Genomic DNA, 55,380 nt, shown 5'->3' on the forward strand with positions numbered 1-55,380 from the left:
GCGCCCGGTCGCGCCCTCCACCAGCCCCTGCTCGCGGGCCAGGGCGTAGGCGCGGGTCACGGTGGTGAAGTCCACGCCCAGCAAAGCCGCCACCGTCCGCTGCGGCGGCAGCTGTTCGCCGGCCGACAGCTCGCCGTCGGCGATCGCCGCGCGCAGGGCCTCGAACACCCGGCGATAGATCGGACCTTCGCCCGCGGCCACCCGCCGCAGCCACCCAGCGCCCGCCGGAAGAACACCGTCTCTTGCGTCGCCCATCATTGATCCATACATTTGTCGATGAATGTATGGATCAGTTTTGGGATTGTAGGTAGGGGTCATGACGCCCGGACACGAGTTTTTCGATCCGCCCTCGCCCGTGGTCAGCGGCTTTCGCCAGCGCTGCCCGCGCTGCGGCCAGGGCAAGCTGTTCAAGGGCTTCCTGGCGCTGGCCCCCGCGTGTGACCAGTGCGGCCTCGACTACGGCTTCGCCGAGCCGGCCGACGGCCCGGCCTTCTTCGTGATGAGCGGCGTCGGCATCCTGGTGACCTTCGTCTTCGCCTGGGTCGAGGTGGTCTACCGCCCGCCGATCTGGGTGCACTTCGTCACCGTGTTCCCGGCCTTGATCCTCGGGTGCCTGGCCACCCTCCGGCCGGTGAAGGCGTGGCTGGTGGCCTCGCAGTTCGTCAACAAGGCCGAGGAAGGCAAGTTCGAGAGCCTGGGCCGCCACGACCACGATCCGCGGCGGCTCTAGAGGCTCCTCGCCTACTTCTTTTCGAGCAGCAGCGTGCCCTGCTTCTTGACCTGGCCGGTGATCTTGCCGGCGATCATGCCCAACAGGCCTGGCAGCACGACCTCGACGATCACCACGTTGGCGGCGACGTTCAGTTTGCCGGTGATGGTCTGGCCCATGACCAGGGCCGAGAAGTCCAGCACGTCGTCGCGCCAGGCCTTGGTGACGTTGGCGAGGCCACCGGGGATCTGCGCGCCCAGTTGCTCGAAGCCGTTCTCGATCCGTCGCTTGGCCTCGGCCGCGCCGAGTTCGTGCGGGATGTTGATGGTGACAGGCTTCGACATGGGAACTCCAAAGGCGTGTTGCGCCCCTGACATAAGGATGCGCGAGGCTTTCGGCTATACGTCCGGTTATGACGCACCCAAGGCGCAGGGTCGCAAGCGTCCACGGAGGAAGCCATGACCGACATCGCCATGACCCAGTTCTTCGACGCGCCCGTCCGCAGCGCCGCCGTCCGTCGGGCCCGTCCGGGCCGCCCGACCGGGGTCTGGGGTTCGATCAGCTACGCCGGCGTGCTGCTGGTCTGGGCCGGCCTGTTCGTGATCCGCCCGCGCCTGGCGCTGCGGGTCATGGCCGAGCGCCGCGCGGACTCGCCGATCCCGCGCCTGGGCAAGCGCTGATCCCCTCGCCAAATACCTCGAACGGCGCCAAGCCTGGGGCATGAGCCGCCTCATCGCCGTCCGCCCCGTCAGCTATCCGCTCGCAGCCCCATTCCGCATCTCGCGCGGGGTCAAGACCGCCGCCGACGTGGTGGTGGTCGAGATCGCCGACGGCGGCCACATCGGTCGCGGCGAAAGCGTGCCCTACGCCCGCTACGGCGAAACGGTCGCGGGCGTCGAGGCCCAGCTGGCCCCCGCCGCCCGCCTAATCGCCAGGGGCGGCGAGCTTTCAGAGGCTCTGGCTCTGCTGCCGGCCGGGGCCGCGCGCAACGCCCTGGACTGCGCCATCTGGGACCTGCGGGCCAAGACCTCCGGCGTCAGCGTTGCCGCCGCCACGGGCCTGGCCGTTCCGCCCTCGCTGGTCACCGCTGTCACCGTCAGCCTCGATACGCCCGACGCCATGGCCGATGCCGCCCGCAAGGTCGCCGACGCGCCGCTGATCAAGATCAAGCTCTCCTCGGAAGACCCCGCCGCCCGCCTGACCGCGGTTGCCGAAGCCGCCCCCGACGCCGCTCTGATCGTCGATCCCAACGAGGGCTGGACCTTCGACATCCTGCGCGGCCTGGAAGACCAGCTGTCGCGCCTGAACATCGCCCTGGTCGAACAGCCCCTGCCGGCCGGCGAGGACGCCGCGCTGGAGGGCTATACGCCGCCCTTCCCGATCTGCGCCGACGAGTCGGTGCACACCGCCGCCGACCTGCCGGCCCTGCGCGCGCGCTACCAGGCGGTGAACCTCAAGCTCGACAAGTCGGGCGGCCTGACCGAGGCCCTGGAAATGCTGCGCGCGGCCAAGGACCTGGGTTTCACCCTGATGACCGGCTGCATGGTCGCCTCGTCCCTCGCCATCGCCCCGGCCCTGCACCTGGCCGCCGAATGCGCCTTCGCCGACCTAGACGGCCCCTGGTGGCTGAAGGCCGACCACCCCGGCGGCCTGCGGGTGGAGTCGGGCCGCATCAGCCCGCCGGCGGCCGGATTCTGGGGCGATGGCGTCGACGCCGAGGGGCTGTGGCTCTGAGGGCTTGACCGACCTTGCATAACGCCGTGCTCTGAGCGGCATGACCGACGCCCTCGCCGACGCGCCGCCCCCGCCTCGCAAGAACCCGCTGCAGGTCTGGTTCGGCATCTCGCTGTGGAAACGCATCCTGGCCGCGCTCGTGCTCGGGGCCGTGGTCGGCTACTTGTGGGGCGAAGGCGCGACCAGCCTCAAATGGATGGGCGACATCTTCGTGCGGCTGATCCGCATGATGGTGGCCCCGCTGGTGTTCGTGATCATCGCCTCGGGCGTGGCCCAACTGGGCGACGCCAGGCGGCTGGGCGGCATCGGCGTCAAGACCATCGGCATGTACGTGCTGACCACGCTGGTGGCGGTCTGCATCGGCCTGGCCATCGCCACCGTGCTTGGCCCCGGCGTCGGCGCCGACCTGCACAATGCAGCGCCCCAGGCCGTGGCAACGCCCAAGTCGCCGGCCGAGCTCTTCATCGGCATCGTGCCGCTCAATCCGATCAAGGCGTTGGCCGAAGGCGAGACCCTGGCGATCATCTTCTTCGCGGTGCTGGTCGGGGCCGGGGTGATCGTGGCGGGCAAGGACGGCGAGCCGGTCGCGCGCCTGCTGGCCAGCGCCAGCGAGGTGATGCTGCGCATCGTCGGCTTCGTGATGGAGGCCGCGCCGTTCGGGGTGTTCGCCCTGATCGCCGTGGTCATGGGCACGAACGGCCCCGAGACCTTCCTGCATGTGGCCAAGCTGGGCGTGTGCGTGATCATCGGCGCAGCCATCCAGACCTTCGTCACCCACGCCGCCGTGGTGCGCCTTGGGGCCTGGCTGCCGCTGCTGCCGTTCTACCGGGGCTGCATGGACGCGATCCTGGTCGGCTTCTCCACCTCGTCCAGCTCAGCCACCCTCCCGGTGGCGATCCGGGTGGCGGAAGAGAACCTCGGCGTGAAGCCCTCGATCTCATCGACCGTCCTGCCCCTGGGAGCCACGATCGGCATGGACGGCACGGCGATGTACGTGGCCATGCTGACCCTGTTCGCCGCCCAGGCCTTCGGTGTGCCGCTGACGCTCGCCGACTACGTGCTGGTGGCGGTGACGACCACCATCGTGGCCATGGGCGTGGCGCCGGTGCCGTCAGGCTCGCTGTTCGTTCTGGCCGCGGTTCTGGCCACCATCGGCATCGGCCCGACCCAGACGGCGATCATCGTCGGCTTCATACTGCCCTTCGACCGCATCCTCGACATGATCCGCACCGTGCCGAACGTGACCTGCGACCTGTCGATCGCCACGGCCGTGGCGCGGTGGGAGAAGGAGATCGACGTGCAGGAGTATCTGTCGAAGAAGGATGTGTAGGCCCAGACCCTCTCCCTGAAGGGAGAGGTGTCGGCGAAGCCGACGGAGAGGGAAGTTTCGGCGAAACCGGCCGCATCAGCGAAAGCTGAAAACTTCCCCCCTCCGGCCCTATGGGCCACCTCCCCCAGAGGGGGAGGATTTAGGCCGTGCGCCCGATCCGCTTGATTTCCCAGTCCAGCTGGACGCCGGTCTTGGCCAGAACATCGGCGCGAACTGTGTCGCCCAGGCCTTCGAGGTCGGCCGCCGTGGCTTCGCCCGTATTGATCAGGAAGTTGCTGTGCAGCGGCGAGAACATTGCCCCGCCGAACAGCTTGCCGCGCCAGCCGGCCTCGTCGACCAGCTTCCACGACGAATGGCCCGGCGGGTTCTTGAAGGTCGAGCCGCCAGTCTTCTCGCGGATCGGCTGGGTGGTCTCCCGACGCGATGTGATCTCGGACATGCGGGCCTTGATCGCGGCCGGCTCGTCGGCAGTCCCCTCGTAGGTCGCGTCGAGCACGATCACCATCTCGCCGTCCTGCAGGGCGCTGTGGCGGTAGGTGTAGTGCAGGTCCTCGACGGCCAGTTCGCGCACCACGCCCGCGCGGTCCATGACGCGCACGGACTTCACGACATTGACGGTCTCGGAGCCGTAGCAGCCGGCGTTCATGATCACCGCGCCGCCGATCGTGCCGGGAATGCCGGCGTAGAACTCAAGGCCCGCGATGCCGGCCTCGGCCGCCTTGCGCGCCAGGATGGCGTCGGGCACGGCGCTGCCGGCCTTGATGCGATTGCCGCCCAGGGCTTCGACGGTGTTGAAACCCTTGCCCAGGCGGATGATCACCCCCTCGACGCCGCCGTCGCGGACCAGCAGGTTGGAGCCGACCCCAATGGCCATCACCGGCACGGCCGGGTCCAGGGCCTTCAGGAAGTCGGAAAGATCCTGCTCGTCGGCCGGCAGGAACACCACGTCGGCCGGCCCGCCGACGCGGAACCAGGTGAACGGGGCCAGCGCCTCGTCGATCAGCAGCTTGCCGCGCACGGCGGGGAGATTGGTCTTCCAGGTCATCGGTGCTACTTCGCCAGCGCTTCCAGCTGTCCCGGCAAGGCGTAGGCCCACGAGGTGATGTCCCCTGCGCCCAGCAGCACCACGAGATCGCCGCTGGTCGCCTCGGCCGCGATCAGCGCCGGCAGGGCCGCCGGGCTTTCCAGCGGCAGGGCGCGGCGGTGGCCGAACTTCTTGAGGCCCTCCACCAAGTGATCCCGGTCGACGCCCTCGATCGGCTGCTCGCCGGCCGTGTAGACGTCGGCGACGACCACGGTGTCGGCGTCGTTGAAGCAGCTGGAGAACTCGGTCATCAGGTCGCGCAGGCGGGTGTAGCGGTGCGGCTGCACCACGGCGATCACCTTGCCCTGGCTGACGGCGCGAGCGGCCTTGAGCACCGCGGCAATCTCCACCGGGTGGTGGCCGTAGTCGTCGACCACGCGGACGCCATTGGCCACGCCCGTGGTGGTGAAGCGGCGCTTGACGCCGCCGAAAGCCGCCAGGCCGGCGCGGATGGCCTCGGCGTCGACGCCCAGCTCGCGGGCCACGGCCACGGCGGCGGTGGCGTTGAGCACGTTGTGGTGGCCCGCCATCGGCATCTTCAGGCCTTCGTAGCGGATGATCTCGCCTTCCAGCGGCGAGATGGCGATGTCGAAGCTGGCGCCCTCGGGGCCCATCTCGACGTTCTGCACGCGCACCTCGGCCTGCGGATTGGTGCCGTAGGTCACCAGGCGGCGGTTCTCGATGCGAGAGGTCAGGGCCTGCACCTCGGGATGGTCGGTGCAGACGGCGGCGAAGCCGTAGAACGGAATGTTCTCGATGAAGTCCTGGAAGCCCTTCTTCACCGCGTCGAAGTCGCCCCAGTGGTCCAGGTGCTCGGCGTCGATGTTGGTGACGATGGCCACCGTCGACTTCAGCTTCAGGAACGAGCCGTCGCTTTCGTCGGCCTCGACGACGATCCAGTCGCCTTCGCCGACCTTGGCGTTGGTGCCGTAGGCGTTGATGATGCCGCCGTTGACCACCGTGGGGTCCAGGCCGCCGGCGTCCAGCAGGGCCGCGACCATCGAGGTGGTGGTGGTCTTGCCGTGGGTGCCGCCCACGGCGACCGAAAACTGCAGGCGCATCAGCTCGGCCAGCATCTCGGCGCGGCGCACCAGCGGCAGGCGCTTGTCACGGCCGGCGATCATCTCGGGGTTATCGGCCTTCACCGCCGTCGAATAGACGATGGCCGAGGCGCCTTCGACATTGGCCGCGTCGTGGCCCACGAAGATGCGCGCGCCCAGCTTCTCGAGCCGTTCGGTGTTGGCGCTGGCCTTCGCATCGCTGCCCTGCACGGTGTAGCCGATGCGGATCATGATCTCGGCGATGCCGGACATGCCGATGCCGCCGATGCCGATGAAGTGCACGGGGCCGAGTTCGAAGGGGACGGGTCGTCGACGCTGGATCATCGCGTCGGATTAGACGATTTGAGGCCCGTCGTGAACGGGGTCGATGACGCAAACCCGTCACGCCCCCTCGCGAAGCGGTTCAAATGTGATAGACGCACGCGCATGAGCTCTACGCCCCTGGATAAAATCCGCAATTTCTCGATCGTGGCCCACATCGACCACGGCAAGTCGACCCTGTCCGACCGCCTGATCCAGACCACGGGCGGCCTGACCGCGCGCGAGATGAGCGCCCAGGTCCTCGACAACATGGACATCGAGAAGGAGCGGGGCATCACCATCAAGGCGCAGACCGTGCGCCTGAACTACAAGGCCGCCGACGGTGAGACCTATGTTCTGAACCTGATGGACACCCCCGGGCACGTCGACTTCGCCTATGAGGTGTCGCGCTCGCTGGCCGCCTGCGAAGGCTCGATCCTGGTCGTGGACGCCTCGCAGGGCGTGGAAGCCCAGACCCTGGCCAACGTCTACCAGGCCATCGACAACAACCACGAGATCGTTCCGGTCCTCAACAAGGTCGACCTGCCGGCCGCCGACGTCGATCGGGTGAAGGCCCAGATCGAGGACGTCATCGGCCTGGACGCGTCGGACGCCGTCGAATGCTCGGCCAAGACCGGCATCGGCATCCCCGACGTGCTGGAAGCCATCGTCACCCGCCTGCCCGCCCCCAAGGGCGACCGCAGCGCGCCGCTGAAGGCCCTGCTGGTCGACGCCTGGTACGACGCCTATCTGGGCGTGGTCGTGCTGGTGCGCATCTTCGACGGCACGCTGAAGGCCGGCCAGCAGGTTCGCATGATGCAGACCGGCGCCACCCACCGCATCGACAAGGTCGGGGTGTTCACGCCCAAGGCCACCGACGTGGCCGAACTGGGTCCGGGCGAAGTCGGCTTCTTCACCGCCTCGATCAAGGAAGTGGCCGACGCGGCCGTCGGCGACACCATCACCGATGAGAAGAAGCAGACGGCCGAGCCGCTGAAGGGCTTCAAGGAAGTCGTGCCGGTGGTGTTCTGCGGCCTGTTCCCGGTCGACGCCGCCGACTTCGAGGACCTGCGCGCCGCCGTCGGCAAGCTGCGCCTGAACGACGCCAGCTTCACTTTCGAAATGGAAAGCTCGGCCGCGCTTGGCTTCGGCTTCCGCTGCGGGTTCCTTGGCCTGCTGCACCTGGAAATCATCCAGGAGCGCCTGAGCCGGGAATTCGACCTCGACCTGATCGCAACCGCCCCGTCGGTGGTCTACAAGATCAAGATGCGCAACGGCGAGGAGATCGAGCTGCACAATCCGGCCGACCTGCCGGACGTCATGCAGATCGAGGAGATCGCCGAGCCCTGGATCAAGGCGACGATCTTCACCCCGGACGAATATCTGGGCGGCGTCATCAAGCTCTGCCAGGACCGTCGCGGCATGCAGCGCGAACTGTCCTATGTCGGCAACCGCGCCATGGTGATCTATGACCTGCCGCTGAACGAGGTGGTGTTCGACTTCTACGACCGCCTGAAGTCGATCTCGAAGGGCTATGCCAGCTTCGACTACCAGCTCGAGGACTACCGCGCCGGCGACCTGGTGAAGATGTCGATCTTGGTCAACAGCGAGCCGGTCGACGCCCTGTCTATGCTGGTCCACCGCAGCCGCGCCGAAAGCCGCGGCCGCGGCATGTGCGAGAAGATGAAGGAGCTCATCCCGCAGCACATGTTCGTCATCCCGATCCAGGCGGCCATCGGCGGCCGGATCATCGCCCGCGAAACTGTGAGAGCTTTGCGAAAGGACGTCACGGCGAAGTGCTACGGCGGCGACGCCTCGCGTAAGCGCAAACTTCTGGACAAGCAGAAGGAAGGCAAGAAGCGGATGCGCCAGTTCGGCAAGGTCGAGATTCCGCAGGAAGCCTTCATCGCCGCCCTCAAGATGGACGAGGATTGACGTTCGGGGCCGCGCGCCCCTCCCGTTGTGCGAAATTTCCTATTCCGAAAGCCGCGGCCATTCATAGTGGATGAGCCGCGGTTTTCATTTGGAGGCCGCCGGATCCAGCACGGAGACGACCATGGCCTTCCCGACCAACGTCAACGACCAGATCACCGACTCCGTCAGCCAGGTGAACACCAAGGTGCTGGGCGACGCGCCCGCCATCGCCATGGGCAACCTGTTCCAAGCGACCTCCCAGGCCCTGTCGAACGCCGCCCACAACGCGACTGAAAGCCAGCAGCAGTCCAACGTGACGATGCAGGCCTCGACGACGCAGGGCGTCTCGACGCTGCTCTCGGTCGACACCGCCAGCGCTGGCGAGGCGACCCGGAATATCTTCGCCGCCGCCCCACCTGCACCGCCGAGCGAACCTTCCGAGGCGACGGCGATGGAACGGGCGCGCCAAGCCGCCCTGGCGGCGCAGGAGGCGGCGATACAGGCGGCGACGGAACAGGTCGACCAAGCTGTCCGAGCCGCCTTGGCGCCGCAGGAGGCGGCGATACGGGCGGCGATGGAACAGGCCGATGCCGCCATCGCCGCGTCGGCGGGGTACGCTTCGGAAGACTAGGGCCCGCACCCAGGCTTGGGCAGGGAAAACCGCGAATCGGTGACGAAGGCCTCGTCGGTCAGCGTACCCAGAAACGCGACGAGCTCCGCCACTTGGCGATCCCCCAGCCGCATCGCCGCGCGATGCCGGCGGATCGCCGTCTCCAGAGTCGGCGCCGAGCCGTCGTGCAGGTAGGGCGCGCTCAGCGCTGCGTTGCGCAACGACGGCGTACGGAAGCGCCCCGCATCGGCCGCATCGCCGGTGACGTCGGCGAGGCCCTGGTCGCCGGTGAACGGCGCGTCGATGCGGTGGAAGCGGGCCTTGTCGGCGTCGGTGAACAGCGGGCCGGCGTGGCAGCTCGCGCAACCGGCCTTGAACAGCCGCTCGCCGCGCTCGGCTCCGGCCGACACAGCGACAGCCTCGCCCCGCCGACGCCGATCATAAGGACTATCGAACGAAACGAGCGTGCGCTGGAAGGCGGCCAGGGCCTTGGCGACCGTCACCATGCTGACCTCGCCCCCCGCCTCGGGAAACGCCTCACCGAACATCCTGCGATAGCAGGTCTGGCCCGCCAGGCGCGCGGTCAGCACCGCCTCCTGGCCAGCAAACCCCATCTCGACCGGCTTGGTCCCGGCGATCGGGATCAGGGCCTGGGTCTCTAGCGTCTTCATGCCCGGATCGCCCCAGGTCAGGGCGCGGAAGTAGCCGACATTGGCCAGGGTCTGGATGTTGCGACGGCCAGGATCGCCGTGCACGCCCGGACGGGTGCGGTTGCTGTCGGTGAAGCCGCGCCGCTGCTCGTGGCAGGTGGCGCAAGACATCGTGCCGTCGATGGAGAGGTCGGCGTCGTAGAACAGCTTGCGGCCCAGCGCGACCTTGGCGTCCGACATCGGATTGTCGGCCGGAACCGGCGGCGGGCTCACGCCCGCCGGCAGCGTCCAGTGGAAGCTTGAGACGGTGGCGGGCGCGAAGGCGGCGCTTAGCAGCAGGCCGGCCGCCAGGGCCAGCGCCTTGCCGTAGACCTCCAGCTTCACGCCCCCGCCCCCCGCCGCGTCAGGGCTTGCGCGCGACCATGATCGGCAGCTCGGCCTGGGCGTTGGCCGAGATCTGGATCAGGTAGTCGCCGGGCGTCAGATCGAAGGTCACCATCTTGCGCACGGTGGAGCAGGCCGGGCCGCGACCGTGGGCGGTGGAGCGCTGGGCTGCGCCGTCCTTCAGCACGTCGATCCAGGCGCCGGTCCCGAGCGCGATCACATAGGAACCGGCCGTCTCGACCTTCAGCGAGAACAGCCCGCCCTTGCTCACCGTGCCGCCGGGCTTTTCCGGCTGCACGGCATAGGCGACGTCGGGAGTCGGCGACAGGGTCGCCGTATAGGCTTGGCCGGGCGCCAGCGCGGCCTTGGGCAGGCTGACGACCGAGGTCGCCGCCGCCAGCGGGGCCTTCGTACCCCAGGCGGCCAGCTCCGCCGGCAGGCCGGCCTCGACGCCCGGCGCGCAGGCCACGTCGGGTTGCACCTGGGCCAAGGCGGCGGGCGCGGCCAGGGCGAGGCCGACGGCGAGGATCAGGGCAAGACGCATGGGGAACTCCTCAGAACTTGACCCGCAGGTCGGCGCGGAAGCTGCGGCCTTCCTCGGGGAAGCCGTCGACCAGTTGGTACGTCTGGTCCAGCAGGTTGCGGGCCCCGACGATGACGTCGATCTTCGGCGTCACCGTCACCTGGGCGGTCAGATTGGCCAGCACGTAGCCGCCAGTGCGGTAGTAGCGGACGGGCGTCACCAGCGAGCTGGAGGTCACCGTCCAGCGCCTGGACGCCGCCTCGACGCTGGGCGTCAGCGACAGGCGGTCGTTCAGCGTCCAGTCGGCATAGACGAACAGCTTGTGGTCGGGCGTGCCGGTCGGGCGGAAGGCGGCGTTGGTCGGGTCGGTCAGCTTGCGGTGCAGATAGGTATAGTTGCCGCCCAGGGTCAGGCGGTCGCCGGCCTTGAACCTCGCCGCGCCTTCCAGGCCGTAATACTCGCCGTCGCCGGCGTTCCTGGTCTGGTTGACCGTGCCATAGGGCGGGCCCAGCGCGACCGGGATCAGGATCAGGGCGTCGCGCACGTCGCTGTAGAACACCGCCCCCTCGATCTTCAGCAGCGGCGTGAAGTCGACCGAACCACCCAGCTCGTAGTTGATCGCCCGCTCGGCCTTGACGTCCGGGTTGGGAACGGCCTGGCCCATGCGGGCGCTGTAGCGCTCGAACAGGGTCGGAAAGCGGGCGCGCGACGAGACGCTGCCGTGCAGTTGCACGTCGGGCAGCGGCCGCCAGGCCAGCGCCGCCTGGCCGTTCCAGGCCACGTCGTCGGTCAGCGGATAGAAGACGAAGGCGTTCGAGTTGTAGTCCTGGGCCTGGTTCAGGTCGCGCCGATCGCGCGACACGCCGATCACCAGATCCACCTTGTCGCCAAAGCGCTGGGTGTCCTCCAGGGCGACCGAGGTGGTGTCCTCGATCACCGTCTGGCGCGGCTCGGTCACGGCAGGGGCGAAGCTCTGCTGCCACTCCACATGCTTGTCGCGGCGATAGAAGGCGGCGGCCTTCAGGGTGTTGGACGCGGTGACGTCGACGTCCAGCTCCAGGTTCCCGCCATAGGCCACGTCGTCATAATAGGAGCGGAAGGCCCGCCCCAGGGTCTGGCTGTTCTGGCGAGCGTTGTCGAACGAGTAGAGCGCGTTCTCGAAGGTGTTGCGATAGATGCGCGCCTTGAGCACCGCGTTGTCGGCGATCTTCGTCCGGGTCAGCAGGGCCAGGCTGTCGATGTTCCAGTAGGGCCAGGACCAGTAGCGCGTGCTGGCCGTGTCGGTGACGTGATAGGGCGCGTTCTTCTCGCCCTCCTGGCGGGTGTAGGTGATCGAGTATTCGTCGGTGGCGTTGGGCGTGAAGCCGGCCTTCAGGTTGACGCGCCAGTCCTCGCTTTCCGAGTGATCGCGGGCGCCGCCGTTCTCCAGCGCTGTGGCCTTGTAGTCGTCAGGCAGCTTCCAGTGGGTGCGCTCGCTGCGCGCGCCGCTGGCCTGGACGTAGAAGCGGTCGGTCTTGCCGCCGATGCGGCCCGACACGGTGTTGCTGTTCAGCGAGCCGTCGCCGTCGAAGCCCGCACCCAGGCGGATCTCGCCCTCGAACGGCCGCGACGGCTTGCGGGTGACGAGATTGATCGCTCCGCCCAGTCCGCCCGGACCATCCAGCACCGAGACGTAGCCCTTGGAAACCTGCACCTCCGAGAGGTCGGCGGTGAGGAAGCGCGCGAAGTCGATGCGGTTGTCGGCCGGCAGGAACACCCGCACGCCGTCGATCGACAGGGTGGTCTGGAAGCGGTCGAAGCCACGGATGAACACCAGGCGCTCGTTGCGCGAGCCGCCGCTGTTGCCCGCCGCCGCGCCGGGGATCAGGTCCAGCGCCTGGTCGACGCTGGCCTTGTCGAACTTGCGTAGCATTTCACCCGACACCGTGCTGCCGCCCACCGTCTCGCCGGCGGCGTTGCGCGCAGTCACCTGCACCTCGCCCAGCGCAAAGACGTCGCCCTGGGCGTGGGCGGCGCCGGCCAGAAGCGAGCCGGCGAGCAGTACGGTCCGAAACAGCATGAAATCCCTTCGTTATGCAGTTTGACTACATAACGAGTCGCAGGCCTCCGCGCCTTGCAGATTTTCTCCGCCGACCGTCGTGTCCGAAATGCTAGAGATCGCAGCGCCACGGAGGCCCGCATGCTCAGAATTCTCGGTCGCACGTCGTCGCTGAACGTCCGCAAGGTGCTCTGGACCTGCGGCGAACTCGATCTCGCCCATGAGCGCGAGGACTGGGGCATGGGTTACGCCTCGACCAGCAACCCGGCCTTCCTGGCGCTGAACCCCAACGCTCTGGTGCCGGTGATCATCGACGAGCACGGGCCGCTCTGGGAGTCGAACACCATCTGCCGCTATCTGGCCTCACGTCATGTCGGCGGCGAGGGCCTGCTGCCCACGGAGCCGCGCGCCCGGGCGAGCGTCGAACAGTGGATGGACTGGCAGGCCACCGAGCTGAACACCGCCTGGCGCTACGCCTTCGCCGGCCTGGTGCGGTGCGTGCCCGGCTTCGACGACCCGGCGCAGATCGCCGCCAGCGTCCGCTCGTGGAACACGGCCATGACCCTGCTCGACCGCCGCCTCGACCACACCGGCGCCTTCGCGGCCGGCGAGACCTTCACCCTGGCCGACGTGGTGCTGGGCGTCTCCGTCCACCGCTGGGCCGCCTCCCCCATCGACCGCGCCGCCCTGCCGGCCGTCGAGGCCTATTACGCCCGCCTGAAGACCCGGGAGACGTTCGCGCCGTGGGCTCTCGACTCGGTTCCCTGAGGCCCGCGCCGCCCCTAGCCCAACAGCCTGCCCGTTTCCTGCGCAGCGCGACCGTCCGAACGCCGCCGAACGGCGATCCGCGATCCCATCCGCTCGTCACGCCAACAAAGTGGGCGGCGGGGGCGCGAGGCGCCCTGCTTAGCTCGGTTCCGCACGCCCCCGGTCGCGGGTGGCGGCCAAGGGGATAGGGCCGAGCACATGCCAGACGGAGTCCGCGCACCGACCAGAAGACAGCTCCTGACCGCGATCGCCCAGGTGGGCGGGACGGCGGCGCTGTACCAGGCCATGACCACCCTCGGCCACGCGGCCGAGACCCAGTTCCACGGTCCGCCGAACCTTGCGGGCGCAAGGCCCGGCGCATCGGTGCTGGTGCTGGGGGCGGGCCTCGCCGGCCTGCTGGCCGCCTATGAGCTGACCCGCGCCGGCTACAAGGTGCGGATCCTCGAATACCAGGGCCGCGCGGGCGGCCGGAACTGGAGCCTGAGAGGCGGCGACACCTATACCGAGCTGGGCGGCGCAACGCAGAAGGTCGGCTTCGCCGCCGGCAACTACTTCAACCCCGGCCCGTGGCGCATCCCGCACCATCACCGCACCTTGCTGCACTACTGCAAGCAGTTCGGCGTGGCGCTGGAGCCGTTCATCCAGTTCAACCACAACACCTGGGTCCATTCCTCCACCGCGTTCGGCGGCAAGCCGGTGCGCTTCAAGGCCGCCGCGGCCGACTTCGAGGGCAATGTCGCCGAGCTGCTGGCCAAGTCGATCAACACCAGGGCGCTGGACGACGCCGTCACGCTGGAAGATCGGGAAAAGCTGCTGGAGGCCCTGAAGGGCTGGGGCATGCTCGACGGCGACTACCGCTACGCCAAGGGCCTGCGCAGTTCGGCCCACCGCGGCTATGAGAGGCCGCCCGGCGGCGGCATCGACGGCGCGCCGATCCCGTCCGACCTCTACGCCCTGCACGACGTGCTGGACCCCCAGGTCTGGACCTCTATGGCCTTCTTCATGGGCCACGAGATGCAGACCACCATGTTCCAGCCTGTCGGCGGCATGGACATGATCGGCAAGGCCTTCGCCAAGCAGGTCGAGGGCCTGACCACCTTCAACGCCAAGGTCACCAGGATCGCCCAGGACGACAAGGGCGTGGCCGTCACCTTCAGCGACACCGCCACCAGCAAAGTCGAGACCGCCGAGGCAGACTGGTGCGTCTGCACCATACCACTGTCCATCCTTGGGCAGATCGACAGCGAGATCAGCGACGGCCTGGCCGCCGCCATCAAGGCCGTGCCCTATTCGGGACAGGTGAAGATCGGCCTGGAGATGAAGCGGCGGTTCTGGGAGGAGGAAGACTCCATCTACGGCGGCCACAGCTTCACCGACCAGGAGATCGCCCTGATCTCCTATCCCAACAACAACCTGTTCGGGAACGGACCGGCCGTGCTGCTGGGGGCCTTCGCCCGCGAGATGGGAGCCTATCGCCTGGCCGGCATGACGCCGCAGCAGCGCATCGAGGTCGCCCTGCAACAGGGCTCGGTGCTTCACCCGCAGAGCTATCGCAAGGAGTTCGCCAGCGGCGCTTCTGTGGCCTGGAGCCGCGTGCCCTGGGCGCTGGGCTGCTGCGCCCGCTGGACCGAGGAGACCCGCAAGGAGCACTACCAGACCCTGCTGGCCATGGACCGGCGGATCGTGCTGGCCGGCGAGCACGCCTCCTATGTCGGCTGCTGGATGGAGGGCGCCCTGCTCTCGTCGCTGGACGCCATCACCCGCCTGCACAAGCGCGCCCTGGAGGCCTGAGCATGACCCGTCCCGTTCTCGTCGCGGCGTCGGCGCTCATCGCCGCCCTCGCCTGCGCCATTCCCGCCGTCGCCCAGGCTCCCGCCGGCGGCGACACCGGCGGCGGCGTGGTCCGCGTCGCCAAGCCCATCACCGGCCAGCAGGTCTACGAGGCTGTCTGCCAGGCCTGCCACATGGCCGACGCCAAGGGCGGAACCGGCGCTGGAACCATTCCCGCCCTGGCCGGCAATCCCAAGCTGGCCGCCGCCCCTTACGTTTCTATGGTGGTGGTGCGCGGCCAGGGCGGAATGCCGCCTTTCGCCGGCACGCTGGACGACGACCAGATCGCGCAGGTGGTCACCTATGTCCGCACACACTTCGGCAACGCCTACGCCAAGCCGGTGACGGCCGCCGACGTGGCGAAGGTTCCCCATCCCGACAGGTCCGGCGGACACTAAGGGCAGGCGTGGGGCGTCGAGGCGTGCTAAAGCGCGCCGATGAGCAACGAGACCAACGACGCCCCGCCGAACGAAACCCCGATGCAGCGCGCCCTGCGCCTGAAGAAGGCCGCCCAGGGTCGCCACGGCCATGGCCCCAAGGCCTCCAGCGGCAAGGTCGACAAGGCCGACGCCACCGCGCCGACCGGCAAGTCCAAGCCCTGGATGACCCGCTAGGTTAAGACACCGGCCGGGAGGACAGCTCATGGCCGACAACTTCGTCCTGATCACCGGCTGTTCAGGCGGCGGCAAGTCCAGCCTGCTGACCGAGTTGGCCGCACGCGGCTACGCGGCCGTCGAGGAGCCGGGCCGCCGTATCGTCCGGCAGGCGCGAGGGCCGGACGACCCTGTCCTGCCCTGGAACGACCCTGCCGCCTTCGCCCGCCGCGCCGTCGAGATGGCCCTGGCCGATCGCGAGGCCGCGCGCGGGCTCCACGGCTGGGTGTTCTTCGATCGCGGTGTCGTGGACGCCGCCAGCGCGCTGGAGGCGGCGACCGGCGAGCCCAGCTTGCGGGCGCTCGACCGCGCCCACCGCTATCATCGCCGCGTCTTTCTCGCGCCGCCCTGGCCGCAACTCCACACCACCGACGCCGAGCGCCGTCACGGCTTCGACGCGGCGCTGGAAGAGCACCAGCGCCTTGAGGCCGCCCTGCCCGCTCTCGACTACGAGGTCATCGTCCTGCCAAGGACGTCGGTCGCGGGCCGCGCCGACTTCGTCCTCGCCATCCTGGAAGCCTGAGCCATGCTGATCCGCCCCGAATGCCCCGAAGACGTCGCCGCCATCGGCGAGGTCACCGCGGCCGCCTTCCTCGGACGCCCCTACAGCAGCCAGACCGAAGCCCTGATCGTCGCCGCCCTGCGCGCGGCCGGCGCCCTGTCCCTGTCGCTGGTGGCCGAGGTCGACGGCCAGATCGCCGGCCACATCGCCTTCTCGCCGGTCGATATAGAGGTCTCGTCGGGCGGCTGGTACGGCCTTGGCCCGGTGTCGGTCAGCCCCGACCGGCAAGGCACGGGCCTTGGCCTGGCCCTGATCCGCGAAGGCTTGAAACAGCTGGAAGCGCGCGGCGCCGCCGGCTGCGTGCTGCTGGGCTCGCCCAAGTACTACGAACGCTTCGGCTTCGTGGCCGACGAGGCCCTGACCTATGGCGGCGAATCCTCGCCCTACCTGCAGCGCCTGGTCTTCAAGGGGCGTCCGCCGCGCGGCGCGGTCACCTACCACACGGCCTTCGGGGCATAGTCGTCCTAGACCATCCCCACCGTCTTCAGGCGCGCCCGGGGGTGGATCTCGTTCTGGCTCATCACCACGGTCTGGCCGCGGAAGCGTTCGATGATCGAGCGGACATAGGGGCGGATGCCCGGGCTGGTCAGCAGCACCGGCGACTCGCCCTGCAGGGCGGCGCGCTCGAAGGTGTCGCGGACGCCGCGGATGAAGTCCTGCAGGCGCGAGGGGGCGAGGGCCAGTTGCTTGTCCTCGCCCGGTCCGATCAGGGCTTCGGCGAAGGCCTGCTCCCAGTCGGCCGACAGGGTGATGATCGGCAGGGCGCCGTCGTCGCCGCGGTTGGCCCAGCACAGCTGGCGGGCCAGGCGCGCGCGGACCTGCTCGACCAGTTGGGTGACGGAAGCCGTGTGCGGCGCGGCCTCGCCGATGCCCTCGAGGATCTGCGGCAGGTCGCGGATCGAGACGCGCTCCTTGAGCAGGGCCTGCAGCACGCGCTGGATCGTGGCGGCGTTGACGACGCCGGGGATCAGGTCGTCGACGAGCTTCTTCTGGTTCTCCGGCAGCTCCTTCAGGAGCTTCTGCACCTCGGCGTAGGAGAGCAGGTCGGCCATGTTCTCCTTGAGGATCTCGGTCAGGTGCGTGGTCAGCACCGTGGCCGGGTCGACGACCGTATAGCCACGGAACGTCGCTTCTTCGCGCAGGTCGTCGGCGACCCAGGTGGCCGGCAGGCCGAAGGCGGGCTCGCGCACGTGCTCGCCGGGCAGCTCCACCTGGCCGCCGCGCGGGTCCATGGCCATCAGGTGACCCAGGCGCACTTCGCCCAGGCCGGCCTCCATCTCCTTGATGCGGATGGCGTAGCCCTGGTTGGCCAGGCGCATGTTGTCGAGGATGCGCACGGGCGGCATGACGAAGCCGAACTCGGTGGCCAGGGTCTTGCGCAGGGCGCGGATCTGGTCGGTCAGGCGACGGCCTTCCAGGTCGTTGATCAGGGTCAGCAGGCCGTAGCCCAGCTCGATCTTGACGTCGTCGATGGCCAGGGCCGCGCTGATAGGCTCTTCCTCGGGCTCGGACGGCGCTTCGGCGGCGGCGGCCGCCGCGGCTGCCGCGGCCTCCTTGGCGGGGGCCAGCTTGGCCGCCTGCGCCCGGCGATAGGCCAGGTAGCCCGCGCCGACGGCGAGGCCGGCGAACGGCAGCAGCGGCATGCCGGGGATCAGGGCGATGACGCCCGACGAGGCCGACACCATGCCCAGGGCGACCGGGTTCATGGCCAGCTGGGTGGTCAGGGCCTTGTCGGCGCTGCCCTCGACGCCGGCCTTGGACACCACCAGACCGGCGGCGATCGAGATGATCAGGGCCGGGATCTGGCTGACGAGGCCGTCGCCGATGGTCATCAGGGTGTAGGTCGAGGCCGCCTCGGCCATCGGCACCTTGTGCTGCACGACGCCGATCAGGATGCCGCCGACGATGTTGATGCCGGTGATGATCAGGCCGGCGACCGCGTCGCCCTTCACGAACTTGCTGGCGCCGTCCATGGCGCCGAAGAAGGTGCTTTCCTGCTCAAGCTCCTTGCGGCGGATCTTGGCGGTGTCCTGGTCGATCAGGCCCGTCGACAGGTCGGCGTCGATGGCCATCTGCTTGCCGGGCATGGCGTCCAGGGTGAAGCGCGCCGCGACTTCGGCGATGCGGCCCGAACCCTTGGTGACGACCATGAAGTTCACCACCACCAGGATGATGAAGATGATCACGCCGATGACGAAGTTGCCCTGCATCATCAGGTTGCCGAAGGCGGCGATGACCGCGCCGGCGCCGTGGCCGCCCTCGTGACCATTGCCCAGGATCAGGCGGGTCGAGGCGATGTTGAGGCCCAGGCGGTAGAGGGTCGCGACCAGCAGGACGGTCGGGAAGGAGGTGAACTCCAGCGGCTTCTTGATCAGCACCGCCGTCATCAGGATCAGCACCGAGCCGGTCAGCGACACGGCCAGCAGTATGTCCAGCAGGGCCGGCGGCACCGGCAGGATCAGCAGGACGATGATGCCCACGACGCCGACGGCCAGGCCCATCTCGCCGCGCAGGATCCCCTCCCACAGCGACTTGGCGCTGGGGATCGAGGAGGCGGCCTTGGGGGCGGCGGCGTCAGCCATGGAAAGCCTTGCTGCTGTGTCTAGGACGGGACCGTCTCGCTTGAAGCGATTTGGAGCGGCCCGCCATCTCCTTAATCCAAATTAGCCATGTTCGGCGCCGGACCGATCGTCGCGGGCGCCGAACAGGAATCTGCACTTGAGGTTTAGGCCGCCGCGCCGACGCCGCCCTGCGGCGGGGGCACGTTGACGCCGGCGTCGCCGTATTCCTTGAGCTTGTTGCGCAGGGTGCGGATCGAAATGCCCAGGATGTTGGCGGCGTGGGTGCGGTTGCCCAGGCAGTGCTCCAGGGTGTCGATGATCAGCGTCTGCTCCATCTCGGCCACGGTCTGGCCGACGAAGCTGCGGCTGACCGCCGCGGCGGCCACGGCCTCGGCCGCCGCCATCGAGGCGCCGCGGGCCACGGCCGCGTCAGGAGCCGGCGCCAGGGGCTGGCCGTCCGGCAGGCGGATGGCGAACTCCTCGATCTCGGCGCCGGTCGACAGCAGCACCGCGCGGTGCATGGCGTTTTCCAGTTCGCGCACGTTGCCCGGCCAGCGGTGGGCGATCAGGCGGCGCTTGGCCTCGGCCGAGATCGGCTTCAGCTCGATGCCGTTGGCGGCCGAGTACTTCTTCACGAAGTGCTCGCACAGATTGATGATGTCGCCCGGGCGTTCGCGCAGCGGCGGCAGGGCCAGGTTCACGACGTTGAGGCGATAGAGCAGGTCTTCGCGGAACACGCCTTCCTTGACCGCGTCGGCCAGGTTGCGGTTCGACGTGGCGAGGATGCGGATATCCACCTTCACCGGCTTGGTGCCGCCGACGCGGTCGATCTCGCGCTCCTGGATGGCGCGCAGCAGCTTGGCCTGCAGGCGCACGTCCATTTCCGAGATTTCGTCCAGCAGCAGCGTGCCGCCGTTGGCTTCCTCGAACTTGCCGATGCGGCGGGCCAGGGCGCCGGTGAAGGCCCCCTTTTCGTGGCCGAACAGCTCGCTTTCCAGCAGGTTCTCGGGGATGGCCGCGCAGTTGACGCTGATGAACGGCGCCTTGGCCCGACGCGATTTCGCGTGGACGTGGCGGGCCATCACTTCCTTACCCGAACCGCTTTCGCCGGTGATCAGGATCGAGGCGTCCGACGGGGCGACCTGGTCGGCCAGCTTGATGACCTGCTCCATGTTCGGGTCGCGGGCGATCATCGGACGGTTGTCGTCGGTCACCGCGGCCAGGACGGCGGCGATCAGCTCGGCGTCCGGCGGCAGCGGGATGAATTCCTTGGCGCCGGCCTTGATGGCGGCAGCGGCGCGCATCGGGTCGGCGTCGACGCCGCAGGCCACGACCGGCACCCGGATGCGCTCGCTCTCGTTGGCCAGGATCAGGCCGGCGATGTCGAGGCCGTAGTCGACCATCATCAGGTCGGCGCCCTGCCCGGCCCGCAGCGCGTTGGTCGCCTGCTCCGTCGTCTCGACGTGCGAAACCTTGGCCCCGGCGTTCATCGCCATCTTTACGGCGACCGAGAGCTGACCGTTCAGTTTACCAACGACCAAGAGGCGCATTGTCTTGTCTCCGGGCGGCCCTTCCGGACCGATCTTCTACTGCTTCGCCCTCTTTCAGAAGGCGCGGACTGGTGGGCGGGAAACCTCGGGCGATCAGCCCGCGGCGTCGCCGTCCTTGATGATTTCCGTCATGGTCACGCCCAGGCGCTCGTCGACGACGACGACCTCGCCCCGGGCGACCAGGCGGTTGTTGACGTAGATGTCGATCGCCTCGCCGACCTTGCGATCGAGCTCCAGGATCGAGCCAGCCTGCAGCTGCAGCAGCTGGGCCACCGACATGTTCGAGCGGCCGAGCACGGCCGAGATGTTGACGGGGACGTCGAACACCGGAGCCAGGTCGGAAGCGATCTTGTCGCTCAGCTCGACCGGGATCTCCGAGGCGAGCATGCCGCCGTTGAAATCGTTGAGAGTCAGGTCGTCGGACATGGCGGTCAGCCTTCGCTAGGAAGCAGGGGTTCGGCGTGCAGGCCCTCGGCCGCGATAGCGGCTTCCAGGGCCTGGGCGACGCGCTGCGCCGCCTCGTCGGGATTGAATTCAGCGCGGCCATCGCCCCAGTCGAGAACGAAGGCGGCAGGCGGCTGGGCGCCGTCGGCGCGGGCGACGATCTGGCCCGGATAGCCGATGGCGTGGGCGGTCTGCTCCAGGGCGGCCTGGGTGCGCTCGACCAGGTGCGGCGCGACGCGCACGCTGAGCTTGGGCTGGGCCTCGACCTCCCGGGCCAGGGCCAGCAAGGCCGCCGAGGCCGGGGCCTCGGGGAACTGGTCCAAAGCCGCGTCGGCGATCTTGTTGGCGCAGGCCAGCGCCAGGCGCGCGGCGTGCTCGCGATGCTCGTGAGCGACGGCGGCCAGGGTCGACAGCGCGCCGTGCACCGCGTGGGCTATGACGTTCATGGCCTGGGCCGCTTCCTGCTCGGCGCGGGCCACGGCCGAACGCTCGCCCTCGGCGAAGGCTTCGGCGCGGGCGGCCTCGACCTCCTCGGGCGTGAAGCTCTTCTTCACCTTGGGGGCCTCGTAGGCCACCCCGCCACGGTCGTCGAAGACCGTGTCGAAGGCGAAGCGCTGATAGGTTCCGTTGCTCATCCCGCGCGCCTCAGTAGATCAGCTCGTCGTCGCTGCCCGAACCGGCCAGCATGATCTCGCCCTTGGCGGCGAGGTCCTTGGCGATCTGGACCATGGCGACCTGGGCCTGGTCGACGTCCTTCAGACGCACCGGACCCATGCTTTCCATGTCCTCGCGCATGATCTTCGACGCGCGTTCGGACATGTTGGAGAAGAACATCTCGCGCAGCTTGTCCGAGGCGCCCTTCAGGGCCAGGGCCAGCTGCTCCTTGCCGGTGGCGCGCAGCAGGGTCTGCACGCCGCCCGGATCCAGCTTCGACAGGTCCTCGAACACGAACATCAGGGCCCGGATGCGCTCGGCCGCCTCGCGGTTGCGCTCTTCTAGGGCGGCGATGAAGCGCGCCTCGGTCTGGCGATCGAAGTTGTTGAAGATCTCGGCCATCATCTCGTGGCTGTCGCGCTTGGAGGTGCGCGCCAGGTTCGACATGAACTCGATCCGCAGGGTCTGCTCGATCTTGTCGAGGATTTCGCGCTGCACCGGCTCCATGCGCAGCATGCGGGTGACGCATTCCAGCGCGAAGTCTTCCGGCAGGCAGGCCAGCACGCGGGCGGCGTGGTCGCTCTTCACCTTCGACAGCACGACGGCGACGGTCTGGGGGTATTCGTTCTTCAGGTAGTTGGCGAGCACCGCCTCGTTCACGTTGCCCAGCTTGTCCCACATGGTTCGACCCGCCGGACCGCGGATCTCTTCCATCAGCTGGTCGACCTTCTCGGGCGCCATGAACGACATCAGCAGGCGCTGGGTCTGTTCGTACGAGCCCATGATCGCGCCCGTCGAGCTCATGCCCGAGACGAACTCGACCAGCAGCTCTTCGACCACGCTGGCCGAAACCGTGCCCAGGCTGGCCATGGCCTGGGAGACTTCCTTGATCTCCTCGTCGTCCAGCGCTTCCCAGATCTTGGTATGATCTTCACCCAGGGCGAGCAGGACGATGGCGGCCTTTTCGGGCCCGGCCAGCTTGGCGATATCTGTGACGGCGGCCTTCATCCGATCACTCCGACTCGTGCAGCCAGTTGCGCAGGATCGCGACCGACTCTTCGGGGTGCTTTTCGACGAATTCCGACACGCGCTTGATCGACGAAGCCTTCACCTGGCCTTCGATCTTGGCGATGTCGATGCGCTGGTCGATGTCCGAAACCGGGCCGGCGATGGCGATCGGCTCGCCCGACTGGTCGACGACGACCTGCTGGGTGGTGCCGTCCGACAGGGTGACCAGGCGGGTGACCGGCTGGTCGCCCTGGCCCAGGGCCAGCTGGATCGGATGCTGGCCGGCCGGCTGGGTCAGGCTCTTGATGAAGGGGCGCACGGCGAACATCAGGATCAGCAGGGCGACGATGGCCAGGACGCCGATCTCGGCGACGCGCATCAGGTCGTTCTTGTCGAAGCCGGCCATCAGCCCGCCCTTGCCGTCCAGGCCCTGGTCCTCGGCGGTCGGGAAGCGGATGTTGGTGACCTTCACCTGATCGCCGCGTGCGGCGTCGTAACCGATGGCGGTCTTCACCAGCTCTTCGATCTGGGCGATCTCCTCGGCGCTGCGCGGGGTGTAGGCGCCGGCCTTGCCGTCCTTGCCCGGAGCGGCGGTGACGCCGTCCACGGCCACGGCCACGGCGACCTTCTTCATCGAGCCCGGCTCGGTGACCTCGGTGCGGACCGACTCGGAGATCTCGTAGTTGGTGGTGGTCTCGTTGCTGCCCGAGTTCGAGCCGACGGGCTGGAAGCCGGCCGGCTGGCCGCCGGGGATGTTCTGGGTGGCGGTGACGCCGCTGGTGTCGTCGTTGCGGGTCTCGGACTGGTTGTTGGCGCTGGTGCTTTCCGAGCGCACGACCTGGCCGTCCGGATCGAACTTCTTTTCCTGGGTGGTGATGCGGTTCAGGTCGAGGTCGGCGGTGACCGTGACGCGGGCCTTGCCGGGGCCAAGGACGCCGTCGAGCATTTCCTTGACGCTCTTGGCGATGCGGGCTTCGGCCTCGGACTTGCGGTCCTGGGCCAGACGGCCGGCCAGGCTCTCGTTGCCGCCGGCGGACAGGGTCTTGCCGTGGTCGTCGATGACGTTGACGCGCTCGGGCTTCATGCCCGGGACCGAGCCGGCGACCAGGTTCTGGACGGCGGCGACCATGTCCGACGACGGTTCGCGGCCGGCGGTGCCGATGGTGACGGCGGCCGACGGTTGCTCGGCGTCCTCTTCGAACAGCTGGCGCTTGGGCAGGACCAGGTGAACGCGGACGTCGCGCACGCCCTGCCAGCCGCGGATGGTCCGTTCCAGCTCGCCCTGCAGGGCGCGCTGGCGGTTCAGCTGCTGGACGAAATCGGTCTGGCCGATGGCGTTGCCGGTGTCGAAGATCTCGTAGCCGATCGAGCCCGAGGTCACGAGGCCCTTGCCCGAAACCAGCAGGCGGGCGGAATTGACCTTGTCGCGGGCGACCATGATGGTCGAGCCGTCGCCCTTGGTCTCGTACTTGATGCCGGCCTGGTCCAGCGCCTGGGTGACGGACGAGGCTTCCTTGAGGTCGAGATTCGAATACAGCAGCTCGTTCGGCTGCTTGCCCAGCATCATGACGACCGCGGCGAGCACGGCGATGGAGCCGACGGCGACGCCCGCCAGGGCGGCCAGACGACCGACGCCGAACTTCTGAATCGCGCTCAGGAATTTATCCACTGGGCCTGTCCCTCAAACTGCGTCCGAACGGAGCGCAAGCGAGACGGATGGAAGTCCGCCGTCGCTAGGCAGGATTTACCCAGTCGATGGTTAACGACGGCTTTAGATTTGGGGCGGGAACCCGCCTCCATAGGCGCCAAATGGTCGCGGCCGCGCCCCAGGGGGCGCGGCCGCTGAACAGACCGTTCGGGCGCTTTGCGGAGCATAACTCCTCGCGCCCTTTCAGTTTTTCCGCCGTTTAGCGGTACTGCTGAAGCCGGGTGGTCCGCAGACCCGCCAGACCGTGCCGGTCGATAGACTGCTGCCAGGCGAGGAATTCCTCGTTGGTCAGCTTGTAACGATCGCACGCCTCGTCGAGCGAGAGGAGACCACCGCGGACGGCGGCGACCACCTCGGCCTTACGCCGGATCACCCAACGCTGGGTTTCCGGGGGCGGAAGATCCGACAGGGTAAGAGGCGCACCGGTCGGACCGATGACGTACTTTTCACCCCGGCTGTTCGTGCGCTGCTGCTGCAACATGGCTTTACGCCTTTCCCACAACCATCACTGTTGACGAGGAATATAGGCGCCGGGGAATAACGACGGCTTAATTCCGGTAGTAAAGAAAGACCTAAACACGGGACTTCCTCCAGCGATCAGAGTGTATCGATGTGACACACTCTGATTAAGACCAGTTAATACCTATGATCAGCGCTTAATGCTCAGAAGTTCTTCCAGCATCTGATCGGCGGTGGTGATGATTTTCGACGAGGCCGAGTACGCACGTTGCGTAGTGATCAGGCCCGTGAACTCAGTCGACAGGTCGACAGTCGAAGCTTCCAGCGTCGAAGGCGCCAGAGAACCTGCGCCGCCCTGGCCCGGGGTCTTCAGGCTATAGGTGCCGCTTTCATTGGTGACGCGGTAGGCGTTGCCGTTAACGCCCTTCAGGCCGTTGGGATTCGAGAAGGTCGCAATGGCCACCTGGGCGATCCGGCGAGTCACACCGTTGTCGAAGATGGCCGAGACGTAGCCGTCTTCATCCACCTCGATGTTGGTCAGGTTGCCGAACGCGGTGCCGTTGGTGTTCACCGACTGCACGACCGACTGGCTGTTGTACTGGGTCAGACCGCCGGCGGCGTTGGCCAGGTCGATCTGGATGTCCTGGGCGTCGATGCCCAGGCCGTCGGCCCAGCGCGGGCCCGTGCCCGTGGCGGTCGGGTCGGAGGCGCCGATGTGGATCGCCGTCGGGTTCACGCCGCCGAACAGGTTGCCGACCGAGGCCAGCTTGCCGTCCGTGGTGAAGGTGATCTTTCCCGAGCTGATCAGGCCGTTGGTGTTGTTGTCCAGGTCGCCCGGCTTGGCGCGCAGTTCGGCGAACCACTCGTTCGGGCCGGGGCCCTTGAGCAGCGACAGGGTGACGGTGCGCTGGCCGCCCTTGGAGTCCGAGACCGGGATCTGGATCTCGAAGTCCGGCTTGACGCCGGTGGTCGGGTCCTCGGCATAGTCCGACATCGAGCGGGTGGTCGGGTCGTAGGCGCCGGCGTTCACGGCGTCGGTCTTGGTGTTCAGGCCCAGGGCCGCGAACGACACGGTGGCGCCGCCGCCGGCGTTGATCGAGCCGGCCGGCACGGTCGCGCCGGTGGGGGTGTAGCTGGTCAGGGCGCCCGTGGTCGGGTCGAACGCGGCCGTGCCGGTGTCGACGACCACGCCTGCGCGGCGGACTTCGACCTGGTACTCGTTGCCGTTGCCGGTCGGGCTGTAGCGAACCGCGTAGTCGGCCGTGACGGCGTTCGAGTCGGCGACGCCCGTCTTGCTCGACAGCGCGTTGGCGGCGGCCGACACGGCCTGTTCCGAACGCAGGTTGGCGTTGACGCCGACCCGGGTGGTCTTCTCGGCGGTGCCGCCGACGCTGCCGACGTTGATCGACGACAGCTGGGTCAGGTCCGACGGGTCGGGCGTGATGGCGCCGGTCACCGGATCGGCCAGCCAGCCCTGCAGGTAGAGGCCGGCGTCGTTCTTCAGGTAGCCGAGGTTGTCCAGCTGGAACGAACCGGCGCGGGTGAACGAGCGGGTGTCGGTGGCGGTCAGGCCTTCCGGCTTCTCGGTGGCGACGAAGAAGCCCGAGCCGGCGATCGACAGGTCGAGGCTCGAGGTCGTCGACTGGGTCAGGCCCTGCTGGCTGATGAACTGGTGCGTCAGCGACTTCACGCCGCCGGCGCTGTAGGTGTTGTTCTTGCTTTGCGAGGTGACCAGCGTCGAGAAATTGGCCGACGAGCGCTTGTAGCCGACGGTGTTGACGTTGGCGATGTTGTCCGAGATCGCGGCCAGGGCCGACGAGTTGGCGACCAGACCGGAGACGCCCGAGAGCATGGCGCTGTTGATGGACATGACTGAAATCCTGCTCGTGAGGTTTGTTTGGCGGGGTTCAGCGCAGTTTGCGTTTGGGTTCCGGGTCGGCCGTCTGGCTCGGTTGGGAACCGCGTCGGCGTCATTCTGACGCCCGGTTCATTCGGTGAAGGCCTTAGGCGGCCTCTGCGGTGTCCTCGGGCGTCTTGTCCGAGGTGTCCGCTGTCTTCTCTGGCGGGTTGGTGACGCCGATCACCTGGCTGATCGGCACTTTCACGCCGTCGATGGTGACCATGTTCTGGCCGCTCTCGTTGGTCACCGCGGTCACGATGCCTTCGATGCGACCCTTGGAGGTGGTGGCGATCTTCGTGCCCTCGCCGTCGACGGCGGTGACGCGCAGGGTGTAGGCGGCGCCGTTGGGCTGCTGGACGCCGGTGGTGCTGTCCTTGCCGTCCCACTCGAAGGTCTTTTCACCCTTCGTCATGTCGTCGGGCAGCTTGGTGGCGACCACGTTGCCGTACTTGTCGAGCACTTCGATCTTCACCGAGGTGGCGTTGCGGCCGACGGTGTAGCTCCAGTTGGCCTTGCCGTCCTTGAGCACCGAGGTGTCGGTCTCGGCGGTGGCCTGCTTGCCCATCATGTTGACCGCATCGGCGATGCCGCCGTCGTTCATGCCGACCAGGGCCGCCAGCAGGTCGTTGGTGACCAGCTGCTGCTCCACGCCCGTCATTTGGACGATCTGGCCGGTAAAGGCGTTGGAATCCATCGGCGACAACGGATCCTGGTTCTTCATCTGCGTGGTCAGCAGCTTCAGGAAGGTTTCTTCGCTGCTCGCCAGCTGGTTCCTCGAGTTGTTGATCTTGTCGATCACCGAGGTGCTGCCGGACGTCGCGGTCGTGGTGGCCATGACGCTTGCTCCTAGATCTTGACGTCGACGCCGTCGGTATCCGCGAGGCGGTAGCCCGGGATCAGCGACGCGGCCGAAAGGGTGGGAATGTCTTCGGCCATGGCGCCCGCGAAGGCGCGACCGGCGAAGGCGCGGCGACCATGGTCGCCGCCCTGGAAGTCGAAGAAGGCGTTCTGCTGCTGGCCCTGGCCGCCGTTGCCGCTCTGGCTCGACACGTCGAACTTCAGGGCGTTTTCGGCGACGTCGAAGCCGGCCTGGCTCAGCGCCTGGCGCAGTTCGCCGGCGCGGTGGCGCAGGTCGGCGGCGGCCTGCGGGTTCTCGAAGGCCATGACGGCCGTCAGCTTGCCCTCGGCGCCGATGCGCACCTGGACGTCGACCTTGCCCAGGCCTTCCGGCGTCAGGACGATGTCGAAGCGGGTCGACTTGGCTTCCAGCTTCTTGGCGATCTCGGCCGACATGGCCGCGACGGTCTCGGGCGAGCCGCGCACGATGGCCTCGGCCGGCGCCTGGGCGGCCGTGGCCGCCTGGGCCTGGACGGTCGGGGCGAAGGTCGCCTCGGCCTTGGGCGCGGCGACGTCGACCGGAGCGGCGTCGGCCGCCATCTGGGCGAAGGCGTCGCCAGCGCTCGACTGAGAACCGGAGTCGCTGTTGGTGGCGGCGTCGTGGGCGGCCTGCTCGGCGGCGACGGCGTGAGCGGTGACCACGGCCTCGCCCTTGGCGGCGACCTCGACCTTGCCGGTCTTGGGCGCCAGAGCCGGGGTCTCGGCGGGCTTGGCGGTTTCGACGGCGGCGGCCTGGGCCTCGACCGGGGCGGCGACTTCGGCGGTTTCCACCGGGGTTGCGGCGGCGGTCGCGGTCAAGGCCTCATCGGCCGGAACCTGCACGGCTTTAAGGCTGACGATCTCGTCGCCCAGCGAAGCGGCGGCCGGCTGGGCGGCGTCGGCGGCGGCCTGGGCTTGCGGCTGGACCTTCGGCGCCACCGGCGCTTCGGCGGGCGCGGCGGCCTGCGGCTGGGCGGCCAGCTTGGCCAGGTCGATGGCGGGAAGCTCGGCGACGGCCGGCTGGACGGCTTCGGCGTCGACCGTCGGCGCGGCGGCGTCGGCCACCAGGTCGGCGGCGGCTTCGACAGCGTCCGCGGCGGCGGCGAGCGGAGCCGCGCCGGCCAGCTTGGCGGCGTCGGAAACGGTGTCGGCCACGTCGCCGACCAGGTCGGCGGCCTTGGCCAGCAGGTCGGTCGAGCCGGCGGCCGGGACTTCGGCGGAGACGGCGGCGGCGACGGCGACGGCGGGCGTCTCGGCGGCGGCCTGGCCGGTCGCGGCGGGTTGTTGCTGTTGTTGCGCGCTCATGGCGGCGACCACGGCGGCGCCGGCCTGGGCGGCGGCGACGTCCTGGCCAGCGGCGTCGGCGCCGCTCTTGCGGTCGTCGCCCTTGCGGTCGCCATCCTTGCGGTCGACGGCCGGCCTGGCCGAGGCCTTGCTCCCACCCGCGGGGCGGGCGGCCGGCTGGTCCTGCGTCTCTTCCTTCGCACCCTTGGCGGCCAGCAGCGCGCCGAAGACGTCGCCGGCGCCGGAAGCGTCGGACACGCCGGCGGCGCCCTGGGCGGGCGTCGGGAGCGGAAGAGAGGCGGCGATCGCGGTCATGCGGGTCGTTACGCTCGGCTGGACGACGGCTCGGACGGAGCACGCCTTGATCCGCCGTCCTCTGAGCAATCACCGGGCCAACCCGGAAATTTCTTTCAAGCCATTGATTTTAAAGGTTTTAACTTCCGATTTACCCTTTGATTTCGGCAGGTTGCGGCGGATTTTGCCGAGCGGAAACGGAAAGAATGACCCCTCGTTTGCCGCGTCGGCGCGCCGCAGGCCGGGTCTGGACCGGGTTGGCGCCATCCTTGCGCTCCCCTCCTCGTCGTCCGCACGGCGCATGGAACTCAACGCCTTGTATTTCAACGGTTTGCACAACGGAAACGAGACGCTCTCGACGCCCACCCGGCAAGTTTCGCCGGGCAAGGTCGCGTCGCGTGGTCCGTGCTTTGCCGAGCGGACAGGAGATCGCTGATGTCGCTGAACACCATCCTGAACACCGCGACGTCGGGGATGATGGCCGCCCAGACGGGCATGCGCGTCGTTTCCGACAACATCGCCAACGTCAACACGGCCGGCTACGTCCGCAAGACGGTCAGCCAGTCCAACCTCGTGTCGAACGGCATGGGCGTGGGCGTCAACATCGACGCCATCAAGCGCGCCACCGACCGCTTCCTGCAGTCGGCCAGCCTGAACGCCGCGTCGGACGCCGGCCGCGCCTCGGCGCTCTCGAGCGCGCTGGACAACGCCCAGGAACTGTTCGGCGACCCCAGCGCCAAGACCAACTTCTTCTCGATGCTGGACGAGGTGTTCAGCGCCTTCTCCCAGGCCGCCGACGAGCCGTCCTCGTCGCTGCTGCGCTCGCAGGCCCTGACCAAGGTCGAGGACTTCCTGGGTGAAAGCAGCCGCATCACCGCCGGCCTGTCGAGCCTGGGCAAGGACGCCGACACCAAGATCTCGGCCGATGTCGACCGCGTGAACGTGCTGCTCAAGCAGATCGACGAGCTGAACGCCGACATCACCCGCGCCAAGACCACCGGGGTCGACGCCACCGGTTCGGAGAACATCCAGAGCGGCCTGATCGACGAGCTGTCCTCGCTGATGAACGTGCAGGTCAGCCAGCGCGCCAACGGCGGCGTGCTGATCCGCTCGACCGAGGGCATGAGCCTGGCCGGCGAAGGCGCGGCCGTGGTCAAGTACGAGCAGTCGCCCACCGCCAACGGCTTCCTGACGGTCACCTCGGCCAACAGCGGCGGCCAGGCCAGCCCGCTCTATATCAGCAGCGGCGAAATCAAGGGCCTGCTGGAGCTGCGCAACACCGAGCTGCCGGCCCTGTCGGACCAGCTGGGCGAGTTCGTCACCCGCGCCACCGAGGAGCTGAACCGCGCCTCGAACGCCAACTCGTCGGTCCCTGCTCCGGCCAGCATGACCGGCCGCAACACGGGCCTGGACGCCACGACGGCCCTTACCGGCTTCACCGGCAAGACCACCATCGCCCTGACCGACGCCAGCGGCGTCATCCAGCGCCGCATCGAGGTGGACTTCAGCGCCGGCTCGATGACGGTCGACGGCGTCGCCGGCCCAGCCTTCACGCCGGCCAACTTCCTGACCCAGCTGAACGGCGCCCTGGGCGCCGACGGCCAGGCCAGCTTCACCAACGGCGCGCTCAGCCTGTCGGCCAACGGCGGCCTGGGCGTGGCCATCGCCGATGATCCGGCCAGCCCGTCGAACAAGGCCGGCAAGGGCTTCAGCCACTTCTTCGGCATGAACGACATCGTCCGCCAGACCGGCTACTCGCCGTACGAGACGGGCATGACCACGGCCTCGCCGCACGGCTTCACGCCGGGCGAGGAAATCACCCTGCGCCTGACCGACGTCGAGGGCGGCCGCATCCGCGACGTGAAGGTCACCGTCCCGGCCGGCGGCACGATGCAGGACATGCTGAACGCCTTGAACTCGCGCGCCGACGGCGCGGGCCAGTACGGGACCTTCGCCCTCGACTCCAAGGGCGCGCTCAGCTTCAGCTCCAACAGCGCCTCGCCCGTGACCCTGTCGGTGGTCGAGGACGGCACCCAGCGCGGCGCCGGCGGCCCGTCGCTGAGCCAGCTGTTCGGCCTGGGTCCGTCGGAGCGCAGCACCCGCGCCTCGGGCTACACCATCGACGCGGCGATGAATTCCAACCCGACCCGCCTGCCCTTCGCCAAGCTCAACCTGACGGCCGCCGCCGGGACCTCGGCCCTGGCCATCGGCGACGCCCGCGGCGCCCTGGCCCTGGCCAAGGCCGGCGACAGCGCGGTGAACTTCTCCTCGGCCGGCGGCGTCGGCGCGGCCAGCAGCAGCGTGCTGCGCTACGGCGCCGACTTCGCCGGCTCGATCGCCCGCAAGGCCGCCGCCGCCGAATCCAAGAAGGACGCCACCGCTTCGGTGAAGGTCGAGGTCGACACCCAGCGCCAGTCGCACGAGGGCGTCAATCTCGACGAAGAGCTCATCAATCTGACGACGTACCAGCAGGCGTTCAACGCCTCGGCCCGCCTGATCCAGGCGACCAAGGACATGTACGACGTCCTCGTGAACATCATCTGAGGTCCGCCATGACCCGTGTCTCCACCTCCGGCAATTTCGGCGTGATGACGTCGAACCTGATGCTGGCGCAGGTGCGCCAGAACCAGATCGGCGAGCAGGTCTCCAGCCAGAAGGTCGCCAGCGACCTGAAAGGCTATTCCAAGAACGCCGAGATGCTGACGGCGATGAAGAGCGCCCAGGCCAAGATCGACGGCTTCCTCGACCAGACCAAGCTTGTCTCCAACCGCCTGGAGATGCAGGACATGGGCATCGAGCGCCTGGCCAACTCGGCCACCAGCGCCCGCGAGGCGATCGCCAACGCCCTGGCCGCCGGCAACGCCACCACCCTGATGCAGCAGATGCAGAACGCCTTCGGCGATGCGGTGCAGGGACTCAACACCAAGGCCAACGGCTATTACGTCTTCTCGGGCGCCAAGAACGACGTGCCGACCACCACGGCCACCAGCATGGCCGACCTGACGGCCGCGCCCAGCACCGCCTCGCTGTTCCAGAACGACCAGTACGTCACGACCAACCGCATCGACGAGTCGACCACGGTGTCGACCGGCGTGCTGGGCGACGCCCTGGGAACCGAGCTGTTTGACGCCTTCAAGCAGGTGCAGGCCTATGTCGACGCCAACGGCCCGTTCACCGGCAACCTGACCGACGCCCAGTCGACCTTCCTCAAGGGCCTGCTGCCGGCCTTCGACGGCGCCCACAAGGACCTAGTCACCGCCCAGGGCAAGAACGGCCTGAACCAGAAGCGCTTCGAGGACGCCCAGGTGTCGCTGCAGGACCAGACCGACAGCCTGACGGTGATGATCGGCGGCGTGGTCGACGTCGACATGGCCGAGGCGGTCACCCGCCTGCAGGCCGCCCAGCTGGCCGTGCAGGCCTCGGCCCAGGTGTTCGCCTCGCTGCAGAACTCGTCGCTGCTGAACGTCCTGAAGTAACTCTCTTCACCTGCGGCGCTTGGCCCGGCTCGCAAATTCGGGGTCGAGGCTCTAAATAGCGCCGATGGACGCCGACCTCGCCCGTTTCGACCCCGCTCACGCCCCCATTCCGGAGGGCGACGCCCTCATCGCGCGCGCCGCCGAGGTGGTCAAACAGGCCGTCGGCCTGCCGGAAGGGACGCGGATCGTCGCGGCCATGTCCGGCGGCGTGGATTCCACCGTCACCGCCGCCCTTCTGGCCAAGGCCGGCTACGACGTGGTGGGCGTGACCCTGCAGCTCTACGACCATGGCGCGGCGATCTCCAAGAAGGGCGCCTGCTGCGCCGGCCAGGATATCATGGACGCCCGCATGGCGGCCGAGCGGATCGGCATCCCGCACTACGTGCTGGACTACGAGAGCCGCTTCAAGGAGCAGGTCATCGAGGACTTCGCCGACGCCTATCTGCGCGGCGAGACCCCGATCCCGTGCGTGCGCTGCAACCAGACCGTCAAGTTCCGCGACCTGCTGGACGTGGCCCGCGACCTGGGCGCCGAGGCCATGGCCACCGGCCACTACGTACAACGCGGCTACACCGCCGCCAGCAACCGCCCGCAGCTGCGCCGCGCCGCCGACCCGGCCAAGGACCAGTCCTACTTCCTGTTCGCCACCACGCGCGAGCAGCTCGACTTCCTGCGCTTCCCGCTCGGCGGTTTCGCCAAGCCGCAAGTGCGGGCCATCGCCGCGGCGCTAGGCCTGTCGGTGGCCGACAAGCCCGACAGCCAGGACATCTGCTTCGTGCCGGAGGGCAAGTACACCACGGTCATCGACCGCATCCGCCCGCAGGGCGCGGAAGCGGGCGATATCGTGCACCTGGACGGCAAGGTGCTGGGCCGCCACGAGGGCGTCACCCGCTACACCATCGGCCAGCGCCGCGGCCTCAATGTCGGCGGCGGCACGGGCGAGCCCTTGTTCGTCGTGCGAATCGACGCCGACAGGCGCCACGTCGTGGTCGGTCCGCGCGAGGCGCTGCTGACCAGGGCGCTGACCCTGAAGGAAGACAACTGGCTGGGCGGCGAGGACGACCTGATCGCGGCCGCCGGGGCTCATGCGCAAGTCCTGGCCCGCGTCCGTTCGACCCGCGAACCCGTGCCCGGCCGCCTGACCCTCGAAGACGGCGGCGTGCGCCTGGTGTTCGACGTGCTGGAAGAAGGCGTCGCCCCCGGCCAGGCCTGCGTGCTCTACGACCCCGCCGATCCCGAACGCGTGCTCGGCGGCGGGTTTATCGCCACGACGCAGAGGGCGATGGACTAGGAAAGATCCTCCCCCTCTGGGGGAGGCGGCCGAAGGCCGGTGGGGGGCCGTTTTCAGCTTCCGGTGATATAGCCGGCTTTCAAACACTCCCCCCACCGATCGCTACGCGATCACCTCCCCCACAGGGGAGGCTCCTTGAAACGAAAAACGCCGCGACAGCCGGTCAGCTGTCGCGGCGTTTTGCGTCTGAGAAGCCCCTCTTCCTTCGGCTTTCGCCGACACCTTCTCCCGCAAGGGAAGAAGGACCGGGACTTCAAGCTCAGTCCAGCGCGCCGATATACGGCAGGCCGCGGCTCTTGCCTTCGTCGTCGAGGCCGTAGCCGACGAGGTAGCGGGCCGGGGCTTCCCAGGCCACGAAGTCGGGCTCCATGCCGCGCGAGGTCGGCCAGGGCTTGCGGGCGAAGACGGCGGTCAGCACTTCGCTGGCGCCGGCGTCCTTGACCAGGCGCGCGGCTTCCGACAGCGACAGGCCGGTGTCGAACACGTCGTCGACCACCAGGGCGCGGCGGCCCACCAGCGGACGCTGCAGGTCGGCGCGCACTTCGCAACGGCCCGTGCTCTTGCGCTCGTCATGGTACGAGGCCAGCCACAGGGCGTCGAAGCGGACGTTGCGGCCGGCCTTCCACAGCGCGCGGGTCAGGTCGGCGGCGAACCACAGGCCGCCGGTCAGCAGGCAGACGGCGACGGTGTCGTCGTCGATGCGCGGAGCGATCTGGCGAGCCAGGGCCTCGACCCGCTCGGCGATTTCTTGCTCGGAAATGAGCACTTCGGGGCGGGCGAGATCGGTCATGTCAGGGGATCTTGGTCAATGATGGTCGGCGGGGGCCGGTTCGGCCGCTCCGGTCTCATGACCAGGGGCGTCATGTCCAGCCCCTTCCGCCACGGAATCCTCCGCATGCGCCCCTTCGGCGGCATGATCGGCGGCGGGCGTGTCCTGGGCGCCGCGCAGTTCAGGCTCGCCGTGGCCGTCCTTGGCGGGGCCGAGGCCCGTCTTGACCGCGTGGGCCGCGCCCTTCTCGACCGCGAAGCCGACCTCCAGCACCTGGGCGCTGGACGGCGGGTTCAGCAGGGTCACCGAGAAGTGCCGGGTCTGGCCGGGCGGAATGATCGGATCGGCGGCGGCGGCCAGCTGGCCGGCCACACGCTTGCCGCCCTTGTTGAGCAGGGCGATGCGCAGCGGCGGGGCCGAGACCGGCTTTTCGGTGATGTTGCGGATCACGCCGGTGACGGTCAGGGCGGCGCGGCCGTCCTGCATCGAGGGCTGGGCGCGGATGCTGCTTTCCTCGACGATCAGGCCGACGGTGTTGATCGGCGCGCCGACCATGGCGTAGGCGCCGGCCGTGCCGGGCATCAGCTTTCCGATGTTGAGGCGGAAGACTCCGGCCCCGACCAGCACCACCACCACGAAGGCGGCCATCGAGGCCCAGACGATGCCGGTGGTCTTGGCTTCCTTCAGGCGACGCTCGGCGTCGGCGCGGGCCCGGAAGACCTTGGGCAGTTCCTCGCCCGGCAGGGCGCTGACCGGCGGCTCCGGCTCGGGCTCGTCGTCCAGCGCGTGCAGGGGATCGAGCGCGGCCGAGACGGCCGCGTCGTTGGCCGGCGCCACGGCTGGCGGCGCGTCGAACAGGTCGTCGTCGGCGGCGGTTTCGTTACGCGCGGTCCACCGCGCCCCGCACGAGGCGCAGCGCACGACGCGCCCGGCCGAACCGACCTTGGCGTCGTCGACGAAATAGCGGCTGGCGCACTCGGGACAGGTCAGTATCATGGCCGCGAATCGGTCATCCCCGCTTTACAGCATTGGAGGTCGCCGATTTTAACCCTGATGTCCAGAAACCCCATCGACACACCCTTGCGGACCGGCGCAGATCACGACCCCGACGCCGTCCCCGTGGTCCGTTTCGAAGGCGTCTCCATGCGCTACGGGCGGGGGCACGAAACCCTGCGCGACATCGGATTTTCCCTTGCCCCTGGCTCGTTTCACTTCCTGACCGGCGCCTCGGGCGCGGGCAAGAGCTCCCTGCTCAAGCTGATCTATCTGGCGCACCGTGCGTCACGGGGTCGCGTCGAGCTGTTCGGGCGCGATGTGAACCTGGTTCCGGGCGCCGACCTGCCGTTCCTGCGACGCCGCATCGGCGTCGTCTTCCAGGAATTCCGTCTGCTGGAGCACCTGTCGGTGTTCGACAACGCCGGCCTGCCGCTGCGCATCGCCGGCCGCAAGCCCGATACCTATCGCGACGACGTCGCCGAGCTGCTGCAGTGGGTGGGCCTGGGCGATCGCATGCACGCCCTGCCGGCCACCCTGTCGGGCGGCGAGAAGCAGCGCCTGGCCATCGCCCGCGCCGTGGTCGACCGGCCCGATATCCTGTTGGCCGACGAGCCCACAGGCAATGTCGACCCGGCCATGTCGCTGCGCCTGCTGCGGCTGTTCGTCGAGCTCAACCGCCTGGGCACCACGGTGCTGATCGCCACCCACGACGAGGAGCTGGTGGCCCGCGCCGGCCGTCCGGTCCTGCATCTCGAACACGGCCGCATGGTCGATACTGGCGAGGCGCGATGAGCGGCTTCGACCTCAATCGCTGGAAACCCGGCCCGCTGCTGCCGCCGCGCGACGCCCGCGACGGGGCGCTGGTGTTCGTGGTGGCCGTGCTGTGCTTCCTGGCCTGCCTCACCGCGCTGGCCGCCCTGGCCGCCAACCGCGCCGCCGAGGGCTGGAGCGCCCAGCTGACCGGCTCGGCCACAGTCGTCGTCCGCGCCAAGGCCGGCGAGACCCCCGACAGCGCCGCCGCCCGCGCCGCCGAGACGCTGGCCGGCGTCAAGGGCGTGGTCCAGGCCCAGGCCCTGACAAAGGACAAGGCCGAGGCCCTGCTGGAGCCGTGGATCGGCCGCGACGCCCTGGTCGCCGACCTGCCGACCCCGCGCCTGGTCACCCTCGACCTCGACCCCAAGGCCCCCGCCTCCGCCGAGACCCTGACCAAGGCCCTGCAAGAGGCCGCCGTCGACGCGGTGGTCGACGATCACAGCCGCTGGATCGCCGATATCGAGCGCGGCGCGGGCCTGGCCCGCTGGGCGGCCATGGGCGTCTTCGCCCTGATCGCCGCCGCCGCCGCCGCCGTCATCACCTTCGCCACCCGGGCTGGCCTGGCCGCCCGTCACGAGGTGATCGAGGTGCTGCACCTTTCCGGCGCCGAGGCCCCGTTCATCGCCCGGCTGTTCCAGAACCGGTTCGCGGCCATGGCCGCCAGCGCGGGCTTGCTCGGCGGCGCGGCCGCGGTCATCGTCGGCGTCGCGGCGCGGCTGGCGGGGGGCGGCTCGGGCTTCACCCCGGTGCTGCCTCTGGCCTGGGTCGACCTTCTGGCGCCCCTGCCCTGCCCGCTGATCGCCGCCCTGGTCGCGGGGCTGGCCGCGCGCGCCGCGGCCCTCCGCCTGCTGAAGGACATGCCGTGAAGAGCATCGCCGCCTTCCTGATCGTGGTGATGATCTGGACCCTGGGCCTGCTGGCCTTCACCTCGCGGGTGGAGCGCTCGACCCCGGCGGCCGATCCGCCCGTCGCCGACGGCGTCGTCGTGCTGACCGGCGCCTCGAACCTGCGCCTGGAGGCGGCCACCAAGCTGCTGGAGGCCGGCAAGGGCAAGCGGCTGCTGATCTCGGGCGTCAACCGCGAGGCCACCCGCGCCGACGTCCAGGACGTCACCAAGGCCGTCAAGCCGATCTACGACTGCTGCGTGGATCTCGGCTTCGCAGCCGCCGACACGGTCGGCAACGCCCGCGAGACTGCCGAATGGGCCAAGGCCCGCGGCTACAAGAGCCTGATCGTCGTCACCGCCGACTACCACATGCCGCGCTCGATGCTGGAACTGCGCGCCACCATGCCGGACGTGAAGCTCTCGCCCTATCCGGTGGCCACCGAGAGCCTGAACGCACGCCGCTGGTGGAAGCGCTCGCACACGGCCCGGCGGATGATCGTGGAATACTGCAAGTACCTGGCGATCCTGGGGCGCGAGGCGTTCCTGAACCTGGGTCCGAAAGACAAGCCCGCCGAGACGTCGGAGACCGGGCCCGCCGAGACTTCGGCAACGGGGAAAGACTCTTGATCTATCTGCGCTCGTTCCTGTTCCAGCTGTTCTTCTGGCTGTGGTCGGCGACCATGGCCATCCTGATGCTGGTCACCCTGGCGCTGCCGCGCCCGGTCAATCGCGCCGCCATGCGGTTCTGGTCGCAGGGCGTGATCCTGGGCCTGCGCATCCTGGCGGGCGTGCGGGTCGAGGTGCGAGGCCAGGTCCCGACCGGTCCGGCCCTGATCGCCGCCAAACACCAGTCGATGTTCGACGTCTTCAGCCAGTTCGCCATCCTGCCCGACGCCTGCTTCGTGATGAAGAAGGAGCTCCTGATGGTGCCGCTGTTCGGGTGGCACGGCCTCAAGGCCAGGATGATCGTCGTCGACCGCGACGGCCACTCGGCGGCGCTGAAGAAGCTGGTGCGCGACAGCGTCGACCGCATGAAGGAGACGCGGCAGGTGGTGATCTTCCCCGAAGGCACCCGCGGCAAGGTCGGCGAGCCCGGCGACTACAAGCCCGGCATCGCCGCGCTCTATCGCGAGCTGGAACTGCCGGTCACTCCCCTGGCCCTGAACTGCGGCCAGCACTGGCTGCACAAGAGCCTGCTGATCCAGCCCGGCGTCATCGTCTTCGAATACCTGCCGCCCATCCCCGCCGGCCTCAAGCGCGGCGAGTTCATGCGCGAACTGCAGACGCGGATCGACGGCGCGACCAAGGCGCTGGAGGAGGCGGGGATCTAATCCTTCTACCCTTGCGGAAGAGGGATCAGGCCTCCCTCGCCTCCACCATCTTCAACAGCGCCTCCATGGCGTGGTCTCGCACCCCGTCCTCGCGCAGGTGCATGACCAGATCCCGCAGATAGTCGATATTGGGCCCCGACAGGCCGCTCGCACCCGCGATCAGCTGCGCCTGCTGCTCCAGGGTCAGCGCCCCGGCCCACTGGCCGTGCTTGCGGTCCGACAGGAACACCAGGGCCGGCGCCTCGCCGTTCCCGTCGATTCGCAGCTTCGACCAGGCCTCGAAATAGGTCTCGGTCGGCTGCTCGCGTTCGCGCAGGTAGGCGTAGACCTCGGGCCAGGCGGCTTCGGCCACCCGATAGGCCACGCCGCGCACCGCGCCGCCGGGGGCCAGGCCCAGAACCAGGCCGGGCCGCTCGTAGGTGCCACGGTGATGCACCGAATAGATGCAGAAGGCGCGCCTGCGCCCATGGAGAACCGCCGTTCTTCGGTCTATGAACGGGAACCCGGGCCGCCACATCAGCGATCCGTAACCGAACACCCAACGATCGCCGCCCTGCGGCTGCTCGCTCGACACGCCTGACACCCTCACCGACCGGAACAGCCCCTTCGCCCATGACCCATAGCGACCCGCAGCCGTCCCGCAAGCCCCGCCGTCGCGGCCTCGCCTTGCCTTTCGTGCTCGCGGCCCTGGTCTGCATCGCCTGGAGCGTCGGCTGGTTCTATCTGCGCAACGAGACGGTCAAGCGCCTGGACGCGACTTCGGCCCAGCTGAAGGCCGAGGGCTACGACCTGTCCTGGACCCGGCGCGACGTCACCGGCTTTCCCTTCCGGCTCGACGTGCGGCTGGAGAACGCCCGCGTCGCCGAGCCTACCGGCTGGGCGGTGCGCGCGCCGCAACTGAAGGGCGAGGCGATGATCTACGGCATCGGCCACTGGATCATCGTCGCCCCCGCCGGCGTCGTCCTGACCCGTCCCGAGAAGGGCGACGTGACCATCACCGGGCAGGCCCTGCGCGCCAGCCTGGCCGGCTTCGACCAGTATCCGCCCCGGATTTCGGTCGAGGGCGCCAAGCTGGTCTTCACCACCGCCGCCGACGTCGAGCCCTTCCCGATCAGCTCCACCGAATCCATGCAGCTGCATCTGCGCTCAGGCCCCGAGGACCAGGGCGCGATCCTGTTCAAGGCCGACGGCGCCAAGGTGGCCTTCACCGGCCTGCTCGGCCGCATCGCCCAGGACCGCACCGCCTCGCTCTACTGGGACTCGCGCCTGGCCAAGGTCTCGGCCCTGCGCGGCGACAACTGGACCGACGCCGTGCGCGACTGGACCGCCGCGGGCGGCGCTATCACCGTCGAGAGCGGCAAGCTGACCGCCGGCGACGCGCTGATCGAGGCCAGGTCCGGCGCCCTTACGGTCGACAGCCTGGGCCGCCTGCAAGGCGCCCTCGACGTCACCGTCCGCGAAAAGCCTACCCCCGGCGAGGCCATCACCGACGCCCGCTCGGCCGTGGCCGCGGTCGCCGCGGCGGCGGGCAAGGACCCGACGCTCAGCGCCACCCTGCTGTTCCAAGACGGCCGCACGCGCCTGGGCCCGTTCGACACGGGTCCCTCGCCGATGGTGTACGTGCCGCGGTAAACCAAGCCTTCTCTCTTTGAGGGTGACCTCGAGACGACGCAATTTCCTTCCCCGGCGACGCGGCTATTGCACCCTTCGCGGCAAGGACTATGTTCCGCCCCTCATTTTCGGGGATAGACATGGGTCGCGACGCGGACGAGACGCCGCCCTCGCTGGACGAGGTCCGATGGCGCATCGACGCCATCGATAGCCAACTGCTCGCGCTGATCGACGAGCGGGCCGGTCTGTCGCGCGCCGTCGCCACGGCCAAGCGCGCGGCGGGCGACACCGGCTTTGGCCTGCGCCCCGGCCGCGAGGCCCTGATCGTCCGCAAGCTGCTGTCGGCGGAGCGCAACGACGCCCCCGACGGCCTCGTCATCCGGATCTGGCGCGAGCTGATGGCCGACAGCCTGTCGCGCCAGGGTCCGTTCCACCTGACCGTCTGGGGCGACGGCCGCACCGTCGAGCTGGCCCGCCTGCGCTTCGGCGCCGCCCCGCCGATGACCGTGGTCGCCGCCGACAAGGACGCCCTGGCCGCGGCCAAGACGCCGTGGGGCGTCTCGGTGCTGGGCCTGCAGCCGGGCAGCGCCTGGTGGGGCCGCCTGCTGGCCGAGCCGACGCTGAACATCTTCGCCGCCCTGCCCTGCCTCACGCGCTGGGGTCCGCAGGCCGCCTTCGCGGTGGCCCAGGTCGAGGTCGAGCCCACCGGCGGCGACCAGACCTTCTGGGTGACCGATAGCGCCAAGAGCGCCGGCGCCATCGTCGAGGCCCTGGGCGCCGACGGCGTGGCGGCCGAACCGCTGGCCGAGGCCGGCGGCCTGAAGCTCTTTTCGCTGTCGGGCTTCTACCAGCGCAACGACGAGCGCCTGGCCCGCGCGCCGGGCCAGCTGACCGGCGTCATCGGGGCTGCGCCGTCTCCCTTCGACGTGTAAGAAGGCCCCGCTTTTTCGCGCGGGCCGCCATGGCCCCCTTGAGACCCGTGATGACCGCTTCCGACCGTGCCGCCTCGCCTCGTCCGCTGCCCAAGCCGGGCATCCTCGACATCGCCGCCTATGTCGGCGGCAAGTCGAAGGTCGAGGGGATCGCCCATCCGGTGAAGCTGTCCAGCAACGAGAACGTCCTCGGCTGCAGCGACAAGGCCAAGGCCGCCTATCGCGACGCGGTCGACCGCCTTCACATCTATCCTGACGGCAAGTCGAACGCCCTGCGCGCCGCTGTCGCCGACCGCTACGGCCTGGAGCCCGAGCGCCTGACCTTCGGCGACGGCAGCGACGAGATCTTCGCCCTGCTTTGCCAAGTCTATCTGGAGCCCGGCGACAACATCGTCCAGGGCGAGCATGGCTTCGCCGCCTATGCGATCGGCGCGCGCGCCTGCCAGGCGGAGGTCCGCTTCGCCAAGGAGCCCAAGCGTCGCATCGACGTGGAGGAAACCATCAAGTGCGTGGATGAGCGCACCCGCCTCGTCTTCGTCGCCAACCCGGCCAATCCGACCGGCACCTGGCTGACGGGCGAAGAGATCCGCGAGTTGCACGCGGCCCTGCCGCCGTCGGTGATCCTGGTGCTGGACGGCGCCTATGCCGAGTTCGCGACCGACCCGCGCTTCGAGGACGGCCTGGCGCTGGCCCGCGAAACCCAGAACGTCATCGTCACCCGCACCTTCTCGAAGATCCACGGCCTGGCCGCCCTGCGCGTCGGCTGGGGCTATGCCGACTTCGGCATCATCGATCCGATCGAGCGCATCCGCCCGCCGTTCAACACCTCGATCCCCGGCCAGGACGCCGCCATCGCCGCCCTCGCCGATCGCGAGTTCGAGGCCGCCTCGGTGGCCCTGGTCGAGCAATGGCGTCCTTGGCTGGCCCAGCAACTGGGCGGCCTTGGCCTGACGGTCACCCCGTCGGCGGCCAACTTCGTGCTGGTCGACTTCCCCACGACTCCGGGCAAGACCGCTCTGGACGCCGAGGCCTTCCTGGCCAGCAAGGGCTATCTCGTGCGCGCCGTGGCCAATTACGGCCTGCCGGAGTCGATCCGCATCACCATCGGCCGCGAGGAACACAACCGCGCCGTCGTGGACCTGCTGGCGCAGTTCCTCGCGCGATGAGCCCCACCGGCCTGCTCTATCCCAAGATGACCGTCGTCGGCGCCGGCCTGATCGGCGGTTCGGTGATCCTGGCGGCCCGCGCCCACGGCGTGGTCGGCGAGGTCACCATCGCCGACGCCAGCGAGGCGCACCGCGCCCGCGCGCTGGAAATCGGCCTGGCCGACCACGTCACCGGCGACTTGGCGCAGGCGGTCAAGGAGGCCGACCTCGTCGTCATCGCCACGCCGGTGCTGTCGATCGGCGACGTCGCCGCCGCCGTCGCCCCGCACATGAAGCCGGGCGCCACCCTGACCGACGTCGGCTCGACCAAGGCCACGATCGCCGAGGCCTTCCGCTCCCCCGCCCTGGCCAAGGTGTTCCCGATCCCCGGCCACCCGATCGCCGGCACCGAGCAGTCGGGCCCCGACGCCGGCTTCGCAGAGCTGTTCGAAGGCCGCTGGACCATCCTGACCCCGCTGGCCGACCGCGAGGACGAGGCCTACGCCGCCGCCGTCGCCAAGCTGTCTGCCTTCTGGCGCTCGTTCGGCGCCCAGGTCGAACTGATGGAGGAAAAGCACCACGACCTGGTGCTGGCCGTCGTTTCGCACCTGCCCCACCTGATCGCCTACACCATCGTGGGCAGCGCGGCCGACCTGGAGAACGTCACCGAGAACGAGGTCATCAAGTACTCGGCCTCGGGCTTCCGCGACTTCACCCGCATCGCCGCCAGCGACCCGACCATGTGGCGCGACATCTTCGTGGCCAACAAAGACGCGGTGCTGGAGATGCTGGGCCGCTTCACCGAGGACCTGCAGGCCATGAGCCGCGCCATCCGCTGGGGCGACGCCGACACCCTGCACGCCCACTTCACCCGCACCCGGGCGATCCGGCGCGGCATCGTGGCGGCCGGTCAGGAAAGCGCCGAGCCGAACTTCGGGCGGGACCGGGGCAAGCACTAGTTCCTGATCCCTCTCTCTTTGATGGGAGAGGTTTTCCACGCGCAGCTGGACTATTTTACAGTCGTATAGCAACCTCTCCCCAGCCGCCTCCTGGGGAGAGACGATGACCCACACTCGCGACGCCGTGATCATCGGCGGAGGCCACAACGGCCTCGTCTGCGCCTTCTACCTGGCCAGGGCCGGGATGAAGGTCACCGTCTGCGAGGCCCGCGACGTGGTCGGCGGGGCGGCGGTGACCGAGGAGTTCCATCCGGGTTTCCGCAATTCGGCAGCCAGCTACACGGTCAGCCTGCTCAATCCGCGGGTCATCGCCGATATGGACCTGCACGGGTTCGGCCTGACCTTCCTGGAGCGGCCGATCTCCAACTTCCTGCCGGTGGACGACAGCCGCTTCATCAAGCTCGGCGGCGGGCAGGAGCGCACCCAGGAACAGTTCCGCAAGTTCAGCCGCCGCGACGCCGAGGTGCTGCCGGCCTATTACGCCATGCTCGACGAGATCGGCGACGTGCTGCGCGACCTGGCCCAGGAGACCCCGCCCAACCTGGGCGACGGCCTGCCGGGAATCCTGCGCGCCCTGCGCCAGGGCGGACGCCTGGCCATGCTCTCCCGGGAGAGAAAACGCGACCTGCTCGACCTCTTCACCAAGAGCGCCCGGGACTTCCTCAATGGCTGGTTCGAGAGCGAGCCGGTCAAGGCCGCCTTCGGCTTCGACGCCGTGGTCGGCAACTACGCCAGTCCCGACACGCCCGGCTCGGCCTACGTGCTGCTGCACCATATCTTCGGCGAGGTGAACGGCAAGAAGGGCGCCTGGGGCCACGCGGTCGGCGGCATGGGAGCGATCACGCAGGCCATGGCGAAAGCCTGCGAGAAGGCCGGGGTCGAGATCCTGCTGAACGCGCCCGTCGAAGGCGTGCATGTCGATGGGAACAAGGCCGTGGGCGTGCAGTTGGTCGACGGCCGCCAGATCGTGGCCCCGATCGTCAGCGCCAACGTCAATCCGGCCCTGCTCTACAAGCGGCTGGTGCCGCCCTCGGCCCTGCCGGCCGATTTCCGCAAGGCCATCGACGGCTACAAGAACGGCTCGGGCACCTTCCGCATGAACGTGGCCCTGTCGGAACTGCCCGACTTCACCTGCCTGCCGGGCAAGGCCGTCGCCGAGCATCACCAAAGCGGCATCGTTCTGGCCCCCAGCCTCGACTACATGGACGCGGCCTATCGCGACGCCAAGGCGTTCGGCATGAGCCGCGCGCCCATCGTCGAGATCCTGATCCCCTCGACCATCGATCCCAGCCTGGCCCCGCCCGGCCAGCACGTGGCCAGCCTGTTCTGCCAGCAGTTCGCCCCCGCCCTGCCCGACGGCCGCGCCTGGGATGACGAGCGCGAGGCCGCCGCCGACCTGATCATCGACACGGTCGACCGCTGGGCCCCCAACTTCAAGGCCTCGGTGCTGGGCCGGATGATCCTGTCGCCGATGGACCTGGAGCGGAAGTTCGGCCTGGTCGGCGGCGACATCATGCACGGGAACATGTCGCTGGATCAGCTGTGGGCCGCCCGCCCGCTGCTGGGCCACGCCAGCCATCGCGCACCGATCAAGGGGCTCTACATGTGCGGTGCGGGTACGCACCCCGGTGGCGGCGTCTCGGGCAATCCCGGCCGCAACGCCGCCCGCGAGATCCTGCGCGACAAGGACTTCGCCACGGCGGTGAAGCTGGCCGTGGCGGGGCGGTGATGAGCGCTCGCCTTCTCCCTTCCCCCTTGATGGGGGAAGGATCGAGCCCCTGACGGAGAGGTCCTGCGATGAACATGATCTCCAACCACGACCCCCTTTCCGACTGGGGCCTGCCCGGCTGGATCTACGGCTCCGAACGCTTCTTCCGCGAGGAACGGGACAAGGTCTTTCGGCCCTCGTGGCAGATCGTCTGCCACCTGAACGACATTCCGAAAGCCGGCGACTTCCATACCTTCGACTTCGTCGGCGAAAGCCTGGTCGTGGTGCGCGGCAAGGACGGCAGGGCGCGGGCCTTCGCCAATGTCTGCCGGCACCGCGGCGCGCGCCTGCTGGACGGCCCCACCGGCCGCTGCGGCCGTATCGTCTGCCCCTACCACGCCTGGACCTACGACCTGGAGGGCCGCCTGATCGGCGTGCCGATGCGCGACGACTATCCCGCGCTCGACATGGCCAGGGAAGGCCTGGCCAGGCTCGACACCGAGATCTGGCGCGGCTTCGTCTTCGTGCGGCTGGAGGGTGACGGCCCCAGCGTCGCGCAGATGATGGGGCCCTACGAGCACGAGGTCGCCCACTACCGGTTCGAGGACCTGCAACCCTTCGGCCGCGTCACCCTGCGGCCGCGCGACGTCAACTGGAAGAACATCAGCGACAACTATTCCGACGGCCTGCACATCCCGATCGCCCATCCGGGCCTGACCCGCCTGTTCGGCAAGGGCTATGGCGTGGAGGCCGAAACCTGGGTCGACAAGATGTGGGGCCAGCTGATCGACGAGCCGTCGAACAACCCGTCCGAGCGCCTCTATCAGGACATCCTGCCCGACGTTCCGCACCTGCCGGAAGACCGCAAGCGGCTATGGACCTACTTCAAGCTCTGGCCGAACTTCGCCTTCGACATCTATCCCGACCAGGTGGACTTCATGCAGTTCATCCCGGTCTCGGCGACCCAGACCATGATCCGCGAGATCGCCTACGCCCTGCCCGACGAGCGGCGCGAGATGAAGGCGGCGCGATACCTCAATTGGCGCATCAACCGCCAGGTCAACGCCGAGGACACCGAACTCGTCGCCCGCGTCCAGCAGGGCATGGCTTCGCGCACCTTCACGGCGGGGCCGCTGGCGACCAGCGAGGTCAGTTTGCGCAGCTTTGGCCGCAAGCTGCGGGCGCTGATCCCCGAGAGCCGCCTGCCGCGACCGCCGGAGGGATGGTGATGGCCGGAGGGGGTCGCGCCCCCTTCACCCGCGAAGCCCCCGACGTCCGCCGCCAGGCCCTGGTCGCCGCCGCCGAAGCGGTGCTGGCGCGCGAGGGCGTGGCCGGAACCTCGGTGCGGACGATCTGCGCGCAGGCCGGCGTCTCGGCCGGACTGCTGCGGCACTATTTCGACGGCGTCGACGACCTGATCGCCGCGGCCTACGAGGCCGTGGACCAGCGGATCGACGCGGCGCTGGAGGCGGTGGCGAGCGCCGGAAACGATCCCCGCGCACGGCTGTCGGCCTATCTCGCGGCCAGCTTCGCCCCGCCCGTGCTCGACCCGGATCTGCTGGCCGCCTGGATCGGCTTCTGGGGCCTCGTCAAGACCAAGCCCCGCATCGCCGCCATCCACGCCGCCTCCTACGCGGCCTATCGCGCGCGGCTGGAGACCCTGCTGGCCGACGGCGGGGCGCGCGACCGCCGGCTGGCGGCGATCGCCCTGACGGCGATGGTCGACGGGCTGTGGCTGGAGCTGTGTCTCGATCCCAGCACCTTCACGCCGGCCGAGGCGGTCCGCGTGCTGGAGACGGCGGCCAAGGCCTGGCTGCCATAAGAAAAAGCCGCCCCGACAGGGTCGGGGCGGCTTGAAGTCAGCCTAGAAGGAAAGCTGATGGATCAGGCCGCGACGGCGGCGGCCGCGCCGGTGAGGCCCTTGCGGCCCCAGGTCGGACGGCGGATTTCGGGATCGGCCACCTGCACCTCGGCGCTGCGGCCCTGGCTGATCATGTGGCGGGCCAGCAGCTGGGCCAGGGCGACGGCTTCGTGCTGGCTGGGGCACGAGCTGATCAGGTCGGAGGATTCGTTCCAGGTCACGTGCCAGACGCCGGCGACGGGACGGACGTAGTAGGTGTTCGAGTCGGCCATGGGGAGGCTCCTTCGGCATCGCGCTGACGCCAGCTATCCCCCACGGACCGCTGCGCGACAGCTGTTTCAATGCTGCACAGCAACATTGAGTTGCAGCGCACAATGCACATGCCGCGCCAGCCGGGAAACGGTTAATTTTCCAGCAACGCTTCGTCCTTGTAGATAACTCCGCCCTTCATCACCTTGGCCACGGTCGACAGCACGCCGACATCGGCCAGAGGATCGCCCGCCACCGCGATCAGGTCGGCGTAGCAGCCGGCCTGGGCGCAGCCGACGTCCCGGTCCTTGCCCATCAGGGCCGCGGCGCTGGTCGTGGCCGACTGGATCGCCTGCATCGGCGTCATGCCGTAGCGGACCATGTAGGGCAGCTGACGGGCGTTCCAGCCGTGCGGATAGACCCCGGCGTCGGTGCCGTAGGCGATGCGAACCCCGGCCTTGACCGCCTTGCGGAAGCCCTCTCTCTGGGCGTCGGTGGTCTCGCGGTTCTTGCGCAGGGTTTCGGCGGGCCAGCCGTTCTTTGTGCCGATCTCGTCGATGTAGTCGCCGTTGTAGATGTCGGCGACCAGCCAGGCGCCCCTGGCCTTCATCAGGGCGATCCCCTCGTCGTCGATCAGCGAGCCGTGCTCGATCGAGCGCACGCCGGCCCGCACGGCCACCTTGATCCCCTCGGCGCCGTGGGCGTGGGCGGTGGCGTAGGTCCCGCGCCTGGCGGCCTCCTCGACGGCGGCCTCGATCTCTTCCTTGGAAAGCTCGAGCTGGCCCGGCTCGGTGCCGACGGTCAGCACCGCTCCGGTGGCGATCAGCTTCAGGAAATCGGCGCCGTGCACCAGGATGTCGCGGGTCTTGCGATGGGTGTCGGCCACGTCCTGAACGACGCCCCGGCGCATCTCCGGCGGAACGCCGACGTCGGCGGCGATGCCGGTCACCTCTCCGCCGCCGCCCGGCGTGGTCACATAGGCCCCGGCCACCGACATGCGCGGCCCGGGAACCAGGCCCTTGTCGATGGCGTCTCTCAACGCTACGTCGCCGAACGCCCGCCAGGTCCCGACGTCGCGCACGCTGGTGAAGCCGGCCATCAGGGTCGAGCGGGCATGTGCAGCCCCGATATAGGCCTGCTCGGCGGCCGTGGTCAGCAGCGGCTCGGCGATGTTTTCGGTCTGCTCCTGGTCGACGATGTGGGTGTGCATGTCGATCAGGCCCGGCAGCACGGTCAGGCTCGACCAGTCGCGCACGGGGCCGTCGGTCGGCGCGGCGGTCCAGGCCGTCACCGCCGTGATCCGTCCGCCTTCGATGCGGATCAGGCGGTCTGTCAGCACCTTGCCCGCGACCGGATCGATCAGCCTTCCGGCCCGCACGTACGACGCCTGGGCCAGGGCCGGAGCGGCCGCCAGCAGCGCCAGCCCGGCGACGCCGGCGGCCAGGATCGGGCGTGGGATCATCGGCGCAACCTCATGCACGCGCCGTCCGGCGCATCAGCAGATGGACGGGGAAGCCGGCGGCCAGCAGCACCAGGCCCCACATCACCGCCTCCCTGCCCGCCCCGAACAGGGTGAAGACCGCATAGAGCCCGGCCAGGATCGCCACCACGGTCAGCAGTCCCGAGCCCGGAACCTGCCCGTCCCTTTGCAGCTTCAGCGCCGCCAGGGCGCAGGCCAGATAGGTGAATAGCGAAGCCGTGGTCGCCAGCAGGGCGATGAAGGTGAAGAGGTCGGCCATCGACTTGGCGTAGTTGATCCCGACCAGCATGGTGAGGAACAGGCCCGAGACCAGATGCGCCCGCACCGGCGTTCCGCGTCTGGACGACTTGGCTAGGAAGGCCGGGAACACCCCGCCCCTGGCCATGGCGTAGGGCATCTCGCCCTGCAGCAGCACCCAGCCGTTCAGGGCGCCGAAGGCGCTGATGGCCGCGAAGGCGGCCACGGCCATGGCCGCGCCCGAACCCCAGAACCGACCGATGAACTCGGCCATCGGGGCGTTGGAGGCCTTCAGGGCGTCGGTGGGCGAAAGCAGCACCACCGCCGAGCAGACCAAGAGGTAGACGACGCCGGTGAAGGCCGCGCCGAACAGGGTGGCGCGCGGAATGGTGCGGGCCGGGTCCTTGACCTTATCGGCCGGCACAGTGGCCGACTCCAGGCCAAGCAAGGCCCACAGCGTCAGGGCCGAAGCGGCGACGAGGCCCGGGCCGCCCAGCTGCGCGGTGTCCAGCGGCGCGGTGATCGCGCCGGCGCCCTCCCGGCCCAGCAGCCAGGCCGAAAGGCCCAGCACCGCCGCCAGCGGCAGGAGCTTCAGCACGGTGGTCACCACCTGCACCTCGCCGGCCAGGCGCGCGCCCAGGCAGTTCACGCCGATCAGGCCCCAGATCAGGCCCAGGGTGACCAGGGCGTGCAGGCCCGGCGTCTTGGCGATGGCCGGGACCAGCACCGACAGGTAGCTGACCGCGCCGGTGGCGATGGCCGCGTTGCCCACCCAAAGCGAAATCCAGTAGGCCCAGGCCACGACGAAGCCCGCCGTCCGCCCGAAGGCCTCCTGGGTGTAGGCGTAGGGACCGCCCTCGCGCGGCAGGGCTGCCGAAAGCCGGGCGAAGACAAAGGCCAGGGCCAGGCCGCCGGCGATGGTGATGGTCCAGCCCAGCACGCCGTTCCAGCCATACGGCGCCAGAGACGCGGGCAGCATGAAGACGCCCGAGCCGATCATGTTGCCCACCACCAGGGCGCTGCACATCCAGAAGCCCAGGGCCTTGGGAGACGAACTACTCATACGGCCATGCTTTCACCGCCGCCCCGGCCGCGCAACCGCCCCCGTCGCCAGACGAGGGCGGCGCGCGATCCGTCCGCGATCAGAACTTCTGGCCGAACTTCAGGCCGAAGGTCCGCGGCTGGTTGGGGATGACGTAGACCTTGTCGGCGCAGACCGCCTCGGCGCACTGCACGAACCGGCTGGTGCTGGCCCGCTCGTCCGTCAGGTTGGTCAGATAGGCCGACACCGACCAGCTGTCGCGCGAGAAGCCCGCCGACAAGTCGAAGGTCGCATAGCCCTCCTGCTTGCCCAGGATCCCCGCCTCGACCGTGCGCAGGTCGGAGTAGGACGAGGTCTGCCCCACCACCGAGCCCTGGACGAAGGCGTCGTAGTCGGCCCAGCCGAATTCGTAGCGCGCCGTCAGGTTGGCCTTGAACTTCGGCGTGATCGGCAGCCGCGTGCCCTTGGGCGCCTGGGGCCCGTCGGGGAAGTCGGCCGAGCCCACCGGACAGTCGGTGATCGGCACGCCGGCGCCGTCGGTGGCCCCGCAGTAGTTGGCCGTCAGCTCGGCGTGGGTGTAGGCGGCCGCGGCGTTGATCGTGAAGCCTTCGGCCACGGCCAAGGTCAGATCGGTTTCCGCGCCCCTGATCTCGGCCTCGTTGGCGTTCTTGATCTCGGTCAGGCCGTTGGCCCCCAGGATCGAGAACTGGAACTTGTTCCACTTCTCCAGATAGACCGCGCCGTTCCAGCGGAAGCGGTTCTGGGCCCAGCTGGTCTTCCAGCCGAACTCGTAGTTCTTCAGATAGTCCGACAGGTACGGCGGCAGCGTCCCGCGCCGGTTGATCCCGCCCGGCCGGTAGCCTTCCGAATAGGTCACGTAGACCAGCTTGCCGGGATCGATCTTGTAGGTGAGGTTGACCTTGGGCGTGTTGCCCGTCTCCTTCACCCGCTTGTCGAGATTGGTGCAGGGCGAGCCGGAGATCACCGGCCCCTTGAAGCAGGCCGCCTCGCCCGTGCTGCCGCTGTAGCCGGCGCCATAGCCGTAGAAGCCCACCAGCGAATTGTCGGCCTCGAAGAAGCGGATGCCGGCCGAGGCCGTCAGGTTGGGCAGGATATCGAACGACACCTCGCCGAACGCGGCCTTGTCGCGATCGACCCGCTTCTGCTCGGTCAGCCAGATAGTGCCCGGATGGCCGGTGGGCGACAGCGAGGTCCCCAGGGCGTCGATCTGGTAGTCCTGGTGGATGCCGTGCGCCTGGCGCTGGTAGAACAGGCCGGCGACGAAGCGCAGGCGGTTCTCCTGCGGCGAGCTGATCCGCAGTTCGTGGCTGATGCGGTTGTAGCGGTCCTTGCCCTGGATGTATTGCGACGGATCCACCGGGTTGCCGGCGTCGTCGGTCCAGTAGGCGCCGTAGCCGTACAGGGTGTCGTAGAAGAACGAGTAGTCGGTGTAGTCCTGCTCGGTGTCGGTCGTGCGCTGTAGGTACGAGCCGGCATAGACGATATCGAGGTTGCTGATCTTGCCCTCGACGGTCATCGCCGCCTGCCACCAGCGGTCGTCCGAGCTTTCCGGATAGTAGTGGCTGACCTTCAGGTCGCCGATGTCGGGATCATAGCCGAAGAAACCGCCCGACTTCTGCACCTGTCCCATGACCTGGGGCGTGACCGTCCAGTTCTCGCCCAGCTCGACCTTCACCGCCGCGCGGGCGCCGTGGGTCTCGACCTCGTTGTAGTCCTTCTTGACCACGCCGGCGTTGTCGATGGTCACGCCCGAGGTCGGATAGGTCCGCGTGGCGGCGACGTTGTCGATATAGCCGGCGTCGCGCTTGCTCCAGCCGACCATGCGCACGGCAACGGTGTCCGACAGCGGCTGGTTGACGAAGCCCTCGGCCACGTAGCCCGTGCCGCCGTGGTCGACCTTGTTGACCTCCAGGCTGTAGCCCGCCTTGAAGCCGGCGGTGCTGGGCTTGTTGGTGATGATGCGGATGGTGCCAGCCTGCGAGCTGGCGCCGTACAGCGTGCCCTGCGGCCCGGCCAGGGCCTCGACCCGCTCGATATCGTAGACGTGGATGTCGAGCGCGCCCTGGATCGTGGTGATCGGCTGCTCGTCCAGATAGATGCCAACGCTGGGCAGCGAGCCGGAGTGGTTGCCGTCGCCGCCGCTGGCCACGCCGCGCATGTAGACCTGGTTGAAGCCCGGGCCCGAGCCCTGGAACGACACGCTGGGCAGGAACTTCACGTAGTCGGCGAAGTCGGCGACCTCCAGCTGCTCCAGCTTGGCCTGGCCCAGCGCCTGGATGCTGACCGGCACGTCCTGCAGGTTTTCCGAACGCTTCTGGGCGGTGACCACCACCTCCTCCAGGGCCACCCCGCTTTCCTGCGCCAGCGCCGCTCCCGACAGAGCGCTGCTCGACATCAGGGCCGTGACCAGCAGGCCCGACCGCATTGTTTTTGAACGCCTAATCGACACGTGTTCACTCCTTGGCCCCCAGAGAGAACAACGTTCTTTCAATGTCGTGAGTCCGACAATCCGGCAAAGCTCGACGGCCGCGCAATTCACCAGACTGTTGCAAAAACGGCAGCGCCGTCTTCCGGTGGTCAAATAACAGGCGCGGCCGGGTAGGCGGCCAGAACAGGGCCGAGCGCCGCCTTCAGCGGGTCCAGCCACGGCTCATAGTTGCGCCACTGGTCGACCCCGTCGCGGAAAATCGGCTGGCGCACCTGCTCGGAGCTCGCGGTGCGCACGGCGCGGTCGTTCTGGTGGAAATCCAGGCACGCCGCCTCGAACGGCAGGCCGCAATGATCCAGCAACCGGCGGATCTGGCCTTCCGGATCCTCGACCATCTCCTCGTAGATCACCCGGTGCACGCGCCCCGGCAGCACGGCGTCGAAATGGGCCATCAGGTCCACGTAGTCGGCGTAGTAGCGCCCGATGTCCTGAAGGCCGTAGCTGAAGGTCTGGCCGCGCGCGAAGTGCTGCTTGAAGCCCGAGAAGCAGCAGCCCAGCGGATGGCGCCGCGCGTCGATGATCCTGGCGTTGGGCAGCATCAGATGGATCAGCCCGGCGTGGGCGAAGTTGTTGGGCATCTTGTCGATGAAGAACGGTCGGTCGGTCTTGCGCTGCACCCGCGTGCGCTCGAGGTACTCCTCGCCCAGTGCTCGCAGGACGTCGGCGTCCAGCCCGGCCAGCGCTTCGGGATAGAGCCCCTCCCCGCGCCGCCCGCCCAGCCGCTTGGCGATGGCGATGACGTCGGGCAGCTCCATCGTCCCCTCGACCTGCGAGTGGCTGGCCAGGATCTGCTCGATCAGGGTCGAGCCCGAACGCGGCAGGCCGACAACGAAGATCGGATCGGGCGCCGCCGCGCCCCACCCCTTGCGCTCGGCGAAGAAGGCGGGCGTGAACAAGGCCTTGCTGCGGGTCGCGTGGGCCGTGGTCTCGTCGGCGTCATAGCGGATCTGCGCCCGACGCAGCGCCGCGCCCCTGGCGTAGTGCTCGAATGAGGCCTCGTACGCCCCGGCGTCCTCCAGCGCCTTGCCCAGTGCGTAGTGCAGGTGCAGGCGGTCCTCGTCGGCCGCCTCCTCGCCCGCCAACTGGCCCTCCATCACCGCGAAATCGTCGTCCGAGAACCGCAGGGTCTTGAGGTTGGCGAGACTCCACCAGGCTTCGCCCAGCATCGGCGCCTGCTCGACCGCCTTGCGATAAGCGGCCTCGCACTCGGCCCGGCGGCCCAGAGTCTTGAGCGCATGGCCATAGCTCATCCAGCCCTTGGGCTGGTGCGGATGGCGCGCCAGCACGTCGCGATAGATCGCCGTCGCCGCCTCGTACTCGCCGATCCGCACCAGGGCGGCGGCGCGCAGGTTGGCGTAGGCCGGATGGCGCGGATCGGCCGCCTGCAGCAGGTCAAGCTGCTCCAGCGCCTCCAGCGTCTTGTTCTGACGATAGAGCAAGGTCGCCAGGTTGTGCCGCGCGGCCGTGAAGCCGGGCGCGAAGGCCAGGGTTTGGGTCAGGATCCGCTCGGCGTCCTCGTAGCGGCCCAGGCGCGCGGCCACCTCGGCCAGCATCCTTAAGGCCGCCGGCTCGTCGGGCTGCGTCTTCAGATAGGCCCGCAGGCCGTGCTCGGCTTCGGGCAGCCTGCCCTCGACCAGGGCCGAGGCCGCTGCGATCAGCGCCGGCTCGCGCACCGAGGCCCGCACCTGCCTGTCGCCAGCCGCCTGGGCCCCGACCATGTCGCCCAGCACCGTCAGCCCGACCGACAGCGCCCGCCAGGCCTCGCCGAGATTCGGGTCCAAAGCCGTCGCCCGCCGCAGCGCCGCCACGGCCTCCTGGGTGCGCCCAAGGTCCAGCAGTACGAGACCGTGCTCCAGCTGTACGTCCGGCGCATTGGGCAGAGCCCGCGACAGGGGATCGATCACCGGCAGGGCGGCGGCCGCATCGCCCGACAGCCGCAGCGCGGCGGCCAGGATCATGGTCGCGCCGGGATGCCGCGGAACGGCTTCGAGAATGGCCAGGGCCTGCTCGCGCGCCAGATCCGGATCGCGCGACAGCAGCCGCATCGCATGCCCCAGCGCGTCGGCCAGACTGCCCGTCGGCTCCGAAACCTGCCCCTGCATCTCACCCCGCGACGCTCGTTACGCCGGGCATCGGAGAACGGCGGTGGGCGGGTGTCAATCGGGCTGGCGCTCCCACTCGGCAAGGATGCGCAGCATGCCGATAAAAGCCGCCTCCCTCGCCCTCGTGGCGAGGGCCCATGTCGGACACGGCTCAGACGTCGCCGAACATGAAAGGTTTGGGCGGCGGAACGATGGATCCCGGGGCACAAGGCCCAGAAGGGCGGACAAGGATTACACCCCCCGCCCCCTCAGCCCCCGGCCTCGTCGACGGCGATGATCACCGGCTTGCCGCGCGACCAGGGCTCCCAGCCGGCCGCCACGGCCGAGGCGATGGCGGTCGCCACCAGCTTCCTGGGCACCTGCTCGGTCTTCAGTTGCGGTGCGCCGTAGCGGGGCTGCTCGCCGGGCGGAAACTCGATCACGACCTCGCGCTTGCCCTCCTTGTGGTGGACGGCGATGGCCATGCCGTGCCGCTCCGTCGGGTCCTTCGACCAGTGCGGCGTACGTTGCAACCGCCAGACATAGGTCTCGCCGTCGACTTCGATCTCGAATTCCGGGTTCAGCTTGGTTCGCGCCATGAGGGGGTGTTAGCGCGGCGCACGGGTGGAAGCCAACCACCGCTTGACTCATTTCGACGATTAGCTAATCATCTCATCATGAGCCAGGTGTTTAAGGCCCTTTCCGATCCCACGCGCCGCCGCGTGCTGCAGCTCCTTCGCCAGGGGCCGCTCAGCGCCGGCGAGATCAGCGATCAGTTCGACGTCTCCAAGCCGACCATGTCGGCGCACTTCGCGGTGCTGAGGGAGGCCGACCTGGTTCACGCTGAGAAGGCCGGCAAGTCGGTGATCTACCACCTGAAGCTCTCGGTGCTCGAAGAAGCGCTGCTGGGCTTCGTCCACTCGTTCGGCGTCGGCGGGCAAGCCTCGACGTCCAAGCAGGAGGTTACGGAATGAAGAAGGAAGTGATCGCCGATCTGGCCTGGGGCCTCGGCATCGTCGTCCTGGCGCTGGCCGCCAGCCTCGCCCGCAAGCTGGGCTACATCGACACCGACACCGTCAACCGGCTGGTCATGGGCGCCATCGGCCTGATGGTCGC

Annotated in this window: 55 protein-coding genes (2 of these 55 only partly in view); 29 read left to right on the top strand and 26 right to left on the bottom strand. The window is 68.9% G+C overall.

Features of this window, described 5'->3' with window-relative positions:
• Window positions 1–255: the 5' portion of an aminotransferase-like domain-containing protein gene (locus DDF67_RS14160; protein WP_109101597.1), read on the bottom strand. 1,086 nt of this gene lie to the left of the window's left edge; the window shows 255 of its 1,341 coding nt (coding positions 1–255); its start codon is at window positions 253–255; the stop codon falls past the left edge of the window.
• 61 nt (window positions 256–316) lie between these two features.
• Between DDF67_RS14160 and DDF67_RS14165 the strand changes: the two genes are divergently transcribed.
• A complete protein-coding gene (locus DDF67_RS14165) occupies window positions 317–730 on the top strand; it encodes a DUF983 domain-containing protein (RefSeq protein ID WP_109101505.1) in 414 nt (137 codons plus the stop codon).
• An 11-nt stretch (window positions 731–741) separates the two neighbouring features.
• Here the strand turns inward: DDF67_RS14165 and DDF67_RS14170 are convergent, their stop codons facing one another.
• On the bottom strand, window positions 742–1,053 hold the full coding sequence (locus tag DDF67_RS14170) for a polyhydroxyalkanoic acid system family protein (RefSeq protein WP_109101506.1): 312 nt from the start codon (window positions 1,051–1,053) through the stop codon (window positions 742–744).
• Window positions 1,054–1,167: 114 nt separating this feature from the next.
• Between DDF67_RS14170 and didA the strand changes: the two genes are divergently transcribed.
• From didA to DDF67_RS14185, 3 genes are read left to right on the top strand one after another with little or no spacing between them, the layout of a single operon-like run.
• Window positions 1,168–1,389 carry a DNA damage-induced SOS-independent cell division inhibitor A gene (gene didA, locus DDF67_RS14175; RefSeq protein WP_109101507.1) on the top strand — a complete coding sequence of 74 codons (222 nt, stop codon included), beginning with the start codon at window positions 1,168–1,170 and terminating at the stop codon, window positions 1,387–1,389.
• Between the two features lie 40 nt (window positions 1,390–1,429).
• Window positions 1,430–2,443 carry an N-acetyl-D-Glu racemase DgcA gene (gene dgcA, locus DDF67_RS14180; protein WP_109101508.1) on the top strand — a complete coding sequence of 338 codons (1,014 nt, stop codon included), beginning with the start codon at window positions 1,430–1,432 and terminating at the stop codon, window positions 2,441–2,443.
• 40 nt (window positions 2,444–2,483) lie between these two features.
• A complete protein-coding gene (locus DDF67_RS14185) occupies window positions 2,484–3,773 on the top strand; it encodes a dicarboxylate/amino acid:cation symporter (protein ID WP_109101509.1) in 1,290 nt (429 codons plus the stop codon).
• A gap of 139 nt (window positions 3,774–3,912) precedes the next feature.
• Here DDF67_RS14185 and murB read toward each other — a convergent pair whose 3' ends face one another.
• Entirely contained in the window at window positions 3,913–4,818 is a 906-nt protein-coding gene (murB, locus tag DDF67_RS14190) for a UDP-N-acetylmuramate dehydrogenase (RefSeq protein WP_109101510.1), read from the bottom strand.
• Window positions 4,819–4,823: 5 nt separating this feature from the next.
• Window positions 4,824–6,242, bottom strand: a complete 1,419-nt coding sequence (gene murC / locus DDF67_RS14195; protein ID WP_109101511.1) for a UDP-N-acetylmuramate--L-alanine ligase — start codon at window positions 6,240–6,242, stop codon at window positions 4,824–4,826.
• A 102-nt stretch (window positions 6,243–6,344) separates the two neighbouring features.
• Between murC and lepA the strand changes: the two genes are divergently transcribed.
• Entirely contained in the window at window positions 6,345–8,153 is a 1,809-nt protein-coding gene (gene lepA, locus DDF67_RS14200; protein ID WP_109101512.1) for a translation elongation factor 4, read from the top strand.
• A gap of 121 nt (window positions 8,154–8,274) precedes the next feature.
• Window positions 8,275–8,763 (top strand): RebB family R body protein, encoded by a 489-nt coding sequence (locus DDF67_RS25750; RefSeq protein ID WP_199229237.1) that lies wholly within the window; start codon window positions 8,275–8,277, stop codon window positions 8,761–8,763.
• Here the strand turns inward: DDF67_RS25750 and DDF67_RS14210 are convergent.
• From DDF67_RS14210 to DDF67_RS14220, 3 genes are read right to left on the bottom strand one after another with little or no spacing between them, the layout of a single operon-like run.
• On the bottom strand, window positions 8,760–9,776 hold the full coding sequence (locus DDF67_RS14210) for a cytochrome-c peroxidase (RefSeq protein WP_199229238.1): 1,017 nt from the start codon (window positions 9,774–9,776) through the stop codon (window positions 8,760–8,762). The genes DDF67_RS25750 and DDF67_RS14210 overlap by 4 nt on opposite strands.
• A 19-nt stretch (window positions 9,777–9,795) precedes the next feature.
• Window positions 9,796–10,320, bottom strand: coding sequence for a homogentisate 1,2-dioxygenase (locus DDF67_RS14215; protein ID WP_109101513.1), 525 nt, complete (start codon window positions 10,318–10,320; stop codon window positions 9,796–9,798).
• A gap of 10 nt (window positions 10,321–10,330) precedes the next feature.
• On the bottom strand, window positions 10,331–12,358 hold the full coding sequence (locus DDF67_RS14220; RefSeq protein ID WP_109101514.1) for a TonB-dependent receptor plug domain-containing protein: 2,028 nt from the start codon (window positions 12,356–12,358) through the stop codon (window positions 10,331–10,333).
• Window positions 12,359–12,478: 120 nt separating this feature from the next.
• Here DDF67_RS14220 and DDF67_RS14225 point away from each other — a divergent pair, with 120 nt between their 5' ends.
• From DDF67_RS14225 to DDF67_RS14250, 6 genes are all read left to right on the top strand, one after another.
• A complete protein-coding gene (locus DDF67_RS14225) occupies window positions 12,479–13,105 on the top strand; it encodes a glutathione S-transferase family protein (RefSeq protein WP_109101515.1) in 627 nt (208 codons plus the stop codon).
• Between the two features lie 198 nt (window positions 13,106–13,303).
• Entirely contained in the window at window positions 13,304–14,896 is a 1,593-nt protein-coding gene (locus DDF67_RS14230) for a flavin monoamine oxidase family protein (RefSeq protein ID WP_109101516.1), read from the top strand.
• A gap of 2 nt (window positions 14,897–14,898) precedes the next feature.
• A complete protein-coding gene (locus tag DDF67_RS14235) occupies window positions 14,899–15,333 on the top strand; it encodes a c-type cytochrome (RefSeq protein WP_109101517.1) in 435 nt (144 codons plus the stop codon).
• A gap of 39 nt (window positions 15,334–15,372) precedes the next feature.
• On the top strand, window positions 15,373–15,549 hold the full coding sequence (locus DDF67_RS14240; RefSeq protein WP_109101518.1) for a hypothetical protein: 177 nt from the start codon (window positions 15,373–15,375) through the stop codon (window positions 15,547–15,549).
• Between the two features lie 28 nt (window positions 15,550–15,577).
• Window positions 15,578–16,111: an AAA family ATPase gene (locus DDF67_RS14245; protein WP_109101519.1), complete on the top strand. Its 534-nt coding sequence runs from the start codon at window positions 15,578–15,580 to the stop codon at window positions 16,109–16,111.
• Between the two features lie 3 nt (window positions 16,112–16,114).
• Window positions 16,115–16,609: a GNAT family N-acetyltransferase gene (locus DDF67_RS14250; RefSeq protein WP_109101520.1), complete on the top strand. Its 495-nt coding sequence runs from the start codon at window positions 16,115–16,117 to the stop codon at window positions 16,607–16,609.
• Window positions 16,610–16,614: 5 nt separating this feature from the next.
• Here DDF67_RS14250 and flhA read toward each other — a convergent pair whose 3' ends face one another.
• The 10 genes from flhA to DDF67_RS14305 form a co-directional block, all read right to left on the bottom strand.
• Window positions 16,615–18,732 (bottom strand): flagellar biosynthesis protein FlhA, encoded by a 2,118-nt coding sequence (gene flhA, locus DDF67_RS14255; protein WP_109101521.1) that lies wholly within the window; start codon window positions 18,730–18,732, stop codon window positions 16,615–16,617.
• Between the two features lie 143 nt (window positions 18,733–18,875).
• The gene (gene flbD / locus DDF67_RS14260; protein WP_109101522.1) at window positions 18,876–20,261 is read right to left on the bottom strand and encodes a sigma-54-dependent transcriptional regulator FlbD; all 1,386 of its coding nucleotides are present in this window, start codon (window positions 20,259–20,261) and stop codon (window positions 18,876–18,878) included.
• A 93-nt stretch (window positions 20,262–20,354) separates the two neighbouring features.
• Window positions 20,355–20,687, bottom strand: coding sequence for a flagellar motor switch protein FliN (gene fliN / locus DDF67_RS14265; protein WP_058346608.1), 333 nt, complete (start codon window positions 20,685–20,687; stop codon window positions 20,355–20,357).
• A 5-nt stretch (window positions 20,688–20,692) separates the two neighbouring features.
• Entirely contained in the window at window positions 20,693–21,340 is a 648-nt protein-coding gene (locus DDF67_RS14270) for a FliH/SctL family protein (RefSeq protein ID WP_109101523.1), read from the bottom strand.
• Window positions 21,341–21,350: 10 nt separating this feature from the next.
• Window positions 21,351–22,367 (bottom strand): flagellar motor switch protein FliG, encoded by a 1,017-nt coding sequence (fliG, locus tag DDF67_RS14275; protein ID WP_058346610.1) that lies wholly within the window; start codon window positions 22,365–22,367, stop codon window positions 21,351–21,353.
• Window positions 22,368–22,371: 4 nt separating this feature from the next.
• Window positions 22,372–24,036 carry a flagellar basal-body MS-ring/collar protein FliF gene (gene fliF / locus DDF67_RS14280; RefSeq protein WP_109101524.1) on the bottom strand — a complete coding sequence of 555 codons (1,665 nt, stop codon included), beginning with the start codon at window positions 24,034–24,036 and terminating at the stop codon, window positions 22,372–22,374.
• 238 nt (window positions 24,037–24,274) lie between these two features.
• Entirely contained in the window at window positions 24,275–24,556 is a 282-nt protein-coding gene (sciP, locus tag DDF67_RS14290) for a CtrA inhibitor SciP (protein WP_007675208.1), read from the bottom strand.
• 168 nt (window positions 24,557–24,724) lie between these two features.
• On the bottom strand, window positions 24,725–26,404 hold the full coding sequence (gene flgE / locus DDF67_RS14295; protein WP_109101526.1) for a flagellar hook protein FlgE: 1,680 nt from the start codon (window positions 26,402–26,404) through the stop codon (window positions 24,725–24,727).
• Between the two features lie 133 nt (window positions 26,405–26,537).
• Window positions 26,538–27,269, bottom strand: coding sequence for a flagellar hook assembly protein FlgD (locus DDF67_RS14300; RefSeq protein WP_109101527.1), 732 nt, complete (start codon window positions 27,267–27,269; stop codon window positions 26,538–26,540).
• Between the two features lie 11 nt (window positions 27,270–27,280).
• Entirely contained in the window at window positions 27,281–28,909 is a 1,629-nt protein-coding gene (locus DDF67_RS14305; protein ID WP_109101528.1) for a flagellar hook-length control protein FliK, read from the bottom strand.
• Between the two features lie 46 nt (window positions 28,910–28,955).
• Here DDF67_RS14305 and DDF67_RS25355 point away from each other — a divergent pair, with 46 nt between their 5' ends.
• The 4 genes from DDF67_RS25355 to mnmA all read left to right on the top strand — a co-directional run bounded on the left by DDF67_RS25355 (window position 28,956) and on the right by mnmA (window position 33,655).
• Complete coding sequence (locus DDF67_RS25355) at window positions 28,956–29,324, top strand: hypothetical protein (protein ID WP_146198036.1); 369 nt, start codon at window positions 28,956–28,958, stop codon at window positions 29,322–29,324.
• Window positions 29,324–31,432 (top strand): flagellar hook-associated protein FlgK, encoded by a 2,109-nt coding sequence (gene flgK, locus DDF67_RS14310; RefSeq protein WP_109101529.1) that lies wholly within the window; start codon window positions 29,324–29,326, stop codon window positions 31,430–31,432. The genes DDF67_RS25355 and flgK overlap by 1 nt, the downstream gene beginning before the upstream one ends.
• An 8-nt stretch (window positions 31,433–31,440) precedes the next feature.
• Window positions 31,441–32,364, top strand: coding sequence for a flagellin (locus DDF67_RS14315; RefSeq protein WP_109101530.1), 924 nt, complete (start codon window positions 31,441–31,443; stop codon window positions 32,362–32,364).
• A gap of 64 nt (window positions 32,365–32,428) precedes the next feature.
• A complete protein-coding gene (gene mnmA, locus DDF67_RS14320) occupies window positions 32,429–33,655 on the top strand; it encodes a tRNA 2-thiouridine(34) synthase MnmA (protein ID WP_109101531.1) in 1,227 nt (408 codons plus the stop codon).
• Window positions 33,656–33,914: 259 nt separating this feature from the next.
• Here the strand turns inward: mnmA and DDF67_RS14325 are convergent, their stop codons facing one another.
• Window positions 33,915–34,445, bottom strand: coding sequence for a phosphoribosyltransferase (locus tag DDF67_RS14325; protein ID WP_058346618.1), 531 nt, complete (start codon window positions 34,443–34,445; stop codon window positions 33,915–33,917).
• Between the two features lie 15 nt (window positions 34,446–34,460).
• On the bottom strand, window positions 34,461–35,420 hold the full coding sequence (locus DDF67_RS14330) for an MJ0042-type zinc finger domain-containing protein (RefSeq protein WP_109101532.1): 960 nt from the start codon (window positions 35,418–35,420) through the stop codon (window positions 34,461–34,463).
• Between the two features lie 57 nt (window positions 35,421–35,477).
• On the opposite strand from DDF67_RS14330, the gene ftsE reads away from it, so the two are divergent.
• Genes ftsE through DDF67_RS14350 form a run of 4 tightly spaced genes read left to right on the top strand, consistent with a single transcriptional unit; the run spans window position 35,478 to window position 38,450 of the window.
• Window positions 35,478–36,212: a cell division ATP-binding protein FtsE gene (ftsE, locus tag DDF67_RS14335; RefSeq protein ID WP_199229239.1), complete on the top strand. Its 735-nt coding sequence runs from the start codon at window positions 35,478–35,480 to the stop codon at window positions 36,210–36,212.
• Complete coding sequence (locus DDF67_RS14340; RefSeq protein ID WP_109101534.1) at window positions 36,209–37,099, top strand: cell division protein FtsX; 891 nt, start codon at window positions 36,209–36,211, stop codon at window positions 37,097–37,099. The genes ftsE and DDF67_RS14340 overlap by 4 nt, the downstream gene beginning before the upstream one ends.
• A complete protein-coding gene (locus DDF67_RS14345) occupies window positions 37,096–37,746 on the top strand; it encodes a YdcF family protein (protein ID WP_109101535.1) in 651 nt (216 codons plus the stop codon). Before DDF67_RS14340 ends, DDF67_RS14345 begins: the two co-directional genes overlap by 4 nt.
• Window positions 37,743–38,450, top strand: coding sequence for a lysophospholipid acyltransferase family protein (locus DDF67_RS14350; RefSeq protein WP_109101536.1), 708 nt, complete (start codon window positions 37,743–37,745; stop codon window positions 38,448–38,450). Before DDF67_RS14345 ends, DDF67_RS14350 begins: the two co-directional genes overlap by 4 nt.
• 25 nt (window positions 38,451–38,475) lie before the next feature.
• Here the strand turns inward: DDF67_RS14350 and DDF67_RS14355 are convergent, their stop codons facing one another.
• Entirely contained in the window at window positions 38,476–39,024 is a 549-nt protein-coding gene (locus tag DDF67_RS14355; protein ID WP_109101537.1) for a gamma-glutamylcyclotransferase, read from the bottom strand.
• Between the two features lie 38 nt (window positions 39,025–39,062).
• On the opposite strand from DDF67_RS14355, the gene DDF67_RS14360 reads away from it, so the two are divergent.
• The 7 genes from DDF67_RS14360 to DDF67_RS14390 all read left to right on the top strand — a co-directional run bounded on the left by DDF67_RS14360 (window position 39,063) and on the right by DDF67_RS14390 (window position 46,627).
• Entirely contained in the window at window positions 39,063–40,082 is a 1,020-nt protein-coding gene (locus DDF67_RS14360) for a DUF2125 domain-containing protein (RefSeq protein WP_109101538.1), read from the top strand.
• A gap of 119 nt (window positions 40,083–40,201) precedes the next feature.
• Window positions 40,202–40,993, top strand: coding sequence for a chorismate mutase (locus tag DDF67_RS14365; protein WP_109101539.1), 792 nt, complete (start codon window positions 40,202–40,204; stop codon window positions 40,991–40,993).
• A 50-nt stretch (window positions 40,994–41,043) separates the two neighbouring features.
• Window positions 41,044–42,159, top strand: coding sequence for a histidinol-phosphate transaminase (gene hisC, locus DDF67_RS14370; protein WP_109101540.1), 1,116 nt, complete (start codon window positions 41,044–41,046; stop codon window positions 42,157–42,159).
• Window positions 42,156–43,097, top strand: a complete 942-nt coding sequence (locus tag DDF67_RS14375) for a prephenate/arogenate dehydrogenase family protein (RefSeq protein ID WP_109101541.1) — start codon at window positions 42,156–42,158, stop codon at window positions 43,095–43,097. Before hisC ends, DDF67_RS14375 begins: the two co-directional genes overlap by 4 nt.
• 103 nt (window positions 43,098–43,200) lie before the next feature.
• A complete protein-coding gene (locus DDF67_RS14380) occupies window positions 43,201–44,826 on the top strand; it encodes a phytoene desaturase family protein (protein ID WP_109101542.1) in 1,626 nt (541 codons plus the stop codon).
• Window positions 44,827–44,894: 68 nt separating this feature from the next.
• The gene (locus DDF67_RS14385; RefSeq protein ID WP_109101543.1) at window positions 44,895–46,034 is read left to right on the top strand and encodes an aromatic ring-hydroxylating oxygenase subunit alpha; all 1,140 of its coding nucleotides are present in this window, start codon (window positions 44,895–44,897) and stop codon (window positions 46,032–46,034) included.
• Window positions 46,034–46,627: a TetR/AcrR family transcriptional regulator gene (locus DDF67_RS14390; protein ID WP_233247661.1), complete on the top strand. Its 594-nt coding sequence runs from the start codon at window positions 46,034–46,036 to the stop codon at window positions 46,625–46,627. The genes DDF67_RS14385 and DDF67_RS14390 overlap by 1 nt, the downstream gene beginning before the upstream one ends.
• 62 nt (window positions 46,628–46,689) lie before the next feature.
• On the opposite strand, the gene DDF67_RS14395 is transcribed toward DDF67_RS14390, so the two are convergent.
• The 6 genes from DDF67_RS14395 to DDF67_RS14420 form a co-directional block, all read right to left on the bottom strand.
• Window positions 46,690–46,938, bottom strand: a complete 249-nt coding sequence (locus DDF67_RS14395; RefSeq protein WP_109101545.1) for a hypothetical protein — start codon at window positions 46,936–46,938, stop codon at window positions 46,690–46,692.
• A 131-nt stretch (window positions 46,939–47,069) separates the two neighbouring features.
• Complete coding sequence (locus tag DDF67_RS14400; protein WP_109101546.1) at window positions 47,070–48,377, bottom strand: Xaa-Pro dipeptidase; 1,308 nt, start codon at window positions 48,375–48,377, stop codon at window positions 47,070–47,072.
• A 10-nt stretch (window positions 48,378–48,387) separates the two neighbouring features.
• Window positions 48,388–49,695, bottom strand: coding sequence for an APC family permease (locus DDF67_RS14405; RefSeq protein ID WP_109101547.1), 1,308 nt, complete (start codon window positions 49,693–49,695; stop codon window positions 48,388–48,390).
• Window positions 49,696–49,774: 79 nt separating this feature from the next.
• Window positions 49,775–52,120 (bottom strand): TonB-dependent receptor, encoded by a 2,346-nt coding sequence (locus DDF67_RS14410; RefSeq protein ID WP_109101548.1) that lies wholly within the window; start codon window positions 52,118–52,120, stop codon window positions 49,775–49,777.
• A 152-nt stretch (window positions 52,121–52,272) separates the two neighbouring features.
• On the bottom strand, window positions 52,273–54,285 hold the full coding sequence (locus DDF67_RS14415) for a tetratricopeptide repeat-containing sulfotransferase family protein (protein WP_109101549.1): 2,013 nt from the start codon (window positions 54,283–54,285) through the stop codon (window positions 52,273–52,275).
• A gap of 248 nt (window positions 54,286–54,533) precedes the next feature.
• Window positions 54,534–54,863: a hypothetical protein gene (locus DDF67_RS14420; protein WP_109101550.1), complete on the bottom strand. Its 330-nt coding sequence runs from the start codon at window positions 54,861–54,863 to the stop codon at window positions 54,534–54,536.
• A 78-nt stretch (window positions 54,864–54,941) separates the two neighbouring features.
• Here DDF67_RS14420 and DDF67_RS14425 point away from each other — a divergent pair, with 78 nt between their 5' ends.
• Window positions 54,942–55,238, top strand: a complete 297-nt coding sequence (locus DDF67_RS14425; protein ID WP_109101551.1) for an autorepressor SdpR family transcription factor — start codon at window positions 54,942–54,944, stop codon at window positions 55,236–55,238.
• Window positions 55,235–55,380: the 5' portion of an SdpI family protein gene (locus DDF67_RS14430; protein WP_199229240.1), read on the top strand. 229 nt of this gene lie beyond the right edge of the window; the window shows 146 of its 375 coding nt (coding positions 1–146); the start codon lies at window positions 55,235–55,237; the stop codon falls past the right edge of the window. The genes DDF67_RS14425 and DDF67_RS14430 overlap by 4 nt, the downstream gene beginning before the upstream one ends.

This window comes from Caulobacter endophyticus, from assembly GCF_003116815.1.
GTDB lineage: Bacteria > Pseudomonadota > Alphaproteobacteria > Caulobacterales > Caulobacteraceae > Caulobacter > Caulobacter endophyticus.

Coding starts and splice junctions, on each gene's coding strand:
- DDF67_RS14165 (WP_109101505.1), top strand. CDS start 317: ATGACGCCCGGACACGAGTTTTTCGATCCGCCCTCGCCCGTGGTCAGC.
- DDF67_RS14170 (WP_109101506.1), bottom strand. CDS start 1,053: ATGTCGAAGCCTGTCACCATCAACATCCCGCACGAACTCGGCGCGGCC.
- didA (WP_109101507.1), top strand. CDS start 1,168: ATGACCGACATCGCCATGACCCAGTTCTTCGACGCGCCCGTCCGCAGC.
- dgcA (WP_109101508.1), top strand. CDS start 1,430: ATGAGCCGCCTCATCGCCGTCCGCCCCGTCAGCTATCCGCTCGCAGCC.
- DDF67_RS14185 (WP_109101509.1), top strand. CDS start 2,484: ATGACCGACGCCCTCGCCGACGCGCCGCCCCCGCCTCGCAAGAACCCG.
- murB (WP_109101510.1), bottom strand. CDS start 4,818: ATGACCTGGAAGACCAATCTCCCCGCCGTGCGCGGCAAGCTGCTGATC.
- murC (WP_109101511.1), bottom strand. CDS start 6,242: ATGATCCAGCGTCGACGACCCGTCCCCTTCGAACTCGGCCCCGTGCAC.
- lepA (WP_109101512.1), top strand. CDS start 6,345: ATGAGCTCTACGCCCCTGGATAAAATCCGCAATTTCTCGATCGTGGCC.
- DDF67_RS25750 (WP_199229237.1), top strand. CDS start 8,275: ATGGCCTTCCCGACCAACGTCAACGACCAGATCACCGACTCCGTCAGC.
- DDF67_RS14215 (WP_109101513.1), bottom strand. CDS start 10,320: ATGCGTCTTGCCCTGATCCTCGCCGTCGGCCTCGCCCTGGCCGCGCCC.
- DDF67_RS14220 (WP_109101514.1), bottom strand. CDS start 12,358: ATGCTGTTTCGGACCGTACTGCTCGCCGGCTCGCTTCTGGCCGGCGCC.
- DDF67_RS14225 (WP_109101515.1), top strand. CDS start 12,479: ATGCTCAGAATTCTCGGTCGCACGTCGTCGCTGAACGTCCGCAAGGTG.
- DDF67_RS14230 (WP_109101516.1), top strand. CDS start 13,304: ATGCCAGACGGAGTCCGCGCACCGACCAGAAGACAGCTCCTGACCGCG.
- DDF67_RS14235 (WP_109101517.1), top strand. CDS start 14,899: ATGACCCGTCCCGTTCTCGTCGCGGCGTCGGCGCTCATCGCCGCCCTC.
- DDF67_RS14240 (WP_109101518.1), top strand. CDS start 15,373: ATGAGCAACGAGACCAACGACGCCCCGCCGAACGAAACCCCGATGCAG.
- DDF67_RS14245 (WP_109101519.1), top strand. CDS start 15,578: ATGGCCGACAACTTCGTCCTGATCACCGGCTGTTCAGGCGGCGGCAAG.
- DDF67_RS14250 (WP_109101520.1), top strand. CDS start 16,115: ATGCTGATCCGCCCCGAATGCCCCGAAGACGTCGCCGCCATCGGCGAG.
- flhA (WP_109101521.1), bottom strand. CDS start 18,732: ATGGCTGACGCCGCCGCCCCCAAGGCCGCCTCCTCGATCCCCAGCGCC.
- flbD (WP_109101522.1), bottom strand. CDS start 20,261: ATGCGCCTCTTGGTCGTTGGTAAACTGAACGGTCAGCTCTCGGTCGCC.
- fliN (WP_058346608.1), bottom strand. CDS start 20,687: ATGTCCGACGACCTGACTCTCAACGATTTCAACGGCGGCATGCTCGCC.
- DDF67_RS14270 (WP_109101523.1), bottom strand. CDS start 21,340: ATGAGCAACGGAACCTATCAGCGCTTCGCCTTCGACACGGTCTTCGAC.
- fliG (WP_058346610.1), bottom strand. CDS start 22,367: ATGAAGGCCGCCGTCACAGATATCGCCAAGCTGGCCGGGCCCGAAAAG.
- sciP (WP_007675208.1), bottom strand. CDS start 24,556: ATGTTGCAGCAGCAGCGCACGAACAGCCGGGGTGAAAAGTACGTCATC.
- flgE (WP_109101526.1), bottom strand. CDS start 26,404: ATGTCCATCAACAGCGCCATGCTCTCGGGCGTCTCCGGTCTGGTCGCC.
- DDF67_RS14300 (WP_109101527.1), bottom strand. CDS start 27,269: ATGGCCACCACGACCGCGACGTCCGGCAGCACCTCGGTGATCGACAAG.
- DDF67_RS14305 (WP_109101528.1), bottom strand. CDS start 28,909: ATGACCGCGATCGCCGCCTCTCTTCCGCTCCCGACGCCCGCCCAGGGC.
- flgK (WP_109101529.1), top strand. CDS start 29,324: ATGTCGCTGAACACCATCCTGAACACCGCGACGTCGGGGATGATGGCC.
- DDF67_RS14315 (WP_109101530.1), top strand. CDS start 31,441: ATGACCCGTGTCTCCACCTCCGGCAATTTCGGCGTGATGACGTCGAAC.
- mnmA (WP_109101531.1), top strand. CDS start 32,429: ATGGACGCCGACCTCGCCCGTTTCGACCCCGCTCACGCCCCCATTCCG.
- DDF67_RS14325 (WP_058346618.1), bottom strand. CDS start 34,445: ATGACCGATCTCGCCCGCCCCGAAGTGCTCATTTCCGAGCAAGAAATC.
- DDF67_RS14330 (WP_109101532.1), bottom strand. CDS start 35,420: ATGATACTGACCTGTCCCGAGTGCGCCAGCCGCTATTTCGTCGACGAC.
- ftsE (WP_199229239.1), top strand. CDS start 35,478: ATGTCCAGAAACCCCATCGACACACCCTTGCGGACCGGCGCAGATCAC.
- DDF67_RS14340 (WP_109101534.1), top strand. CDS start 36,209: ATGAGCGGCTTCGACCTCAATCGCTGGAAACCCGGCCCGCTGCTGCCG.
- DDF67_RS14360 (WP_109101538.1), top strand. CDS start 39,063: ATGACCCATAGCGACCCGCAGCCGTCCCGCAAGCCCCGCCGTCGCGGC.
- DDF67_RS14365 (WP_109101539.1), top strand. CDS start 40,202: ATGGGTCGCGACGCGGACGAGACGCCGCCCTCGCTGGACGAGGTCCGA.
- hisC (WP_109101540.1), top strand. CDS start 41,044: ATGACCGCTTCCGACCGTGCCGCCTCGCCTCGTCCGCTGCCCAAGCCG.
- DDF67_RS14375 (WP_109101541.1), top strand. CDS start 42,156: ATGAGCCCCACCGGCCTGCTCTATCCCAAGATGACCGTCGTCGGCGCC.
- DDF67_RS14380 (WP_109101542.1), top strand. CDS start 43,201: ATGACCCACACTCGCGACGCCGTGATCATCGGCGGAGGCCACAACGGC.
- DDF67_RS14385 (WP_109101543.1), top strand. CDS start 44,895: ATGAACATGATCTCCAACCACGACCCCCTTTCCGACTGGGGCCTGCCC.
- DDF67_RS14390 (WP_233247661.1), top strand. CDS start 46,034: ATGGCCGGAGGGGGTCGCGCCCCCTTCACCCGCGAAGCCCCCGACGTC.
- DDF67_RS14395 (WP_109101545.1), bottom strand. CDS start 46,938: ATGGCCGACTCGAACACCTACTACGTCCGTCCCGTCGCCGGCGTCTGG.
- DDF67_RS14400 (WP_109101546.1), bottom strand. CDS start 48,377: ATGATCCCACGCCCGATCCTGGCCGCCGGCGTCGCCGGGCTGGCGCTG.
- DDF67_RS14405 (WP_109101547.1), bottom strand. CDS start 49,695: ATGAGTAGTTCGTCTCCCAAGGCCCTGGGCTTCTGGATGTGCAGCGCC.
- DDF67_RS14410 (WP_109101548.1), bottom strand. CDS start 52,120: ATGCGGTCGGGCCTGCTGGTCACGGCCCTGATGTCGAGCAGCGCTCTG.
- DDF67_RS14415 (WP_109101549.1), bottom strand. CDS start 54,285: ATGCAGGGGCAGGTTTCGGAGCCGACGGGCAGTCTGGCCGACGCGCTG.
- DDF67_RS14420 (WP_109101550.1), bottom strand. CDS start 54,863: ATGGCGCGAACCAAGCTGAACCCGGAATTCGAGATCGAAGTCGACGGC.
- DDF67_RS14425 (WP_109101551.1), top strand. CDS start 54,942: ATGAGCCAGGTGTTTAAGGCCCTTTCCGATCCCACGCGCCGCCGCGTG.